Origin of the sequence: Candidatus Nitrotoga fabula, from assembly GCF_905221025.1 — a bacterium.
GTDB classification, from domain to species: Bacteria; Pseudomonadota; Gammaproteobacteria; order Burkholderiales; family Gallionellaceae; genus Nitrotoga; species Nitrotoga fabula.
On sequence record NZ_CAJNBL010000024.1, the window covers coordinates 1 to 56,980 of the forward strand.

Here is a 56,980-nt window from a genome sequence, read left to right on the forward strand (position 1 = left end):
GAACATCCGGATTCCCCCTCTACCAGGGCATTCATGGCCGTCGCCGAAAAATGTGCAAAATTCCTCGGGGCAGACCAGAACAGCAATAGCACAATCGCTTCTGAATGAAACAGGCCGAGTGTATCAGTAAAATTTTACAAGTGGTTGGATGATGAATATTCATGATGTTCGCCGGTGGCATGGGCTCGCAGGTGCGTCTTTTGTTTTTTTCTGGTTGTATTTGCTGTTTTCAGGTTTGCTTGTAAATCACAGCGACATGTTTGGTTTGTACAAACATGAAATCAGATGTTCCTGGCTATCGAATTGGTATGAAATTCCTGCCGCTGAGCCCAAGGAAGGGTATGACCTTGGTAAGGGGTATTTATCCTGGGACGGGGATAGATGGGTGCTGGATGATGTTTTTTTGTCAGGCAGTACAGGGCGTCCTGTAGGAGCGGTTGAAGCAGGCGGGATCAATTATGTAGCGACTGCGACCGATCTTTTTCTATATCATTCGGATGGTGAGTTGTTTGAGAAACGTGAAAAGCAATTTTTACCGGGGTACCCGATTCTGGCCATAGGGAAAACCGGTGCCAATGTAGTGCTGAAGACCCCCTTTGGTGTGTATGTATCCGAAGATAAGAAAAACTGGAAGAAAACAAGTGTGACAGGTATCACATGGTCATATTTGCAGGATCTTCCTGCCGAAGCCAGGGCGCGCTCGGCGGAGGTTCTTGCGCCGGGTGTACCATTGCAGCGGGTTATCCAGGATATTCATAGCGGGCGAATATTCGGGCGCTATGCTGTCTGGTTTCTGGATGTTATTTCACTTGCGTTGCTTGGCTTGAGTATAAGCGGTTTTTGGCTTTATTGGAGATTGAGATAAGTGAATCACGCTGTTTAGTGTTGGATGTGTCCGGATAGTCTGCTTATTTATAAAGCACTCACCCTGCCTGTAATGATCCATCATTTTTTGCGTCCCTCTCCGCACAACGTATACTGACGTCAAGACACATCTCCCTTTTTCTCCAGTGCTTTTGCCACTAGTTCCCGCAACGGCGCCTCCGTCGCCTCGCCGAAGCGTCGCACCACTGCGTCGTAGATGGCAATTTCCCCTTCGCTTTGCCCCATCTGACCGAGCGTAACGCCCTTGTTCACCAGTGCACTTGCCCGCTGGACCGGTTCGGAGGCGGCTTTTTCAGCCTTAATGAAATACTCTACCGCAATCTCATATTTCGTAGACTCAATAGTGTCAATCAGCGTCCAATTTTTTCCACTTTTTCGGTTTGCTGAGATCTATTTTTCCGTTGTTTGAAACGGTAAGAATCGTTCCCGGTTTCCAGGATATCGCAGTGATGCGTTACACGATCCAATAATACCGTAGTCATTTTCGCATCACCAAACACCTGAACCCATTCTCCGAACGACAGATTGGTCGTAATGATCAGGGACGTTTTCTCATAGAGCTGGCTGATGAGATGGAACAGTAGCGCACCGCTGGACGCTGGGAACGGCAAATAGCCCAGTTCATCCAGAATGACCGCGTCCACCAGACAAAGCTGCTTGGCCAGATTGCCGACCTTGCCCAGGCTTTTCTCCCGTTCAAGTTGACTGACCAAATCCACTACATTAAAAAAGCGGACGCGTCTGGATTGATGAATGGCTGCCACGCCAATTGCAGTGGCCAGATGAGATTTCCCTGTCCCTGTTCCTCCAACCAGAATCAGGTTATGGGCCGTATCCATAAAGGCAGCCGTTGCCAGCTGTTCCACAATGGATTGCAATAATGGTGTTTCAGTCCAGTCGATACCCAGCAGATCGCGATGAATCGGGAAACGGGCGGCCTTGAGTTGGTACCGCAAGCTTTTGAGTTTACGGTCGGTTTGTTCGGCGGTGATCAGACGCTCCATCCATGTTTCCGGCCGATGCGCCTGTCTTGGCTTCTCCGCCTGTAATTCACTCCATGCCGTTGCCATGCCATAAAGATGCAGCGTTTTCAAACTGGTCACGTAATCAATGGACATTGGCAGACCCCAGCAAATAGTCATAACGATTACAGTTGGCGAGCGGCTCCATGGTCAATGTAATTCCATCTGGAACAGGAATCTCTACGGCAGGCAGATGGGGGGCAATGAGCCTGCGTAATTCATTCATTACAACCGGTGCATTGACAATGCCACACTCCAGCGTGAGCTCGCATGCTACGGTAAGCGCATCCAGCCCTGTTTCTCCCGCCAGTATCAACAGTTCAACAAAGGCACGATCCCCTTTGGGCTGTTGCAGAATCCGGTCTCGCACGGCCTGAATCGCTTTGGGCAAGTTCCAGGCAGTGAATGGTGCACCATTGCGCAGTGCACCTGGCTTTTTCTCCAGTATCGGCAGGTAGTGCCAGGGATCGCAGATTAATTGGTCGCGACTGAACCCCCTGTCATGTGATGCAATGACTTCGCCATGCGCGACGATGCGAATCTGGTCCGCGGTGCTGCGGACCGAAACGGCCTGCCCGGCTGCACTGGCAGGAACACTGTAGCGATTCCGGTCGATGCGTACCAGACAAGTCGAAGAAACACGCATCATTTGTTCAACATACCCATCAAAGCTGGCTGTAACGGGACGTAGAAGTGGTTGCTCGTCGGCAAAGCACGATGCAATGGTGCGCTGGCTCTGGGTTGGGTGAGTACGCTGTGCCAATTCTTTGCAGCGGGTCACAAGCCATCTATTCAATTCAGCAAACGTGGCAAATCGGGCCAAGGGCGTGAATAACCATTCACGAATATTGCCAACCTGATTTTCCACCTGGCCTTTCTCCCAGCCAGAAGCGGGGGTACAGGCAACCGGCTCAAAAAGATAGTGGTTGGCCATGCACAGGAAGCGCCGGTTGAATTTACGTTCCTTGCCGGTAAATACAGATTCCACGACCGTCTTGAGATTGTCATAAATCAATCGAGCAGGAACGCCTCCAAAGAACGCAAAGGCTCGGTTGTGTGCATCCATAATCATTTCCTGGGTTTCCCTTGGATAGGCGACTACAAACATCTGGCGGCTGTAGGCCATCCGGAAGTGCGCTACCTTGACGGTTTCCAGGACGCCTCCCAGTTCCACCTGTTCATGGCTCCAGTCAAATTGGCAGGCATCGCCAGCCACAAACAGCAGCGGCACGAAAGCTTCCGTCAACCTGGGACCATGATTCATGGCCTTCCAGTGCTTCACGAACCGCTGTACGCTGTCATAGGCGCCGTCATAGCCCATTTCCTGTAAACCTTCATATAGCCGGTAGGCAGTGCGGAGTCGGAATCGCGGTAACTTCGCTTCCTCTTCCAGCCAATGCGTCAGGTAGATTTCAAACGCGCCAAGTTTCGGGGAGATGGGCTGAACCCGCTCATATTTCGGTTCTTTTAATGCTTTGAGAAACTTACGCACGGTAGGCCGGGATATTCCCATCTCTCTGGCAATAGCAGAAATGGATTGTTTCTGTACCAGATGCCGCCGACGTATTTCGTAAATAATGTCCATGTAAAACACTCCTGATACCCCCGGCAAAAAACCGGATGGTTACATATCAGGGTGGAAACTATTGGACGCTGTTTCCACCCCTAATCTGAAAGTTTTGCACGCTGATTTACATGCCTGATTATTTGGGACAGTGCACGGGGCAATTTTGGGACACATCATAGCAACAAAATGCAAAAAAACGCCACCTATTGCTAGATGGCGTTTTCACTAAGTACATTGATTTGTTGATATTAGTAGCTGTTGCAACCTGCTACTAATTGTAAGGTGGTGCCGGCAAGAGGAGTCGAACCCCCGACCTTCGCATTACGAATGCGCTGCTCTACCAACTGAGCTATGCCGGCAAATTTTTCAGAAGTGATTTGCAGGGTATTTTACATGATCTGATATAAGGGTTCCTGCTGGGCTGTTTAAATATATAAACTTAAGTAAGTTGAAACCAGGCACGTTTTCATGTGCCATTTCAGTTGCTTTTTTACTGACATTCACAGGGAAAGGTTTTTCATGTAAAAGTAGTTTTAATCCGTTTTTTCCGTATCGTTTTGGGATTCGCTGTTGTTTTCTGGCTGGACTGGCACTACGATCTGGCTGGCGAGTACTTTGTCTATTCGTTTGCCATCGAGATCGACTACTTCTAGCTTCCATTTTTCCCAGTTTACGATGTCAGCGACGTTGGCAGGCCGTCCGAGCAACCACATGACCATTCCGCTAAGAGTATGGTAGCGGCCTTTGTCTTCTTCCGGGACAGATTTTAATTTTAAATGATCTTTCAACTCAGGTATCGGTATCATTCCATCCAGTAACCAAGACCCATCATCGCGCTGGATTGCCCAGCGATCAGAGATATCAGGAGGCATGAATTCTCCGGTAACCGCCTCCAGGACATCCTGAAGCGTAACCAGTCCCTGAATTTCCCCATACTCATCGATAACAAAAACCATGGGTGTATCGGATTCCTGGAACTGTGTCAGAAGCTCCAGGCCGGTTAAGGATTCGGTAACAAAAACACATGGATGTAGTTGGGTGGTCAGATCAGGCAGGCTTCCATTTACAGTTTGGTTAAACAATTGTTTTATGGAGGCTATGCCTAACAAGTCGCCTAGTCCTCCCCGACATACGGGAAAACGTGAATGATCCGATTGTGCAATGCGTGATAAATTTTCTTCAAGCGGTTGATTGACATCAAGGTAAACTATGTCCGCCCGGGGAATCATCAGGGATGCAACTTGTCTTTCATCCAGACGAAAGACGTTCCGAACCATGTTGTGTTCATGCTGTTCAATAATTCCCGCCTCTGAGCCTTCTTCCAGCATGGCATGAATTTCTTCTTCCGTTACGCTAGGTTCTGATTGCTGGCTCTTTCCCATCATTTTTAGTACAGCGTCTGTGGATACGGAGAGCAAACGTACGAATGGATGGGTGACTAATGCAAGAATGTGCATTGGCTTGGCTACCAGACATGCAATTCCTTCCGGGTTAAATTGCGCGATACGCTTGGGGACAAGCTCGCCAACGACAATGGAAAGATAGGTAATGGTTACAACGATCAGGGCCGTGGCGCCAAATTCGCTGAGCTGCTGCTCAACGCCGAGTTGCTGAAGCCAGGTAGCAAAGGGGGCAGCCAATACCGCTTCTCCGACGATACCGTTCAGAATGCTGATTGAGGTGATTCCTGTCTGGATAGTGGAAAGAAAGTGTGTTGGGTTCTCTCCCAGACGGATAGCCATCTCTGCAGAAGAGTTTCCATCGGATGCAAGGCGGGAAAGACGAGCCTGACGGGCGGTCAGGAGTGCAATTTCCGACATGGCAAAGATGCCGTTCAGTAAAATCAGGCCTATTAAAATCAGTATATCCATCAGACTATTCCCAAGTATGGCCGTGAGAAGAGACGCATACCAATGATGGAACTGCTGTTTGCACGGTCGGACTGCGGTATCGAGGAAGAGAATTTACGAGCGAATGTATTTGTGATTGACGCAGGATTTGCTCTAGGCAGTAGTATGATATTCCAAAGGTGGAATATTCTGCCTGCCCTATGACTAATGATTAGAATAAAAACAAGGCCGCAGGAAAAAAAATTCCGTTCACAGGTAACCCTATCGGCAATTAATTTTTTGCCGACTTCAGTGGAAGACCGATATGGAAATGAACAATCGTAATTGCTACTCATTAGGGCGAGGCGAAACCCCGCTCCTCCTTTCTATTGTTACTATAAAGGATATGATATCAGAGAGTAAAATAATTTGTTATGAAATTGATTTATAAGCCATTTGCTGTGTTAATAAAAATTCTATCAATAAAAATGCAGATAATTTTTGGCCGGAAAAAGGATTAATGAACCGTTTTGATACATGAAATTAGCTTGAAGTTGTAAGTGGTGGGGTCGTTCAGGTCAGGTCGTTTAAAGAAATAAATAACTAATCCTGGGTATTTGAAGGTCGTCTTTCTTGCTGTGGTGGGGAAATTAGCTTGGATGAACAAGGTATTTGAAATAGTTGTCTGTCATCAAGACGGATGGCAGTTAGAAATCCCCCCCACAGACATCCTGTGTCCAGTGCAATGAAATTGGAAGTGACTCTTAATCCCAGTGCTGACCAGTGTCCGCATACCACTGTAGCGCTGGCGCTGGAACGTTCTGGCACATCAAACCAGGGCAGATACCCATCAGGTATGTCGCGCATTTCTCCTTTGAATTTAAATTCCATTCTGCCATTGGGGGTGCAGATACGCATGCGTGTGAACGCATTGGTTATAACACGCAGGCGGTCATATCCGTTAAGTTTTTCGTTCCAATGGTCGGGGTGATTGCCGTACATGTGTGCAAGAAAATCTTGATAGTGAGCTCCCTTTAATTCTGCTTCTACTTCATAAGCTAATCTTTGAGCCTGGGAAATCGACCAGCTTGGCAGTAATCCGGCATGTACCAGAACAAAATTGTCTTGCGTGTAAAGAATGCGCTGTTTTCTTAGCCAAGCCAGGAGTTCTGTTCGGTCGGGGGCCACCAGGATATCATGCAGGGAGTCATAGCGATGTAATTTGGCACAACCTTCAGCTACTGCAAGCAAGTGGAGGTCATGGTTTCCTAATACAGTTACTGCGGCCTGGTCTAATGATTTTATTAATCGAAGCACGCTTAATGAGTCTGGCCCGCGGTTTACCAGATCGCCTACCAGCCATAGTTTGTCTATAGCGGGGTCAAAGGAGATCCGCTCGAGTAGCTGCACTAGTTCAGTGTAACATCCCTGAATATCACCGATTGCATAAATTGCCATTTGTGCGTAATCAAGTCGATTTAAACATTTACACTGCGACAGAATATCCTAATGGTAGAAATGTATGTCTACGAATGTATGCTTGTATTGGTTTGGATATCAAAAGCCTGCTTCTTAAGTTTATTGGAATCGGGGCAGTATTCCGGCACCCATTCTGATAGGGCACGTTTAACCTCTTCATCTTCTTGTGTGGTGTTTGAACTGAGCCAGTCAAATAAATTTTCCAGCCATGTGGGGTCAACCTTCCGCGCTTGCGCGATGCGCAGTTTTTTATGGGGGGTTGGTAAGGTGAGTTCATTGTCTGCCAAAGGTTCTTCATATAGTTTTTCTCCCATGCGTAGTCCGGTGAACTCAATCTGAATGTCTTCTTCGCTGAGTCCAGAAAGGCGGATGAGATCATTGGCCAGATCAACAATTTTTACTGGGCTGCCCATGTCCAATACAAATATTTCTCCGCCTTTCCCCATTAGGCCGGCCTGTAATACTAATTGTGCGGCTTCTGGAATGGACATGAAATAGCGGGTAATTTCTGGATGCGTGACTGTTATTGGTCCGCCCTTTGCAATTTGCTCGCGAAATTTTGGGATGACGCTTCCCGTGCTTCCCAAAACATTTCCAAAACGAACTATGATAAAGCGGGTTTTGTCAGGTCGCTGCAGCCCTTGGCATATCATTTCAGCCAGCCTTTTGCTTGCTCCCATTACATTAGTTGGATTGACCGCCTTATCGGTAGAAATTAGTATAAACTTTTCTACGTGGTGGTGTAGTGAAACAGTGGCGACCATCCATGTGCCTAGTACGTTATTGCGTATTGCCTGCCAGGAGTTATGCTGTTCCATTAGTGGAACGTGCTTGTATGCGGCTGCATGAAAAACCAGCTCGGGCTTATATTCCGAAAATACCTGATGAAGGCGGGCTGCATCTCGCACGTCACCAATTAGGCAAACAATGTTTGGACCTGTCAGGTTCTTTGTTAAATCTTGTTCTATGGTATAAAGTGCAAATTCATTCAGTTCAAATAGAATCAAGGATCGCGGTTTAAAATGAATAATCTGCCGGCATAATTCAGAGCCGATGGATCCGCCGGCACCGGTTACCAGAATAGTTTTGTTGTGTAATAATTCTTGCAATCCGGCGGTATCTAACTGGATTGAATTGCGTCCCAGTAATTCGTCTAGCCCTACCTCACGTAATTGAGAGATGGTAACCCGCCCACTTAATAGGTCGTCAAATGATGGAGCGGTCAGCGCTTTGACATGTGCCTGGGTGCATATTTCAATTGCACGTTTGCGTGCCTGTTGATTGTCTGATGGCATGGCAATAATTGCTTGCTTTACGCCGATGCGCTTTGCCCATTGTGGCAGGCTGCCCAGTGAGCCCAGTACTCGAATGCCATTGAAGATGCGCCCATGGTTGTTCACATTGTCATCCAGAAAACCCATCAGCCTCCAGTTAGGACTACGCGCGAGATCTTTGGATAAGTTTATGGCCGCATCGCTTGCCCCGAGAATCAGAACTGGCTCTCCTTTGACTTTAAATCTTCCGTATAAGCCATGTTCTTTCCATTGGCGGTAGAGGAAGCGGCTTCCTCCCATGATAAGCAATAATAGTAAAGGGTCAATGATTAGTACTGAGCGCGGTATTACCGCGCTGATACGGAACATCCACAGCACCAGTGGAATCAGTGCGGCGGCCGTAAATATGGCAAGAATAATCCTTTGCAGGTCAGCGATGCTGGCATAGCGCCAACGGCCGCGATATAAATCAAAGCGCCAGAAAGTAATGCCTTGTAATGGTACTACCCAGATTAGGGTATACAGCATCTCGTCAATGAAATGCGGGGCGGGGTCGAAATTGAAGCGTAGCAGGTAAGCAAGGATCCACGAAAGTGTTGCTGCTGCAAGGTCATGCAGGATGGCCAGCAGGGTGTGGGGATCTAATTTAGCCACGTTGTGTTTGCTGAATAACTTTCCAGCGATAATCCAGAATGAGCATTAAACTTAAATATATGCTTCCCCATATCAGGAATAATATCCATGGCCATTCAGTAGAATGATTTAACCATCCAATTGCCGATGCACCTGCTGCAAGCATCAAGGAATATTCAAATAAAGCGACGTTACGGTGGCCCCATCCAATAAGTACCAAACGCTGGTAGTAATGTTCGCGGTGTGCTTCAGAAATTTTTTTGCGGTTCAATGTGCGCTTCAGTAAAGTTACGCTTGCATCCATTATGAATGGTGAAAATACAAGCAGAGGAAACCAGGCGGGCCATAATGCTAGTTGCCAGCCCCATAATCCCATTGCGGCAGTCAAGAAACCAAGAGGGATAGAACCTGCATCACCCATGAAAACCTGTGCCGGATGAAAATTGTAATACAGCAATCCCAGGCCAGCAGCGCCAATTGAAAAATTTAACATGGCCTGGTTATCCGCTCCATGCATCAGGGCTGCCACCCCATACATGGTAAACCCAAAAAAGGCCATGCCTGCAGCCAGGCCATCTGATCCATCCATGAAATTGAACAGGTTGGTCATCCAGATTATGCAAAATATCATGAATAGCGATACTAAAATATTTTGCGTAAGCAAGCCGGAGCCGAATACCAGAATGGCAGCCGCAGTGATTTGTGCCAGCAAGCGTGATCGTACCCGTAGGCCACGCATATCGTCCAACAGGGAAACAATGAATAGTATGACCAAGGGTAATACTACCCACCAGGCTAAAGATTTGATCATTAATCCCCATGCGGACAGAAGGCCGGCCATCAGTCCAATTCCGCCAATACGAGGAATGGGTTGTGCATGTAATGATCGCTCATTGGGGATATCCTGAATTTCTTTACCTACCTTACTAAATAAAATAATGGTAGTTACCAGCATGGTAATCAGCGCTGCAATCAGGGGGGAATAATGCGACATAAGGACTTTTACTTTATAACAACATTGATCATTTCCGCCTATTCTGTTCGATGCGGAATGCCTGCTAGGATTATTTAATGGATTTATTGCTGCATTGGGATGCGCAGGTTTTTTTACCTAAGTGTTGGTATGATGCCGCAGTTGTGCGTAACCCCTGATACAAAGTATAAGGAGGCGTCCAGTCTAAATCACGCTGGATTTTACCACTATCGATTCGCAAAGATCCGCATAACCGACCAATAATATCTGATTTTCCAGATAACTTCCCCAGTGCGCGCAACCAGCTGGTTGGGAACGGAAATAAATTTGCCGGACATCCCATTCCATTGCCTAGTTGGCGTAACAGATTTGTAGTGGAGATGTCTGCATCATCGCATACCAGGTATGTTTTGCCTGCAGCGGCGCTATGGGTTGAGCAGGTGATTAGGGCGTCTACCAGGTTTTCAACATAAATCAGGCTACGAAGATTATTTATGGAAGCGAATGGTAAAGGAATGCGTTTGGTGATTACGGTCAGAATCCGTGCAAGATTACCTTTCATATCTGGACCATAAATTAAAGGGGGACGTACAATAACGATTTCCATGCCGGTTTTTTGAGCAATGCGATGCAATTCCTGTTCAGCTTGCCACTTTGAGAGACTGTAAGGATCTTGTGGGTTGGGTTTATCCGATTCTGTAAAGGTTTGCGTTGGTTCAGTTTGTTCACCATTTACTTTGATGGAGCTGACGTAAACAAACCGTCTGGCTCCAGATTGGGCAGCCTGTTCGGCTAAATTTGATGTGCCATGCAGGTTAATCTTGAGGAATTTTTCCAAAGAATCGCCGGTATCGCCATGCATTATATGTACTCTAGCTGCTAGATGGACTACTACATCTACATTGCGCAGTGCATCGACCCAGTTTGTATTATTGTCAATTTCACCGATGACTATTGTGTTCGTGTCTTTGATTAATGAATTCTGGGACCGTACCGCTGCAGTTATATGGTGTCCTCGGTGAGTCAACTCAGTACAGAGTGCCTTACCAACAAAACCGTTAGCCCCGGAGATAAGAAAATTCATTTGTTTAAATGCAGGGAGTTGATATTAAATTGCGTACAATTCGATTCAATGTTAATGAACCCATGTCTAATTACTTATCTTTTTTAAGGCTTAACCAGAAGATTTTTATAAATACGGGTGAAGAAAAAAATCGCATCATGCTTGTAAGGTGCCATTTCAAATACCTGAAGTTGTGACGGCTACTCCTGTGGGCAAAATGTATCACTCTTGCTTTTGGGCACAGGGCGATTTTATAACCTTTCAATTTTAGTCTGGCACATAAATCTACGTCTTCATAATATAGAAAATACTGCTCGTTGAATCCTCCGGATAGTTTGTATATGCTGCGTGGGAATAGCATAAACATTCCACCTACCCAATCGGGGAAAACTTGGTCAATATTGATCGGGTAATCATTGCCTTTGCAACCACCGACTGCCTTGCATAATATTTTTAATGGGGTAGGAAACCGGCGTGCACTATCCTCTATTTCACCGTTCGGGCCTAATACAAGCGGAGCGGCAAGAGCAATTGAAGAATTTTTCAGGCATTCTAGTAAAGTGCTAAAAGGATTGCCGTTCAATCGGATGTCGGGATTCATGACACAAAAAAAATGTCCGGATGAATTGGCAAACGCCTGGTTATGATTGGTTGCGAATCCAAGAGGATGTGGGTTCCGGATTATTTTTACAGGGAACGAAAAACTTTCGGTTATGAATGGCACATGTTCATTCAAGTTTAGAGTTAAAATAATTTCGATAAAAGATTTGCCACAATATTGATGAATATCTTGTAATAAATGCTTAATTAAATGAATTTGTGCATGGCTGACAACAGAAATAGAAATCTCCGGCGCTGTTTCTTCGGTTGTATGTTTCATTAAAGATAAAGAATTCTGGATGCCTGATCACTTGGATATGGTTTAAGATTTTTCACTATAAATCTGATGGCTATTTTTAATCAGTAAGATCAGAATATTTTTCTTGATGCAGGGGAAGGTAAGTCTGCAAAGGAAAAATATCAGTATGTGCAAGAGTCAAATTCGATTAATCAGGATCATTAATCGCAATAACAGATTGTCCAGCCATTTTTGTCGCCAGATATCTTTGGATAAGATCAGCTGTAAGCGGTTCCATGTTGATGATTTTGCTGCAATGAATTTGTTGAGGATATGCAACTGGGATACCGGGATACGTTTATTAAAAACCCTGGAAAAAACACAGGCATGAAACCATAATAATCCTGTCCCGTTGTGCATGAATCTATGAATTTTTCTTTTTAATTCGTCAAACATATCCATGGCAACGCCAATGGTGTTGTTTTCATGCTGCCGATATTTGATACCGGCATGATCATCAAAAATAATCTCTCCGAAACAAGAAAGAACTAAATAACACCACCAGTCATGCATCAATACCCTGTTTGGTAGATCTTGGCTAAGTAGTTCCACGGCTTTACGGTTAAGCACAATCGTACAGCCTGTGGCGATGTTTTCTACGAGTGCATTTCCAAACCCTATTTTTCTAGGAGTGTGGGTAAATCCAATATGGTTTAATTGTTCATCTACAATTTCCAGCCTGGAGCAAAACAATGCAGGACGGTTATCAGGGATGGTCAATAATGCTGTAACTGCGTGCTCAATTTTATTTGGGTGCCAGACATCATCTTGGTCGCAAAAAGCGATGTACTCTGTATCAGTTGATGCGGCATGATTAAGCAATTCAAAAAAACTCAGCGCAGGTCCTAAATTTTCATGTCCTTTTAATATTTCAATATGTCCGTTCAGATGCTCTTTTTCCAATATTCCTCTTGTGTCATCCAGTGATCCGTCATCCCTAGCCAGGATTTTAATATTTGGATAGGTTTGTACATATAATGAGTCCAGTTGTTGCTGTAGGAATTTACTTCCATTATATGTAGAAAGCAGAACGGTAACTTGCTTTGATTTAGACAGATCTAGCGTCATTGCTTTGAATTATCTCCATCATGCCCATGCGTTACTTCCATAGATTTTTTCACGTATAGATGTATAAATAGCGTCTGGTTGATGCTTGTTTTCATGTAATACAACATAGAGATGTGACAGTGAAATTTCGGGTCAGGATACTGATTTTATTAGCTTCTGAAAACACTGCAATATATCAGGGATATTTAGAGTTTAGCAATCTTGATAAAGGGCCAAACGAATATTGCAGCCATGCCTCTTTTCATTTCTCTTATTGATCAAACTTCTTTTTTACCAGGAAAAAAATTGTGTTGGATGGTAAGCCTCAGGTGAGGGGAGAACAAAATAATTATTAGAAATGCTGATAAAACCAGTCCGCCCCCTATGAATAATTGCAAGTGAGGAGCATATCCCCACTCATGAATTTTGCTTCCTGTAATGCCAACCATTGTTATTGAGATAAGAAGCGGCATTCCAACATCCCATAATAACCATTTTAAACCCAGGCCTTTTAATAAAATTTTATGAGTAAGCCATGTGCCAATTAATAAGTACAGACTGCCTGAGATCGCCCAGGATGCGGCTCCTCCAATTACACCGAACTGTATTGCCAAGAATACGGTCATAGGTATCATGATGGATACCAGTATGATATTGATCATCAGTGGCAAACGCGATATTCCATAAGCCAACTGCAACGCATAGGGAAACTGCATCGCTCCATTCAGAGCGGTGCCTATCAGGTAAAGTGGCACCAGTATGGTCATGCTGGACGCAATGGCCGCATTTCCTGTCCATAATGCAATTATTTCTTCAGCAAATATAGCTGCAGCCGTTGCGATCGGGAAAAGTGCTGCTAGAAATAAACGGGTTCCCAACCGATATAATTCAATCAGTTTCGGGGTATTTTCTGTAACCACAAGAGTGGATAGACGGGGGTAAATTACATTGAAAGTAGGTGTCAGTAGCACGTATAGGCCATTGGCAACCACTCCGGCGAGAGCATAACGGCCAAAATCTTCCAGGTCCAGTATTCTGCTTAGGAGAAGCTTGTCCAGTTGCATCAGAATGATTCCGGAAACGGCAACCCCACTCATGCCAGCAGAAAATCTCCATATTTGTTTCAATTGGTTCATGTCGAACCGCAATTTCTGCGACCGCCCTATGACTCGCCATGCTGCCCATTGCAAAAGGATTGCATGCACCAGTCCTACTGCTGCCTGCCAGATAAAGAAAGCCTGGATAGTTGGCGTTATAAAGGCAAGTACCATCACAGAGCCTAGGCCTGCGAGAGTTACCATTGCGATGTTGATTAGGCTTGATATGGCTAAACGTTGTGCCCCCATAATGGCACCTTGGTACAAGGCGGTTGGCCATCTGCATGCAATGACCAGGCCCATCAGTATTACGGCATGTTTAATGTCTGTTTGTGACAGGTGTTTAGACTGCAGCCAGTGTTCTGTTATAAGTGAAGCTAAAGACAGAATAAGCAAGAAAATGATTCCGGCCATAGTCCAGTAAACAGCTGCAAGAGTATGCAGCAATTTTCCTGCTTCGGGTAAATTCCCAATTGCAGAATGCCGTGCAACTTCACGATTGATCGTGGGAGCCAGCCCCAAATCAAGAAGGGAAAGCAATGCCTGTGTTGAGGCGAAGAGGCCAATTAGGCCATAGGCCTCTATCCCGAGGTATTTCAGGTAAAAAGGGATGGCTGCCAGGCTAATAATTCCAGACCAGACGGAATTGGTTAACCCGGCTAGTAAATTTCCACTCAGTTTCATGCTGGCAGCCCTAAATGATCACCGAGATGGTTATTTTTGATGTGCGGTGTAGTGCTGATCGGGAAGCTGTGTTGCGCCGCAATATTTGTATTCGGTTCAATGGGTAAACACCGGATGGGTCATGGGGTTAAATTTGAGAATACTGAGCAGACAGTGAGAGTTACTGATATGAATAAATGGTAGTTTTTGTTTAAATAATAGCCGTTATTTATTTCGCGGTTTCAAATTTGAAGTGCAACGACTGACTTGAAGAATACCTGACTGGGAGTTAAAAATCCAAGTCGTTTTCTGGGTCGGTTGTTCAATCGCTCCATGGCGATGTCGATCTCCTGTTGTGTGATGGTGGAGAAGTCCCGGTATTTGGGGAAGTAATGCCGGATCAGTCCATTGGTGTTCTCATTGGCGCCACGCTCCCATGACGCATAGGGATGGGCGAAGTAAAATCTGCCTTGAGTTTTATTGACGACCTGGTTGGTGTCCGGCGAATTCCCGCCCATTGTTAGAAGTGATTGTGTGGAGGCGTGCGCGGTGTGGTTTGAGTAGTTTTGTCATGGCGTCAGTCACAGCCTGTGCGGTTTTACGTTCGACTTTGTGTATCAGGGCGGAGCCGGTTTTGCGCTCAACCAGACTGACAATGACTTGCCGATGGTTTTTACCGATGATGATATTGGCTTCCCAGTCACCAATCCGGCTGCATGTTTCGACAAAGGCCGGATGCTGCTTAATGAACTGTCGATTGGGAATAATGCCGCTCCGGTCATTCTTTCCGTAGCGCTTTTTAAGCTGTTTCTGGCAGCGCAATTGTTTCCATAGCAGCCTTCCAGCGCTTGTTAGCGTAGATACGCTGATATATGGTTCCCGGACTGATGTCAGCATAATTGCTGATCTGCTCCGGGCTTCATTGTTGCAACAGCTTGTTTTGAGCGAATTGCCAAGTGGCATCGTCTATCATCCAGGCATGCATGGCGCGACGTTCCTCTGCCATAAGCTGTGTCTGCCTGGGTCGATAGCCACGCTGCCCCCGGTTACGGGCTAACTCACTACTGATGGTGGATCTGACTCGATCCAGCACGTCAGCAATCCCGCGAGGCTTATGTCCTGCTTTCTTCAAGGCATAAATCTGATATCGTTTTTCTTGGGTAAGGTGTGCGTAGTTCATCTTTGCAATTTCGACTGGCTGGTCAAAAAGGCATGGATGCTATCGCATCCCACTCACCTGACCAGCATTACTCAAAATTGCACTTCATCCCGGAATTCGTCTTTGTTTTATGATTAGACAGGACTTCAATTGAATGGTATTGGATGCAATGGAGCGCTACGCTTTTCTTTACGAACCTGGCATTGTCCTGAAGTATACAAATCTTCAAGTGCAGCTTGCAAACTTGGATTACAAGTTTGCAATTGTATTGCAGAATTAAGTGCCGTCAATTGCCTGTAATTACTGGTTTGTTTTTATATGTAATCACAAAAAATCAATATGTTATATGAATTCTTAAGAGGCGATCTGCCTTGTAGATTTACTTTTAATCAGGCATGGGTCATTATGTAAAAAGTGTAGATTCCCATTCATGGCCAAGAGCCACATGGATGATGTTTTTACAATGGCAGAAATTGTTAAAAGCAACGACCTGGTATATAAATGGCGCAGGACATAAGACCACCAGTTCTCGGTAGGTCAGTAGCGCTTGTGTTGCAGATTATAATTCAGCAATGTGTTCGAGAAAAATATGTCGTTTTATTGTTGGATATCACTATGCTTTATCCAGTCATATTATCAGGAGGGTCAGGCACTCGATTGTGGCCTTTATCCCGTGCGGCCTTGCCCAAGCAGTTTCTGCCCCTGATTTCAGAATATACCTTATTTCAGGAAACATTATTACGTCTCAAAGGTTGTGCTGACGTAGCTGCACCTTTTGTAATCTGCAATAACGAGCACCGATTTCTGGTCGCGGAACAATTGCGTGCTGTTAACGTTAATCCGCTATTACAGGTGCTTGAGCCATCAGGTCGCAATACAGCGCCTGCTGCTGCTATTGCAGCATTTGCTGCACAGGAGCAGGATGACCAAGCGACTTTACTGGTGTTGCCCGCAGATCATTTAATTCAAAATGTTTCAGCGTTTCACGCTGCAATTCAATCGGCTTCTGTTTTGGCGCAGCAAAAATGGCTGGTGACTTTTGGCATTGCTCCAAGAGACCCGGCTACAGGATTTGGGTATATCAAGCTTGGAGATAGGTTGGGATTGGACGGGAACAGATTTGAAGTGGCAAGTTTTGTAGAAAAGCCGGATATGGAGATGGCCAAGAGGTTTGTAGAATCAGGAAATTACTTCTGGAACAGTGGCATGTTTGTATTCAGAGCATCTAATTACCTGAAAGAGTTGCATTGTTATCGCCCTGATATATATAGCGCAGTAAAGCATGCCTGGAAAAACAGCAAGCATGATATGGATTTTTGCCGCCTGAGCGAACAGGATTTCGTCGCTTGTCCATCTGAATCTATTGATTATGCTGTTATGGAGCATACCAGGGCCGCAGCAGTGGTTACGGTGGATATTGGCTGGAATGATATTGGTTCATGGTCATCGCTGCATCAAATATTGGACCAGGATAGAAAAGGTAATGTTCTGCGGGGTGATGTTTATGCAGCAGAAACTGCAAATTCCTATGTTCGTGCCGAAAGTCGGATGGTGGCAACGATTGGTGTGCATGATCTGATTATTGTGGAAACTGCGGATGCCGTATTGGTGATGAATAAGGGTTTTGCGCAGGATGTAAAACATACCGTGGAATACCTTAAACAAGCAGAGCGTACCGAACATTTGGAGCATCGTAGAGTTTATCGTCCCTGGGGTTATTATGAAGGCATTGATATGGGGGAACGATTCCAGGCTAAGCGTATTATGGTGAAACCTGGGGCAAAATTGTCTTTGCAAAAGCATCAGTACCGCGCCGAACATTGGGTAGTGGTATCAGGCTATGCTAAAGTCACGCGTGGGGATGAAATTTTGTTGCTGCAGGAGGACCAATCAACTTATATTCCCCTGGGCATGAAGCATCGTTTGGAAAATATCGGCGCAGGATCACTTTATCTGATTGAAATTCAGTCAGGTTCATATCTGGGGGAAGATGATATCGTGCGATTTGACGATGATTACAAACGCGATTGATTTCGTGAGATGTCCTCTGCCTTTTCATTATTAAATAGTTTGTCAAATCTCTTATTGTTGGCTTCCTTGATTTCAGTCGCATGACGTTCGGCAAAATTATGCTTAGTCCTCGTCGAATTTATGCTTTTTTGCTGTGGTTCTTGTTGCCGTATGTATTTTTCCATCTACTGTGGCGCGGGCGCAAGCAGCCGGAATATCTGCAGCATATCGGTGAGCGTTTTGGGTGTTATTCTGCTTGCAATGAAAAACCATTAATCTGGCTACATGCAGTATCTGTTGGAGAAACCCGTGCAGTGGCCAGTTTGGTTCAGTGTTTGCGGGAAAAATACCCGAAGTATCAGCTGTTGTTCACTCATACTACCCCAACTGGACGCTTTGCCAGCGAACAGCTGTATGGCAGTGACGTACTGCGGGTATATTTACCATATGATTATTCATTTGCGGTCAAGCGTTTCTTGAAACATTTTCGCCCGGATATCGGGATATTGATGGAAACCGAAGTCTGGTTTAACTTGATTCATTTTTGTCACACAATGCATATTCCCCTGCTGCTGCTTAATGCAAGGTTGTCTGAAAAATCTGCAGCGAGATATGCTCGCTACCCAAATTTAACACGATCAGGTTTAAGTGAGCTAAGCTGCATTTCTGCTCAAAGCGAAGCGGATGCGTCACGTTTTTCTGCTCTGGGTGCAAACAATGTATCGGTCATGGGCAATCTTAAGTTTGATGTGCACCCGTCTTCTGCAATGCAGCAATGCGGTGCTGATTTGCGTACCCTGTTCGGGGAAAAAAGGAAAATTTTTCTTGCAGCAAGTACGCGCGAGGGAGAAGAAGCGCTCTTGCTTTCGATGCTTCAGCAAGTCCGGATACCTGACTTGCTGGTAGTCATCGTCCCGCGACATCCGCAACGTTTTGATACTGTAGCCGATATGTGCGCTCAGCAAGGGGTGCGTTTTCAGCGCAAAAGTCAGGGCGGTCCGATTTTGCCTGATACCCATGTGGTACTGGGTGACAGCATGGGGGAGCTCACTGCCTATTATACGGCTTGTGACCTTGCTTTCATTGGAGGAAGTTTATTACCATTTGGAGGCCAAAATCTGATTGAAGCTTGCGTTTTGGGTAAGCCGGTAATAATTGGTCCTTACACATACAATTTCGAGCAAGCTAGCCAGTTGGCAGTAGAAAGTGGCGCAGCTGTACGCATACAGAATGTAGCAGAGCTGGCTCAAAATTTACAAAATTTGCTTGCAAATTCAGAACTCCTGATATCAATGGGTCAGGCTGGAAAAAACTTTGTCCACATGCATCGTGGTGCAACAAAGAAGGCAATTCAAAATGTAGCCTGTTTTCTGGATAAACATTCCATTTAAATCAAGCAAAGTTGTACAACATAAATTAATTCTGAATCTCCATGAAAAAAATACTTATTACCGGCGGTGCTGGATTTATTGGGTCTGCGGTTATCCGTCAATTGATCATGGAAACCAATGATGTCGTTATCAATGTTGACAAGCTGACCTATGCTGGTAATTTGCAATCCTTAAAATCAGTTGCCGATAGTTCCCGCTATTACTTCGAATGCGTGGATATTTGCAACGCTGAGGCAATGGCGCGCATATTTCATGAACACCAGCCGGATGCTGTGATGCACTTGGCAGCGGAAACTCATGTCGATCGGTCTATTGCTGGCCCGGCAACATTTATGCAAACCAATATCATTGGAACGTACACTCTTCTGGAAGTGGTGCGGGAATATTGGGGCAAGCTTTCTCCTGGATGCAAAAGCAATTTCCGTTTTCACCATGTTTCCACCGATGAGGTATATGGCTCTCTGGGTGCAACCGGATTTTTTAGGGAAGATACCGCTTATCAGCCAAATTCTCCATATTCAGCAAGCAAGGCGTCTTCAGACCATCTGGTGCGCGCATGGCATCACACTTTCGGATTACCTGTAGTTACAACGAACTGCTCCAACAACTATGGCCCCTACCATTTTCCGGAAAAGTTGATTCCACTGATGATTTTGAATGCCCGCAACGGGAAGCCTCTGCCGGTTTATGGCAAGGGCGATAACATTCGTGACTGGTTATATGTGGATGATCATGCACGGGCGCTACGTCTTGTGCTAGACCGGGGGCGGATAGGGGAAGTTTATAATATCGGTGGAGGGAATGAAAAAACCAATCTGGAAGTGGTGTACCTGATCTGTACAATTATGGATGAGATCTGTCCACAGGGTGCGCCGCATGCATCGCTTATCACTTATGTTCAGGATAGGCCGGGTCATGACCATCGCTATGCAATTGATGCCAGCAAAATTGCTCACGAACTAGGCTGGAAGCCACAGGAAACCTTTGAATCGGGTTTGCGCAAAACCGTGGGATGGTATTGGGCAAATACGGACTGGGTTGATGCTGTAATCAGCGGGGAATACCAGACATGGATCCAGAAGAATTACGGTGACAGGAGATTATCATGAAGGGCATTATACTTGCAGGAGGCTCGGGTACCCGGCTTTATCCGGCGACTCAAACCATTTCCAAGCAATTGTTGCCTGTATATGACAAGCCGATGATTTATTATCCACTAACTACGCTGATGCTCGCCGGAATTCAGGATGTCTTGATAATTTCTACGCCACAGGATATATCACGTTTTGAACAGTTGCTTGGGGAAGGCTCGCAGTGGGGAATGAATTTTTCCTATGCAATTCAACCATCGCCTGAAGGGCTTGCACAGGCATTTATTATTGGTGCCAATTTTATTGGAAATGACTCTTGCTCATTGGTACTTGGGGATAATATTTTTTATGGGCATGACCTTGAGAAAAGTCTTTCGGCGGCTAGATCCAAACTGGAAGGAGGCACCATATTTGCCTATCATGTCAATGATCCAGAGCGCTACGGAGTAGTAGAATTTGATCCTTCTGGCCGTGCAATCAGTCTGGAAGAAAAACCGGTAAAGCCCAAATCCAACTATGCGGTAACAGGTCTTTATTTTTATGATAACCATGTTGTTGAAATTGCCAAATCGGTTAAGCCATCCATGCGGGGGGAATTGGAAATAACTACGGTTAACCAGATTTATCTTGAAAGTGGGAAGCTGGACGTGCAGGTGATGGGGCGTGGCAATGCATGGCTGGATACTGGTACACATGATTCCTTGCTGGAGGCCTCACTGTTTATTCAGACCCTGGAGAAGCGTCAAGGTTTGAAAATTGCCTGCCCGGAAGAAGTTGCATATCGCCGAGGTTATATTACAACAGAACAATTGGAGCAATTGGCAAGGCCATTGACCAAAAATGGTTATGGTCAGTATCTTCTGGATATTCGCAAAGAGAAAGTATATTAGAGATGCACGCAACCCAAACGGCAATACCCGATGTCTTGATTGTTGAACCCAGGATATTTGGTGATGAACGTGGTTTTTTTTTCGAAAGTTTCAATCAAAAGGTTTTTGAAAACCTGGTTGGGACAAAGGTTAAGTTTGTTCAGGACAATCATTCGAAGTCGGCTCAGTACGTGCTAAGAGGGTTGCATTATCAAATCAAGCAACCCCAGGGAAAACTAGTTCGAGTTGTGGCAGGAAAAGTGTTGGATGTGGCTGTGGATATTCGTAAATCCTCCCCTACCTTTGGCTCGTGGGTGGGAGAAATACTTTCTGCAGAAAACAAGAAAATGCTTTGGGTGCCGGAAGGCTTTGCCCATGGATTTGTTGTTCTGAGTGAGTATGCGGAATTTTTATATAAGACAACCAATTATTGGGCTCCGGAATTTGAGCGTACGATTCTGTGGAATGATCCGGAATTGGCGATAGATTGGCGCCTTAGTCAGCAAGAGCCTATCTTGTCTAAAAAAGATCAGGGAGGCGCCTTGTTTTCTAACGCTGAATTATTTCCCTAGGCAATCCTGGCTAGAGAGTGATATGTCAGGCGGCATGCAAATTACTTCCATTTTTTGCGGCCAGTTTATTCTTATATTAAGAAAGGCTTACAGCTAGGCAGACGTGTGGGATTGGTTTTTCAAAATTTGCACTGTTATGGGGGATTGTTCGATATTGTGTGAGTGTAAAATGATGCAATTCAAAAACTGAACGGATTGGCATAGGCAACAGGTCTGTATCTGGATTTTATATTCTCATGTTTTTTAAATAAACCAAGTATAATACCCAGCTATTTTAGTAAATTAAATCCATTAAAGAGGAAAGCAAATAATGTCAATAAACCGTGTTACTTTCTTCCCGGTCGGAAATGGAGATACCATTCTAATCGAAGCGAATGATAAGACGATACTTACTGACGTAAACTATCGATGTGAACGGCATACTGACCGTTTCAGAAGTTCTGTTGATGTTAACGGCATGATTGGAAATGCTGCCACACTTGGTGCCGAGGAGGCTGAACAGCCGTTTGAGTGGGTTTACTACGATTTTGCTCTTGATCTTCAGTATGCCTGTTATCAGTCCAGCTATCGGAGTAATCGGGAGTATCGGTTATCCCTGTTGGTTTTGACCCATCCGGACAAGGCGAATCTTACGGGTTTCGAAAAGCTTTTTTATCAGGGGGATCCTGCCGATTTTGAAGATCGGCCGAGGGAAGATGACAAGTTAATCCTTATCGAAGAGATGTGGATCAACCCTCTGTTTGCGGATCCAAAATATGCAACTGATCAATCGAAACCCGTTTTTCAGGAAATCAAGCGCAGGCTGGATCTTCAGGGTACCGAAGCAGGGGGGATGAATGGTAACAGGATTACCATACTTGCTGCGCCATCATCTGGATCTGGATTAATCAAGAATTTTTCCCGGAACATTGAAGCACATGTAATTTCTCCAGTCCAACAAGAGCGGGAAAATGTAATATCCGCTACGGATATTACTGAAATAAACAATAGTAGTCTGATTATACGCTGGACTATTAAGGTGTTCGGTGGCGCGAACCGTATTTTGCTGGGAGGGGATGCGAACGTAGATGTTTGGGACCGTGTCTGGGAAAATTATAAAGACAATGCGGATAAGCTCGGCTGGCATATTTTGCTTGCGCCTCACCACTGCTCTATCGATGCCCTGGCGCGATTGAATCAGGAAGGCAGATATGAGTATTGTGAAAATGCCCTCAAGGCACTTGGCCAAGTGGAAGGGGATGGCTTTATTATTTCCAGCAGCACAGAGGTCAAGCAGAATGAGGATACGCAGCCAAGCTGGGAAGCTAGAAATCAATACCTTAAGATGCTGAAGGACGGGGATGAAGCCCGATTCCTGAATCCTGATAATTATGCATATGGTCCGCTGCTATATTCACCCCACCAGGACGATAAACCTGAGCCAGTAATATTTACCCTGACCAAACAGGGCCCTGTTCTTGATGAGCGTGCACCTGCAACCCCTCATATGCCAGGCAAGATTGAACGGGTTGAAACGGGTAATGATGAATTTGGTCATAAATGGAATTTAAAAGTATAAGGAGTTTCATTCTCCGCTTGAAATCAAGATGGTTAAATTGAATCAAGCGGAGATGCAGCTATAAAATAGTCAAATATCATAAGACTGTTTTCTTTTGGGAAATTCAATCTGATTGAAGATCCTTTTAAAATATTGGTGAGAAGGCATTGCCTATTGTATGTCTTCCCGCCATCAATTATCGCTACAGATCTTTGTACGCATTGATTTTCTTACGACTTTACTCCTGGGCATGCAATGTACTGTTCTTTGATATCGTAGTGTTCAGATATGTTCCTTCTTCATTCCAGGTAATGGATGGAGTGAAAATCTTCGCTGAAATGAGCAACTTTCCTATGTTCTACAATATCAGTTAATGGGAATATTATTGGAATTTGCAGGTAAAGGGATGATGTTCAGCTGACCATTCGCTGCCTGTATGTCGAGGCGTACCTGGGAAAGCTGCGTATTGGCGATTCCAAGTGAACCGATTCGTACTTTGCCGTCAAGTTTAAGATTTTTCATGGCCGATAAGTCAAAGGTTTTCTCAGTCGTGGTAGTGGATTTCCCGGCTGTATCTCGGGGTAAATATAAGTTTGCATCTAGTTGGTCAATCTCCATGGCGAAACGGATGGCGGGATTTTGGAAGCCATTTATTGCGAATGCAGTTTTAAACTGGCTGTGCTGTATATCTCCCTTGAAATTAGCCTGGAGAACCTGGTGTAGACCGTCTGCCTGCATTTTCCCGTTTAATCTAGCATTGATTGATTTTTCTGGGATCAGGTTCCCAGCTACATTTGCTGCGATTTTAAGTTTGGGAAGGCTGAATAGCTGCTGGACGGGGCTGCAGATTACAGGTGAGTCAAGCGTCAACTTCATGACTTGTCCGGGACTTTCCCAATCTAGTTTCATTTGAAGTGTGCTGCCCTTAAAAAATTGAAAATTGCCGAACAGATCCAGCATGGTCAGATGGGTGTCAATTTTTCCGGGCGGACCATTTATCCGTGTTGTCAATGTTGTCCTGTCAGCCATAAAGGTATTCTGGGTCAGGTTTAATTCAGGCATGTCCAGTTTTGCATTGAAGCCGTTTTTGTTATATTCACCAGAAACTGTAACTGTCAGGTCGTTTGTAGAAAATTTTTGTTTTTCAAAATTTGCATGGGCTTTACCTTTGGCAAAAATTTCCAGATTTCCGGCTTCGAATGCAGTGCCTGTGGCATGCAATGTTGTTTCGGCTATCTGGATACTGTTTTTCAGTAGGTCGAAAGTCAATGTGGAAGTTATTTGTGCGACAAATTTTAGTTTAGGTTTTGTAGAATCAATTACTGAAGAGTAATTGATTTTTATTGGACTATTATTAGTGATACGGCTGGTACTACAATTGAGTTTGCTTAGTAGGTAATGTCCGTCCGTCTTTTCATTGAAGAAACTTAATTGAGATTCTTGTATGTTCAATGAACCAATTTCGAAATCCGGTGAAGATTGCTTGTCATCGCTCCTGATTAGATTTAATAAGTCATCAATATTGGTTTTGCCATTCTTAAATTGTATTAAATTGATTTTTAAACCCTTAAGATATATTTCATCGATGATTATTTTTTTTGATAAAAGAGGTAGGAGTGCCAGTGAGATGCGCGCGTTCTCAATGTACATAAATTGTCTGTCCTGCTGAAATTCCGATAATGATGCCTTGTTAATTTCGATGCCTGCCTGAGGAAAGAGAACTAGCCGAATATCGTCATCCAGTTTCAGGGTACGCTGCTGCTTTTCTTTTACCAGTTGGATGATATGAGTCTTAAAATTGTTAGGATCAAAAGTGGTTGTGATATAAATTATGGCAGCCACTACCAAGGCAATGGCTACACCTGCTGACCATAAACTATATTTTAGGAGTGGTTTCATTTTGCCCCGGCTGGAACCTGTGAACCAATTATAGACGAAGTGAAAAAACTCGTTTGGTGTTACCTGGTTCAGACCGGAATATGCGAGGGTACAAGCAAAACTGACAGCAAGAAATATTTAGAATGTGTTAATGATTTAAAACATGGTCGCTGGTCCTGGCTTTTTATGGCACTGACTACATGCCTGCTATAAAGCTATTTACTTGGATAATAATGGAAATCGGTGGAAGCCCTGAGTGTGTCTTGATCATGGACAGTTAGCGGAGTGATTGATCAATGAGCCAGGCGCTATTCGTATAAGGATGTCAGGTTGGCTCAATCACAGGGATAAAAAAGGACTCTCAGGGAACTCAGGTTTGCCAATTACTATATTATGGTCAAACAAGACGAATATGCCAGTAAAAATCGTACTGGATTTATGATCTAGCAATGGGACTAGATTTTCCTACTCCCGGAAATTCTGGAATTGCAGAGGGAAGTCCGTAATGTGTTGACGGATTAACTGGATGGCCGTTTGCAGGTCATCACGTTTATTACCAGATACCCGTACTGTATCTCCCTGTATGCTGCCCTGCACTTTCATCTTGCTATCTTTAATGAATTTGACAATTTTTTTTGCCAGTTCAACTTCTACTCCTGTTTTGACCGTGCAGGAGCGTTTAATCTTGTTGCCGCTAACTTTTTCAATTCTGTCACTTATGTCCAGGCATTTAATATCCACTCCACGTTTGGTCAGTTTTGCATTGAGGATATCCTGCACCTGATTTAATTGAAATTCATTGTCAGCATGCACCGTAAGAGCCAGGTCTGCTTGCTCCACTCTTGCGTCTGACCCTTTGAAATCAAAACGTGTGCTTACTTCCTTGTTGGTCTGTTCGACGGCATTTTTAACTTCCGTCTTATCAACCTCGGATACGATGTCGAATGATGGCATGGGAGGTCTCCTTAATGATGCATTTTGGGGTAATTCTTTCCAGAGGGAAAGGCGGTTTAATTCAAGGGACCGTTTTAGAACGAAGGTGCCTGATTATTCAAAACTGCAAACGTAATGGACGGTATCCTGTGTATGTATTTCAAAGCTGCTATTGGCAGGCACGCTAAACTGCATACCGGCAGTATAGGCTTTCGCGTTTGTTTCGCCCGTTAGTCTGACATGGCAAGTGCCGCTGGTTATTTCCATAAGCTCTGGAGAGCCAACATTAAAAGTGAGCTGGCTGCCTGGCATGATGACGCCTACGGTTTTTCGCTTTCCATCCGGGAAAAGCACGGTATGGGATACACATTTCCCGTCAAAAAACACGTTGGCCTGTTTTATGACGCTTACGTTATCAAATTTGGACATGGATGCTCCTGATAGGTGATGATAGTGTCGTTTCCCGGCTTGCATACTGGAAAATTATGAGCAAGCCAATATTGACCTGGATTTAATGAAAATTAATATTGAATGATGTTATATGGCAAGTGTTCAACGATTTTGTGTGGTCTGTAGCACGTTGTTGCCGTTCAATTATTGTCCTTTTTTTGCTGCAATGCGCATTCTGAGGGCATTCAGCTTAATAAACCCTGCGGCATCCTTCTGGTCATAGGCTCCTTTGTCATCTTCAAAGGTGGCAATGCCCGGGTCGAATAGCGAATCTGTCCTGGAGTCTCGACCAACTACGATGACGTTTCCTTTGTACAGCTTAACCCGTACCCAGCCGTTTACTTTTTGCTGCGTCTGATCAATCAGGGTTTGCAGGGAGATGCGCTCCGGACTCCACCAATAACCGTTGTAGATCATGCTGGCATAGCGTGGCATCAAGTCGTCCTTAAGATGGGCAACTTCGCGATCCAGCGTGATGGATTCTATTGCACGATGTGCTTTGAGCATGATTGTGCCGCCCGGGGTTTCATAACAGCCACGAGATTTCATGCCCACGTAGCGGTTCTCTACGAGATCAAGACGGCCAATACCGTGCTTACCTCCTAGTTGGTTGAGCCTGGTCAGTATTTGGGCAGGGGTAAGGCGAGACCCATTGAGGCTGACTATATCGCCGCGCTCAAATTCAATATCCAGATATTCAACTTCATCTGGGGCTTGTTCTGGTGAAACTGTCCAGCGCCACATGCTTTCTTCTGCCTCGGCAGAGGGATTTTCGAGATGTCTTCCTTCATAGCTGATATGCAGCAGATTAGCATCCATTGAGTAAGGTGACCCACCCTGTTTATGCTTCATATCTACGGGGATGTTATGCTTGTCTGCATAGGTCATCAGCTTTTCACGGGAAAGCAAATCCCACTCGCGCCATGGGGCGATTACCCGAATGTTAGGGTTAAGCGCATAATACCCCAATTCGAACCGGACCTGATCGTTGCCTTTACCGGTTGCCCCGTGCGACACTGCCCCAGCGTTAGTTTGTCTGGCGATTTCAATCTGGCGCTTGGCGATCAACGGTCGTGCGATCGAGGTACCGAGCAGATATTCTCCTTCATATACAGTATTGGCGCGGAACATTGGGAATACAAAATCGCGCACGAATTCTTCACGCAGATCGTCAATAAAAATATTCTCTGGCTTGATCCCGAACTGTAAGGCTTTGTTCCGCGCGGATTCAAGTTCTTCTCCCTGACCGATGTCGGCAGTGAAGGTTACTACTTCGTACTGATAGGTGTCCTGCAACCATTTCAGGATTACAGAAGTATCCAGTCCGCCAGAATATGCGAGGACAACTTTTTTATTTTCGATCATTTCTATTTTCTCGGTATGAATTATCAAAGAAGATTTGTTCATTCCCAATTGGAACTGTGACTGGTCATATCGGGTACTTAATCGTCATTTATGATGCCTATGGGAATTATTATTATGGGATGTAGAGAATTTCTGATGCAAAGAAATGTATGGTTGGGTTTTAAAAATTTTTAACGGACTTGAAGCAAGATGCTGCTCAGGTGTCAATAGTGCCTAGCAACAGATATTCCATCAGTGCCTTCTGTACATGCAAACGGTTCTCCGCCTCATCCCATACTGCACTCTGCGGGCCGTCGATTACGGCGGCGTCTACCTCCTCGCCGCGATGTGCCGGGAGGCAATGCATGAACAGCGCATCCTTACTGGCGACGGACATCATTTCCTTATCCACGATCCAGTCAGCAAACGCTTTGCGCCGTGCGTCATTTTCGCGTTCGAAACCCATGCTGGTCCAGACATCGGTGGTAACCAGGTCGGCGTTACGTGCAGCGTCCATCGGGTCAGGGAATTCTTCATAATGATCTTCGCCGAATAATCCGGCACGCTCCGGTTCAACTTCGTAGCCAGGCGGGGTCGAGACATGGACGTTAAAATCAAATACTTCTGCTGCCTGCAACCAAGTGTTGCATACATTGTTGGAATCCCCGATCCAGGCAACAGTTTTTCCCTGAATAGAGCCGCGCTGCTCTATATAGGTGTAAATGTCAGCCAGAATCTGGCAAGGATGGTATTCGTTGGTCAAACCGTTAATAACGGGTACCCTTGAATTTGCGGCAAAACGTTCGATAATCTCCTGTTCGAAGGTTCGGATCATGACCAGGTCACTCATGCGAGAGATCACTTGTGCTGCATCTTCTACGGGTTCTCCTCGTCCTAGCTGTGAATCGCGAGTATTGAGGTAAATTGCGTTTCCGCCGAGTTGCTGCATGCCCGCTTCAAACGAAAGGCGCGTTCGCGTGGAACTTTTCTCGAAAATCATCACCAGGGTCCGGTCGATCAAGGGGTGATAGGGCAGATAGGTTTTGTAGCGCTTTTTGATAATCCCCGCGCGATTGAATATATGTTCGAGTTCTTCGCGGGAAAGGTCTTTAAATTGAAGAAAATGTTGAATACTCACGTTATGAGCCTTGCGCCAGAAAATTAATGATCAGTGGACATAGTTTGTCCAGAAGTTGCTGCGCCTCATCGGGAGTAAATATGATTGCAGGCAAAAGCCGGATGACTTTTTCGTCGGTGACATTGATCAGGAGACCTTCATCCAGGGCATGTCTGACAAGTTCCAGGCAGTTCCGGTTCAGCTCAATGCCGATCATCAGTCCTTGTCCCCGGATTTCAACCACGCCCGCGACGGAAGCCAGGCGTGAGCGTAAATTCCTCAGTAAAAACTCTCCGACCGTGGCAGCATTTTGGATCAATTGATCCTGCTCCATGACTGTCAGTGTCGTTTGTACGGCTACGCATGCCAGCGGGTTGCCGCCGAAAGTGGAGCCATGGTTACCCGGCTTAAAGATGTTTGCTGCCTTGCCGGCGGCAAGGCAAACGCCTACCGGTATGCCTGAGCCGATCCCCTTAGCCAGTGTCATCACATCAGGAAGGATGCCTGTATGCTGGTGGGCGAACCATTTTCCGGTGCGGCCAATACCGCATTGCACTTCATCCAGCATTAACAGCCAGTTGTATTGGTCACAGATTTTCCGCAGATTTTCAAGATAATGGATATCCAGGGTGCGAATTCCGCCTTCTCCCTGGATGGGTTCAACCAGCACTGCAATGACATCGTGATTGTGCTCTGCGACCTGTTGCACGGCATCCAGGTCATTATAGGGAACGCGAACAAATCCCTTTACCAGCGGCTCAAACCCTGCCTGTACCTTGCGGTTGCCGGTAGCGGACAGTGTCGCCAGGGTACGGCCATGGAATGCCTTCTCCATTACAATAATCGCTGGATTATCAATGTCTTGCTGATGACCATACAGACGGGCCAGTTTGATCGCGGCTTCATTGGCCTCGCAGCCGGAATTGCAAAAAAAAGCCTGCTGCATGCGGGTAAGCGTGCATAATTTTTCCGCTGCAATTTCCTGCTCACTTACCTGGTACAGGTTAGAAACGTGTATCAGCTTGTTTGCCTGCTTTGCAAGATTTTCGGTCAAACGTGGGTGTGCATGTCCAAGCGTGTTGACTGCAATGCCGGAAAGTGCGTCAAGGTAGCGCTTGCCATTGCTGTCCCAGAGCCAAACGCCTTTCCCATGTGTGAAGGAAACAGGCAGGCGTGCATAGGTATTCATTAAATGCGACATAGATTGCATGACGTACGGCGGCATGGCCGCTGTATCTGTTCTGGGAAAATGCGTATATTGATCCAAATTGGCTTTATTGCGCAAGGGGTAAATGAAATTTGCTTGGTGCTAATCGTGCATATTAATTACATTGATCAGAATGCCGAATTTGTATATCTACTGGTTTCGTATATTGAATCTGGTTGCTGCGGTTGGGAGTGACAGTCAGGTTTTTCCAGACCGGGCGGTATGTACGGGGTTAATCTGTGGGTTGGGAATGCGGATATAACGGGCATCGTTCCAGTATGCCGGTTTATGCCATAAATTCTGTTGTATGCATGCCCGAAGGACTTTGGTTCAAAAGGCCCGAAAGAAAAATATCTGCTTATTGAAAAAAGTAAGGCCAACAGCGTAAGCTGTTGGCCTTACGGAAGTACTGGTTTTTAGATCAGGCCATTGCCTTGATTGCTGCGGACAGGCGACTCTTGTGTCGGGCTGCTTTGTTTTTGTGAATGATTTTTTTGTCGGCAATGGAATCAACTGTGCTGGTGGATTCGATGAAAACGGCTCGTGCCACGGCTTTGTCTCCAGACTCAATGGCTTTTGCCACTTTTTTGATTGCAGTGCGCAGTTCGGAGCGCAGACTTGCATTATGTTCGCGCTGTTTATCCGCCTGCCGTGCGCGTTTTCTAGCTTGTGCAGTATTTGCCATGGCAATTCTTTCTCTTGCAAAAATAAAAATATATTATACGAAAGCCCTCAGGCTTTGGCAATTGTTTGTTGTTTGCGGTGTATTTTGAGGTATTTGTCAAAATACCATCAATCGTGCAGCCTAAATTATTGTTGTCATTCAATGTTGTCTGGATTGATTCGTTATCTGCAGTCGGGGTCAGCTCTATGGTTTCTTGGCCGGAGCAATCTTTAACATGGAAAGAAGACTGGCAGGTCAAGCCCTTTTCTGCATCAAACCATTGGTTACCTTGTGTGTTGTTATTTGTATCTCAGAGTTGTTAAAGCAGCTGGACAGACCGCTCGCAATCATCCGGGAAGGATAGAATTCTGGCGGGGTGCATGAATTCTTGCAGGATTTGCAATCACGTTGTGCAAAATCTACCAGAATAGGATTTGAATGGGATAAAATGATCCAGTCTTAACGTATTGAGATTTCATGTCTGCTACCAGTTCCACTGTAACTCCTGATCAATTGTTTCGTCGAGAAGTCCTTGATCTGATGGCGTATTCTGTTCCGGACAGCTTCGGCATGGCCAAGCTCGACGCAATGGAAAACCCGTATTTATTACCACAGTCCTTGCGGGAGGAAATTGCTCATATAGTGGCAGAAGCTTCAATCAATCGGTATCCAGATGCGGACGCCGGCAGATTGAAGGAAAGTATTCGCGCCGTGACTGACCTGGATCAGGATATGGGTATATTGCTTGGAAATGGATCGGATGAGATCATTCAATTGCTGGCACTGGCGGTTGCGAAGCCAGGAGCCACTTTGCTGAGCGTTGAACCGTCATTTGTGATGTACCGGATGATTGCAGCTTTCACGGGACTACGATATGTCGGAGTGCCATTGACGGATGATTTTACATTGGATCTGTCCGCGGTGCTGACCGCCATGCGACAACATCAGCCGGCGCTCATATTCCTGTCTTACCCTAATAATCCAAGTGGAAACCTCTTTGATGCGGAGGCAATATCCCGGATAATAGAATCTGCTCCCGGGCTGGTGGTGGTAGATGAAGCCTATCATGCATTTGCTGATGCCAGTTTCATGCCAATGTTGTCGCGTTATCCAAATCTGCTGGTGATGCGTACTTTCTCCAAGCTGGGAATGGCTGGCCTGCGCTTGGGGTTTATCGCGGGCAGTAAGGCATGGCTTGGGCAGCTGGAGAAGCTTCGATTGCCGTATAATGTGAACATGCTTACACAGTATGTGGCTCAAAAATTATTGCAGCATCATGATGTACTTTTGCGCCAGGCTGAACAGATCAAACATGATCGCGCCTGGTTATATGATCGCCTGGTCGGCTTGGCGGATGTGCGGCCCTATGCTAGTGATGCCAACTTTATATTGTTCCGTGTGATGCACGCAGATCAGGTTTTTAAGGGTTTGAAGGATCGTGGCGTGCTAATCAAGAATTTGAGTAATTCCCATCCGCTATTGCTGGACTGCCTGCGTGTAACAGTGGGCACCCAGCAAGAGAATGAGATGTTCATTCGGGCGCTGCAGGAAAGTATTCATCAATTTGTTTAGGTTATCCGTTAGGGAAAATCATGCGTAGTTCGCAGGTAACACGTAATACCCTCGAAACCCAGATTACGATACAACTGGATTTGGATGGAAGCGGAAAGGCCAGATTTGATACCGGATTGCCGTTCCTGGAGCATATGCTTGACCAGGTCGCGCGTCATGGCATGGTTGATCTGGACATTGTCGCCAGGGGGGATCTGCACATTGATGCACATCACACAGTCGAAGATATCGGCATCGCTCTTGGCCAGGCGTTCAATCAGGCGGTGGAGGATAAAAATGGATTGCGACGTTATGGTCATGCCTATGTGCCATTGGATGAAGCGTTGTCGCGCGTGGTCCTGGATATCTCAGGACGCCCAGGTCTTGAATTTAATGTAAATTTTACGCGCGCCAGTATCGGTGATTTTGATGTTGACCTGATTCATGAGTTTTTTCAAGGTTTTGTCAATCATGCGCTGGTGACATTACACATTGATAATCTGGTGGGGAAAAATGCTCATCATCAGGCGGAGACAGTATTCAAGGCTTTTGGCCGTGCCCTGCGCATGGCTCTTGAGATCGACCCGCGCATGGAAGGAATGATGCCTTCTACCAAGGGTGTTTTATAAGTTTTTCCATGGCTTTGAAAAACAATATTGAAATGGGACAATGCATTCAATGCAGCTGGAGGATGCGTGCGACTGATCGCGAGAAATTAGCAGGGCAGCCAGCATTACGCAGTCATTCATTGCCTGGATACGTAATATTCCACGAATAGCGTCATGGCAGATATCGCAATCATAGATTACGGCATGGGTAACCTGCGTTCAGTGCATCAGGCCTTGCACACCGTTGCGCCCAACGCTTCAATTGTGGTTACCAGTGATCCGCAGGAGGTTCGCCAGGCTGGGCGCGTAGTTTTCCCTGGACAGGGAGCAATGCCAGATTGCATCCGCGAGCTGGAAGAGCGCGGACTGCGTGAAACGGTGCTGAATGCTGCCCGAACCAAACCTTTCCTGGGTATCTGTATCGGCCTGCAAATGTTGTTCGAGCATAGTGAAGAGGGCGATGTCCCTGGATTAGCCATTCTGCCAGGCAGGGTGGTGCGCTTTGGCGAAAACCTGGTCGATTCACAGAACAATAAACTTAAAGTGCCGCATATGGGATGGAATCAGGTGCTTTATGGAAACCATCCCTTATGGGATGGCATAGATCAGAATTCTCGTTTTTATTTCGTACATAGTTATTATGTATGTCCCATGGATGAGCAGCTTGTTCAGGCCACCAGCTGTTATCCTCGGCCTTTTGTTTGCGCGGTAGGGAGAGAAAATATATTTGCGGTTCAGTTCCATCCGGAAAAGAGTCAGCATGCCGGGTTGAAGCTACTGGAAAATTTTGTGAACTGGGCGCCAGTTTAATTTTTGTTTTTACATTGTTTATATGCTGCCATGTTGATTATTCCCGCGATTGATTTAAAAGATGGACATTGCGTACGCCTTCGCCAGGGGTTGATGGAAGATGCTACTGTGTTTTCCGAAGATCCAGCGGCAATGGCGCTGCATTGGGTCGAACAGGGCGCTCGCCGCTTGCATCTGGTCGATTTGAATGGTGCGTTTGCCGGAAAGCCCAAGAACGAGCCGGCGATCCGCAATATAGTGGAAGCGGTTGGGCTGGACGTGCCTATCCAGTTAGGGGGTGGAATTCGTGATCTGGAAACCATCGAGCGTTATCTTGATATCGGGGTAACTTATATAATCATCGGCACCGCAGCTGTGAAGACTCCTGGATTCCTGCATGAGGCATGCGATACCTTCCCGGGGCATATCATGGTAGGACTGGATGCGAACAGCGGCAAAGTGGCGGTCGACGGCTGGTCAAAGGTAACCGGACATGATGTGCTTGATCTGGCAAAGCGCTTTGAAGGGTATGGCATTGAAGCCATTATCTATACGGACATTGGACGGGATGGCATGCTTTCAGGCGTAAATATTCCTGCCACTGTGGAACTGGCCCGCGAGTTGACTGTTCCGGTCATTGCCAGCGGCGGCATTACCAATCTTGATGACGTGCATGCCCTGTGCGCAGTGCAGGACAGCGGCATTACCGGTGCGATAACCGGCCGCGCGATATATGAGGATACTTTGGACTTTGCCGAGGCGCAAAAGCTGGCGGATAAATTAACTTCAGACAGAACCCTTGCGAGTCATGGATAGTGATGGGCATTTTTTTCACTGGATACCGGTAAATAACATGCTGGCAAAACGTATCATTCCCTGTCTGGACGTAACGGCTGGGCGCGTGGTCAAGGGGATTCATTTTGTCGAACTGCGCGATGCAGGGGACCCGGTGGAAATCGCACGCCGTTATGACGAACAGGGGGCGGATGAGCTGACTTTTCTTGATATTACTGCCAGTTCAGATGACCGCGGGATTCTCTTTCGTATTATTGAGCAGGTGGCAGAACAGGTATTCATACCGCTCACCGTAGGTGGCGGCGTACGTCAGGTGGAGGATGTGCGCAACCTTCTCAATGCCGGTGCGGACAAAGTAAGCATGAATACGTCAGCTGTGCTTGATCCGCAACTGGTGGCGAAGGCTTCCGGGCGTTTCGGTTCGCAATGCATTGTGGTAGCAATCGATGCCAAACAGGTTCGGCCTGGTCATTGGGAGGTCTTTACCCATGGGGGGCGTAAATCTACTGGGCTGGATGTAATAGAATGGGCTGAAAAGGTGCAGGCGTTGGGTGCGGGAGAAATTCTGTTAACCAGCATGGATCGTGATGGCAGTAAAATCGGATACGATCTGCAACTGCTCCGCATGGTGTCGGATGCACTGGAAATTCCGCTGATTGCCAGCGGAGGTGCAGGTACTCTGCAGCATCTGGTGGATGGAGTGCGCCTTGGGGGTGCGGATGCAGTGCTGGCGGCCAGCATCTTTCATTATGGTGAATTTACCATTCAGCAAGCCAAGCAATATATGGCAGAGCAGGGAATCGAGGTGCGGTTGTGAGTGATCTCTGGCTGAATAAGATCAGCTGGTCGGAAGAAGGGCTGGTACCGGTTATCGCACAGGATGCTGACAGTGGATGCGTTTTGATGATGGCATGGATGAATCGTGAGGCGGTCAAGCGGACTGTTCAGTCGGGTGAGGCGGTATACTGGTCCCGCTCGCGTAAAAAGCTCTGGCACAAGGGCGAAGAATCCGGCAATATTCAGCATGTGCAGGAAATTCGACTGGATTGCGATGGGGATGTCATTTTGATGAAAGTGGTGCAGGCAGGGGGAATTGCCTGTCATACCGGGAGAGCGCACTGCTTCTACAACCGCCTGGAGCAGGAGAAATGGGTGGAAATCGAACCTGTCCTGAAGTCGCCGGAGGATTTGTACCGGAAGAAACATAGTCAATGAACAACGATATTTTGCAGAACCTGACAGAAATTATCATCGCCCGCAAGGGAGCGCCGGTTGAAAGTTCGTATGTTGCCCGGTTGTTCAGCAAAGGTGAGGATGCCATCCTGAAAAAAATCGGGGAAGAAGCCACGGAGGTGCTATTGGCTGCCAAAAGCTCCGACAGGCAGCATCTGATCTATGAAATGGCGGATTTATGGTTCCACTGCATGGTATTGCTTGCCCAGCATGGCTCGAATGCAGACGATGTGCTGAAAGAGCTGGCCCGTCGGGAAGGCGTGTCCGGTCTGATCGAGAAAGCGGGTCGCAAGGGATAATGTTCACAAGGGTGAGTTCACAAGGGTGAATTGACGCTGAATATCTGTGCCAGGCAGTGGCCAGGCAAATTGAATGGCTGCCGTGAGATGCATACGTATTGCAATCGAAAATTATAGTGAGTGCGCTGAGTGACCTGTCTGGATGTGCGCTAGCCCGGACAATTTTCGGGAATGAATTTTTGAGCAGGACATATGTCTATCGGATTCCTGTAATAGAATGATGGAAGTTGGGCCGAGTTCGAGGGGCCAAAAATGGATGACTGTATTTTTTGCAAGATAGTTCGCGGTGATATCCCATGCCGAAAGGTGTATGATGACGGCGAATTATTGGCTTTCCATGATATTCACCCGGCTGCGAAAGTGCATTTCATGCTGATTCCAAAGACTCATATGGATTCACTGCTTGAAGCGGAAGATTCTCATGCCCCGTTGCTTGGAAGGATGCTGGTGCTGGCGCCCAGGCTGGCAAGGGAACAGGGATTGAACAATGGCTTTCGCACAGTGATCAATACGGGAAAAGGCGGCGGGCAGGAAGTGTTTCACTTGCATATTCATATCATTGGTGACGATGTTTCCCCCGTGGTCGGATAGGATCAAAGCAATTTAATTTTTTAGGAGAAAGTAAAATGGGTTCATTCAGTATTTGGCATTGGTTGGTTGTACTGCTGGTCGTCATTCTGATTTTCGGTACCAAAAAACTGCGCAACATGGGTGCGGATCTGGGCGGTGCGATGAAAGGTTTCAGGGAGGGCATGCGTGCCGATCCGGAACCACAAGAGCCAGTGGTCAAGAAAGTGGAACAGGGTGGTCAGACCATAGAGGGCGAGATAAAAGAAAAAAGCCAGACAAATGCATAAACCGACCTGAACGCCATGTTTGACGTCAATTTCTCTGAAATGATGGTGATTGCGATTGTCGCTTTCATTGTCATTGGTCCTGAGCGCCTGCCAAAGGTGGCGCGTACCCTTGGGCATCTTGTGGGGCGCGGACAACGCTATATCAGTAGCGTCAAGGCAGATATCGAACGGGATTTCGCCATCGAGGAATTGCGCAAGCTGCAGGAGAAGGTACAAAGTGATTACAAGGCTGCCGAAGGAGCTGTCAGCCAGGCGACCCAAACCCTGAACATGCATGCACAGGATTTTACCCAGTCTGTTACTCAGCAGGTGGAGCAGGTCAGGGAAGGCATTATCCAGCAGTCGCAAATCAACTTGGACAAGCAGTCTGAGCAGGAGAATCTTTTCCCCAAGGCAGATCCGAAAGACTATGTTCTGCAACCGCTGAACCGTGAGCCTACGAAAGAAGAGCTTGAGCACAAAGCGGTAGCCATGTCGTACCAGGAGGCGACCCGTAATTTGCATGCACAGCAGGAAGAGGCACGCAAAAAGCGAATCGAGCAGGAAAAGCAGCGCATTGAAGAAGAGAAGCTGCGAAAATTGCAGGAAAACAAAGATCAGCAAGCTCAGGCGAATAACCCGTCAGTGCAGCCGGGTCATCCAGAAACCCATAATACCGGGAACTTATCCCCATCATCCAGTATGCAGCCGGAGCAGCCCGGTTTGCAGGTTACTGCCGAGCATAAGAAATTTCCCATTGATTAATGAGCACTAGCGACGATAACACCAACGAAACGTTCGTTTCCCACCTGCTCGAACTGCGTACGCGATTGTTATATGCTTTCGGGGGGCTATTACTGGTATTCATTTGTCTGATTCCATGGGCCAGCGATCTTTATGCGCTCCTGGCGGAACCGTTGATTGCCAAGTTGCCCAAGGGCGGACAAATGATTGCGATAGATGTCATTACGCCATTTTTTGTACCGATCAAGGTGGCGATGATGGTTGCATTTCTGATTTCGCTACCCTATTTACTCTATCAGGCCTGGCTTTTTGTCGCGCCCGGGATGCACGAGCATGAAAAACGCCTGATGTTGCCGCTTATTACGGCCAGCGTGATCTTGTTCTTTTTGGGTATGACGTTTGCTTATTTTCTTGTGTTTCCTGTTGTGTTCGGGTTTTTCAGCGGAGTGGCGCCACAGGGCGTTGCAATGATGACCGACATCGACAAGTACCTGAGTTTTGTAATGGGGATGTTCCTTGCTTTCGGTGTGACTTTTGAAGTGCCGGTAGCTGTGGTGGTGATGGTTAAAATGGAAATGGTAACCATAGCCAAGCTCAAGGAAATCCGGCCTTACATTGTGGTCGGCGCGTTTATTCTGGGCGCCCTTCTGACCCCGCCGGACGTCGTATCGCAGTTCATGCTCGCCATACCGCTGTGGTTATTGTATGAAGCGGGGATAGTGGTGGCGGGGATAATGAGCAAAGGGTCGGCTCAGGTTGAAGCGAACAATGGATAATCCGTCAAGCGTATGCACTCCCCGTGGAATCTACCGGGGTTCCCGCAGAATTGACCCCGGTCATTCCAGATTTTTCGGTATGGGTCTTTTTCCAACCTTGACCTGTACCACGACTTTTCGCTGATTACGCAGCAGCTTCAGCATCACTACCTTGCCGGGAGGCAAGCTGGCAATGGTTTCCAGCATGGAGCTGGAATCGGATTGCAGCTGTATGTTATCCACCATGGTCAGGATGTCACCAGAACGAACCCCACCTTTTTCAGCCGGTCCGCCGCGAACCACTTCTGAAATCAATATCCCCTGAATATTGTCCGGTTTCGCCAGCTCAGGCGTGAGTTCCTGTACTGCAACACCGATCCACCCACGTGTCACGGAACCATTCTGGATAATTTGTTCCATAATTTTTTTTGCAGTGCTGACCGGAATGGCAAAACCGATACCCAGGGAGCCTCCATTGGGTGAGTAGATTGCGCTGTTAATACCGATCAGGTTGCCGTTGATATCTACCAGCGCGCCTCCCGAATTCCCCGGGTTGATTGCTGCATCGGTCTGGATAAAGTTCTCGAAAGTATTCAGCCCCAGGTGGTTGCGTTTAACAGCACTGACTATGCCCATCGTAACCGTTTGACCTACCCCGAACGGGTTGCCGATAGCCAGCACGATATCGCCTACCTGCGCCTGATCAGGATGACCAAAAGTGATGGCAGGGATGATGCCGGGTAAATCAATTTTGATGACAGCAAGATCCGATTCCGGGTCGGAACCGATAATGCGGGCCCGGGTTTTGCGTCCGTCGGCCAAAGCCACTTCAATCTGGTCCGCCGCTTCCACGACATGGCTGTTTGTGAGAATGTAACCGTTCTGGCTGATGATGACGCCGGAACCCAGGTTAGAGCCATGTTGCTGTGAATTATCCAGCTCGTCGCCAAAAAAGAAACGGAACCGCGGGTCATCCATTAACGGGTGCGTGGATTTCTTGATTTCAGTGCTGGTGAATACATTTACCACCGTGGGCATGACTTTCTGTGCCGCCGCGCGGAAACCGGCAGCAGGCGGCTCTCCGGAGCGGGTGGGATGCGGCTGGACGCTTTCATGCAGGGTAATGACGCCGTTTGGTGCCTTTGCAGGCAGAAGCCCGGGTTTCAGGGTGCTGAGAACAAAAAATACCGCCAGGCCAATCGTAGTGGCTTGAGCGAACAAGATCCAGAGCTTACGCATCATGTAATGGCGGCATCCTTTCAGAATCTAGCCGACTGAGCGCATATCCTGAAATTGCATGGGGCATATGCCGGGGACAATTGCTCCTGCGAATATCCGCATGTGGAAGGGGATATGGCTGGGTCAGGCAATGAAAACATTTCAGCAGGTTAGACATCTGAAATGGCTAAATATTGCATGACAGAATTAAGCGATGGCTTAACGGCATGAAATGTAAATGAAAATATAAAGTCAGGGTGATTGTAGCACTGGTCCCGGTTGCAATAACAGAGGGATTTCAAGTTTTGGCGTGAGGATTTCAAGTAAAATCGGGTATCGAATGATCCAGAGATAACACCATGTTGCTAAATGATTTGCGCGATTATATCGCAAGACTTCTGGAACCAGACCGCTTTCGAGACTATTGCCCGAATGGTTTGCAAGTGGAGGGTAAAACAGAAGTCCGGCGCATTGCCAGCGGGGTGACGGCTTCGCAAAAACTGCTGGAAGCCGCGACTGCCTGGAAGGCGGACGCGATTCTCGTGCATCACGGTTTTTTCTGGCGCAATGAGAATGCCGCCATTACGGGAACAAAAAAACGGCGCATTGCCCACCTGCTGCAGCATGATGTCAGCCTGCTGGCGTACCATCTGCCCCTGGATGCCCATGCTGAACTGGGCAACAATGCGCAACTCGGGCAGTTGCTGGGTTTTATGGAACATGGACGCTTTGGCGAACAGGAGATTGCCTGGCACGGAGAGCTGGCGCAGCAGCAAACCCTGTCGCAACTGACTGGGAAAATCCATCGAACCCTGGAGCGTGTCCCGCTGGTGATTGCTGATGGCGATCCGCAGATACGCCGGATTGCATGGTGCACCGGCGCGGCGCAGGGCTATTTTGAAGAGGCGGTTGCGTTGGGAGTGGATGCTTTTCTGACGGGTGAAATATCCGAGCAAAATGTGCATCTGGCGCAGGAAACCGGGGTCGCATTTATCGCAGCGGGTCATCATGCCACGGAGCGTTATGGCGTGCATGCCCTGGGTAACCATCTTGCCGAGCATTGCGGAGTCGAGCACTGCTTTTTCGACCTGGCCAATCCGGTTTGAAGAACGGGCCAGGGTAGCAGATCAGTGTTCCAGGTTGGCCCGCAGCTTGTCGAGGGACACCACGGAAACCGCAGGGCCGCGCGTCGTTTCGTGCAGCGCACGGTTTGCGAGCTGCAAAGCGTCCCGCTGTTTTTCCAGCAGGTCCAGCATCATGCTGGCTGCTTCATCCAGCAGTGCATCCGCATGGGTAGAAAAACGCAGCAGAAAATCCATGTCGCGCGGGTAATAGGCAGACCATTGCCAGGCCAGAAAACTCTCATTGCTCTTGAAGCCGGATTCCTGAAAAGCCTGGCTCAGTATCTGAATGGCGGATAGCTGTTTCTGCTCTGCCGAAGGTGCCGTGCTCCACATCAGTCCATAGTAGATGCGCAGGGTATTGCCCAGGTATTGTTGCTCCATCATGGGGCGCAGATAGATTTTCTGGTCCTGTTCCGGTTGCAGGTGCAACCCAACCAGGCATTCCGGGGCATTCCGGTCCTCGGTGATCGCCACGCGCCAGCCTGGAACGGCTGCAGAGATACGCTCGCATAGTGAGCGCCAGAAATCGTTGTTCATCTCCTGGCGTATCCCATCCACCTGGTTGGCAACGCTCAGCGCCAGCGGCAAATTCTGTTTCTGCGCAAAAAAATCCAGTACCGCCTGTTCTTCATTCATGGAAACATTTTACTACATAGTATTATCATAACACCCGGAATGGAGTGTCTCCTGGATAATACTGCCATTATAATAATTAACTTCGACCGGCTTTGTTTTAAGTTTCATATGCTTGACGCCGTTCGTGGCGAGCAGATATTTCATAGGAGAACCCTCGTTTTCCTTGTATCCCGAGACGGCTGAAACAATACCTTGTTTTTTGCCTGTCTTTTCAGAACAAAAAAAGTATTTTTAATGATGACATGGGTTATACAGGATACAAGTCCGGGACAGGACACGTTCAGGATTCAAATGGCTGGTTAGAATTTTAAAAAATACTGGAAGGCTTGGGGAAAATATAACGCCCAAGACAAGATTGACGTCCAACGGGACGGACTGATAGGCAAGATAGAAAAATAGTTTAAACAGAAGCAGATTTACGGCCCATTGTTCACTATCCGCTGGACACTAGTGTAACCAAGCAAGGAAGAAGAAATGGCCGATAAAACCGGAGTGCCTCGTATCTCATTCGATGTTACCGCCGAAGTGCTGACAGGACTTCGGGAAGTCGTTTCACAGGTTTATATCGAGAGAGACTTTGATATCGAAAAGCTAGGAACAATGCTTGGAGAAGCTATTAACCCAAGGATGGCAGCCTTGCTTTTGGCAGCAATAACCAATTAAAAACCAGCAGCGTGCTTTAAGTCAAATCACAGGACTTTGCTTCTAGGATGATATAAAAATGGCTAAACAAGATCTTCCAGTCGGGCAACTCTTTACACATGTTTACTTGCAAGGAGTCCCTTTGTTGCAGGATAGCGAGAATTTTCGCAGAAGGTTAGGTGTGTATCTAGATCAGAACCATTCACAGCAGAAAAGTCAGCTGGTTTCCTACTTGCGTCAAGAAACTGGTTTGCAGGTTTCAAGGAGCGGGTTGGCGTATTATTTGGAGGATTTTTTGGTTGAAGTTGAGCTGAAATATCTGCTTGATCTAATTACCCTTACATGGCGTTGTTTTCAACAAGAGAAGAATATGAAAAGCTATGTTCAGAGAGGATCAGCGTTCAGGTGGCATCAGTTTGTTTCAAGATGCTTCAGAGAAGAAAAACTTGGCTATCAGTTGGATGCTGAATGCGGTGTCCATTACTTTGTTGATGAGGAATTTGAGCGTAACAGAGTTGCTACATTATCATTGCTCGGAACCGAAAGGTATTCAGGAGTGCGGCATTCTTTTGAGGCCGCATATACATATCTCGACAGTTCTCCGCCAGATACCAAGGCGTCTGTTCGCTCTTTGTTCGAAAGTGTCGAGATACTTACCAAGCTAATGGTTAATACAAGCAACCTTAATCAATATGCAGTTAAAAATATGCTTAAAGAAAAAGCTCTCGCACTTTTTACAATGGATGAGGTGGCTGCCAAAGTTGTCTCTGGGATGTTCGATTCGTTAGCTACTTGGGTTCACTCCATTCACTACTATCGCCATGGGCAAGGACAGGAAGAGCCAGTAGCACCACCTATTCAACTTGCTGTTTATATCATTAGCTCTGGTGCTGCATTTCTTCGGTGGCTTGTGGAGATTGATTTAAGCACGCAAGCACAACAAGACGTAGAGTAACCAGTCATCCAAATTATGCTCGATCCCGACTAACAATATTCATGGAATATTTGAATATATACAGTAAAGCATATAACCTGCATCAATAAAGACCTTTATGGGTGAAACCGAGAATTTTCAAAAGCATACTCCCATGATGCAGCAATACCTGCGCATCAAGGCGGAATACCCTGACATGCTGCTTTTTTACCGCATGGGCGATTTCTACGAGCTGTTTCATGATGATGCCGTGCGGGTTGCCGGATTGTTGGATATTACCCTGACGCAGCGCGGCTCCTCGAATGGCCAGCCGATCAAAATGGCCGGGGTGCCGCACCATGCCGCCGAGCAATATCTGGCGCGGCTGGTAAAGCTGGGGGAATTTGTTGCCATCTGCGAGCAGGTTGGCGATCCTGCCAGCAGCAAGGGGCCGGTGGAGCGCAAGGTGGTGCGGATTGTCACGCCCGGTACGCTTACCGATTCTGCATTGCTGGACGAAAAAAAAGACAGCCTGCTGCTGGCATTGCATGAGCGTGCCGGCAGGGTAGGCATGGCCTGGATGAATCTGGCTTCAGGCAAATTTTATGTCAGCGAGACCGATGCGCAAGCGCTTGCGGCGGAACTGGAGCGCTTGCCGGTTTCCGAAATCCTTGTGGAGGAAAATGCCACCCCCCCGGCATCGTGCAGGGCCGCGATCAAGACTCTGCCCGCCTGGAATTTTGATCTGGAAGCAGCGCGGCGTTTGCTGTGTCAGCAGTTTGCCACCCATGACCTGAGCGGGTTTGGCTGCGAGGGATATACGCTAGGCCTGGAAGCGGCTGGCGCGCTGCTCGGGTATGCAAGGCTTACCCAGGGTCAGGGAATCCGTCATGTGCATTCCATCCAGGTGTATGCTGTAGAGGATTGCGTGCGCATGGATGCCGCCACGCGGCGCAATCTGGAGATCACCCAGACCTTGCGCGGGGAGCACGCGCCCACGCTGCTTTCCCTGCTGGACACCTGTGCCACGAATATGGGCAGCCGTTTGTTGCACCACTGGCTGCATCATCCGTTGCGTGACCGCGGGGTTTTGCGTGCGCGGCTGGATGCCGTTGCCCGGTTGCTGGAAGCGGCCTGCCCGGAGGAGGGGAACGCTCTGGCGGGGCAGAGCTCCAGCGGCGGGGCGCTGCATCAGATGATACAGGGCAAGCTGAAATCCTGCGTGGATGTTGAGCGCATCACCGCGCGCATTGCTTTGCGCAGTGCCCGTCCACGCGACTTGTCCGGGCTGCGTGATACCTTGGTGCAGTTGCCGCAATTATATGAAGTCCTGATGCTTTCCCGTATTCCGCAGCGGATCGGCGATCTGGCCGCAGTCTTGTTGCCGGATGCAGAGCTGGCCGGGTTGCTGCAGCGCACGCTGCGCGCGGAACCATCCAGCATGCTGCGCGAAGGCGGTGTGATTGCAGAAGGCCTGGACGCGGAACTGGATGAGCTGCGCGGCATTCAGAACAACTGCGGCGAGTTCCTGCTGCAGCTGGAAGCGCGTGAGCGTGCGCGCAGTGGCATATCGACGCTGAAAGTCGAGTTCAACCGTGTGCACGGGTTTTATATCGAGGTTTCGCTCGCGCAATCCGGCAAGGTGCCGGAAGATTACCGCCGCCGCCAGACCCTGAAAAACGCCGAGCGCTATATTACGCCCGAGCTCAAGGCTTTCGAGGACAAGGCGCTGTCTGCCAATGATCGTGCGCTGGCGCGCGAGAAATTTCTCTATGAACAATTGCTGGATCAGCTTGCGCCGTATATTGCGCAGTTGCAGCGCATGGCCGCGGCGATCGCCGAGCTGGATGTGCTCGCCACTTTTGCCGGGCGGGCGGCAGCATTGAATTTCAGCGCTCCGTCGTTCAGCGAAGAGCCTGTGCTGTATATTCGTGGGGGACGTCACCCGGTGGTGGAGGCACAGGTCGGGGGCGGGAATTTCATCGCCAACAATACCCAGCTGAGTGCAACGCGCCGGATGCTGCTGATAACCGGCCCAAACATGGGAGGCAAGTCCACCTATATGCGTCAGGTTGCGCTGATTGCCCTGCTGGCGCATTGCGGCAGTTTCGTGCCGGCGGATGAGGCGGTGCTGGGAGAAATCGACCAGATATTCACCCGCATCGGCTCATCGGATGATCTGGCCAGCGGACGTTCCACCTTCATGGTCGAGATGACGGAAGCGGCGAACATTCTGCACAACGCTACAGAAAACAGCCTGGTTCTGGTGGATGAAATCGGGCGCGGTACGTCCACGTTTGATGGCCTTGCGCTGGCGCATGCCATTGCCCGCCACCTGCTGGAACAGAATTGTAGCTACACCCTGTTTGCCACCCACTACTTTGAGTTGACCCGGTTAGCCGACGAGTATGCGCAGCTTGCCAATGTGCATCTTGCAGCCATTGAGCACAAGCACAGCATTGTATTTTTGCACAGTGTCGGCGAAGGCGCGGCAAGCCAGAGTTATGGGCTGCAGGTGGCCGCCCTTGCGGGAATACCCGCGCGCGTGATTCAATGCGCGCGCAGGCAACTGCTGGCGTTGGAGCAGGACAGTGCGGCCCGGAACCCGCAGGGGGATTTGTTCAGCGCCGTGCCGGATTTTCCAGAACCCCCTGAACACCCTGTGCTGGCTTCGTTGCGCGATATTACCCCGGATGAGTTAAGCCCGAAACAGGCGCTGGAAAAACTTTACCAGTTAAAGCAGTTGGTCTAGGTTCTGGTTGTGCCGGAGTGGTGGAAAGGATGGGCCGGACACCCTTTTTTTCCATGCATTCCCTTTGTGCTTGCCGGGCAGGGTGCGTCCGGCTTCATTCTTTTGTGGCAATTGAGTTCTATGGAGGAAAGGCATGAATCATGTGGAACAACAGCTGGTTTCAATTCCCGCGGGCCTGGTCTGGTTGGAGGGCAATCTGAGTGTGCCTTCGGGTGCCCGCGGAGTCGTGCTGTTTGCGCATGGCAGCGGCAGCAGCAGGCACAGTCCGCGTAATCGCTACGTGGCTGAGCAGCTGCAGCGCGCAGGGTTGGCAACCCTGCTGATGGATCTGCTGTCCGTAGAGGAGGAGGCGGAGGATCGCACCAGCGGGCATTTGCGTTTTGATATTCCAATGCTGGCGCAGCGGCTGGGGCTGGTTACGGACTGGCTCAGGCAGAATCCATCTACCAGTGAAATGAAAATCGGATATTTCGGAGCAAGCACTGGCGCTGGTGCAGCGCTGCTGTCGGCTGCCGATCGCCCCGGGGAAATAGGTGCCATTGTTTCCCGTGGAGGCAGGCCAGATCTGGCGGGGAATGCGCTTCAGAGGGTCACGGTGCCAACATTGCTGATTGTTGGTGGGAGTGATGAACCGGTTATCCGGCTTAATCAGGTTGCAATGGAAAAAATGCATGCCGAAAAAAAACTGGAGGTGATTCCGGACGCAACCCATCTCTTTGAGGAGCCGGGTGCGCTGGAACAGGTTGCCAGGCTGGCGCAGGGATGGTTCAGGCGCTACCTGGTTCCTGTTGCAGAATAGTAGCGGCATCCTGAGCCGTGCATTTTGCCAGGCCCGGGTGGCCCTTTTGGCTATCCGGGCAGATTGTTCGGTCGGGCAGGGCGTATGCATGTGCATTCGGCTGGCTACCTGTATTTTAATGAGGTAACCCGGCGAACAAATGATCCCAGATCTTTTCGCGTGCCGAACCCGATGTCAGGTATGGCCTTGCATGGGCCATCTGTCCGTTGGAAAAGGAGGCATAAGCAGTCCATGGGCAGGGCGGGCTCCGGGAAAATTACGCGTCCCGTGGCCCTTGGCTGGGGCGGTTGCAGTTTGCGCGGAAGGTGTCATGTGCGGGTCATGCGGAGCCGGATTTCAATCCTTCAGTCAGGTGTGGTGCGATGACCTGCAGCATTTGCGCGAATATTTTTGGGTTCCCGGCGCAGATATGCCCACTTTGAAGATAGGTGTCGTTGCCCTGCAAATCGCCTACCAAACCGCCCGCTTCCGTAATCAGCAGACATCCCGCAGCGATGTCCCAGGGTTTAAGCCCGGTTTCGAAAAACCCGTCATAACGCCCGGCAGCCGTATAGGCGAGATCCAGGGCGGCTGCCCCCGGCCTGCGCAGACCGGCCGTTTTCTGCATCATATCGCGCAGAATGTTCATATAGGGTTCGAGATATTCGAATCTGGTATAAGGGAATCCGGTTCCGATCAGGCAGTCGGAAAGCTCGTGGCGCTTGCTTACCCGCAGGCGCCGGTCATTGATAAATGCCCCCCTGCCACGCGTGGCGGTGAACAGGTCGTTCTTGGTGGGATCGTATATCACTGCATGGGTCAACACGCCATTGTGCTGCAATGCAATGGATACGGCATATTGCTGAAAACCATGCAAGAAATTGGTGGTGCCATCCAGCGGGTCTATGATCCAGACAAATTCCGACTCGCCTCGGGTACCGCTCTCTTCTGCTAGAATTGCATGATTTGGGTAGGCATCCAGCAAGGTGGAGATAATCGTCTGTTCGGCTGCCCGATCCACTTCGCTGACGTAGTCGGAGTGGGATTTTTTTGTGACGGTGAGGTGGTCGAGGTTGTCGGCGGCACGGTGAATCAGGTTGCCGGCGCGACGTGCGGCTTTCACCGCAATGGTAAGCATGGGATGCATAACGAACCTTTTTATAGAGCAATCGGTTTTTCCGGTCGCGTATTTTAGTGTGAATTGAACTTTGGATAAACCAGAGATTTTAAATCATGTGCGGGTGGTGCTAAGTCATACCACGCACCCGGGCAATATTGGCGCGGCGGCGCGCGCGATGAAAACCATGGGGTTGCGGGATCTGTACCTGATTAATCCCAGGCATTTCCCGGACAGGCAGGCAGATGCAATGGCGGCTGGGGCGGTTGATGTGTTGCGTGATGCGGTAGTGTGCAGTTCTCTGGATGAGGCGTTGCAGGGCGTGACCCTGGTGGCGGGAATGTCGGCACGCGTTCGCGATATTTCGCAGGAAGTGTTTGCTCCGCGAGAAGCCATGCCTCTGCTGGTGCAACAGGCAATGCGGCAGCCTGTTGCACTTCTGTTTGGTACGGAAATGTCCGGTTTGACCAATCAGGAGTTGGCGCGGTGTCAGTTCATGGTGCGTATTCCTGCCAACCCGTCGTATACGTCGCTTAATCTGGCTGCAGCGGTACAGCTGATAGGCTATGAGCTGCGTCTGGCATCCGGGCAGGAAGAATGTGCGCTGCCTGAGGTTTGTCCCGCCTCTGCGGAGCAGGTGGAAAGATTCTTCCGGCACATGGAAGACACCCTTACCGAAATCGGGTTTCTGCGGGCGCAGCAGTCGACCAAACTGATGCAGAAGTTACGCAGGCTATATGCGCGTGCAAGGCTGGAACAGGAAGAAATCAACATTCTGCGTGGTATTTTGACCGTGACTACCGATTTCAATGCGCGGCATGGGGTGATTGAATCAAACGAAATGATATTGAAAAAGTAAAATCGGGCATTTAAATGTTTCAGACGATCAAGGAAGACATAGATAGTGTTTTTGCGCGTGATCCAGCGGCGCGCAGCGTATTTGAGGTAATAACCTGCTATCCGGGATTTCATGCGCGCCTGATGCACCGGGCGGCGCATTGGCTCTGGTTCGCCGGGCTGAAATGGCTGGCGCGTTTTGTTTCGCATCTTTGCCGTTTTCTGACAGGGATAGAGATTCATCCCGGGGCAACCATCGGACGGCGTTTTTTTATCGATCACGGCATGGGTGTGGTGATTGGTGAAACTGCTGAGATCGGGGATGATTGCACGTTGTACCACGGAGTGACTCTGGGGGGAACCTCGTGGAAGGAAGGGAAACGTCATCCCACACTCGGCAATGGTGTCGTGGTAGGAGCGGGCGCCAAGATTCTGGGCCCGATCACGATTGGGGATGGTGCCAAAATTGGCTCGAATGCAGTCGTGGTGAAGAATGTTCCGGCAGGAGCAACGGCTGCCGGAATTCCTGCGCGTATCCTGGATGGGGCTTCAAAAAGGCCGGGCTTTAATCCCTATGGCATTGGCAATGACCAGAATGACCCGCTGGCACAGGCAATCCACGGCCTTTTGGGGCATGGCATGGTGGTGGATAAGCGTATCGATCTGATTTTGGACAAGTTGGAACAGATGGGCGTGAATGTGGATGAAGAACGCGCCACGGCAGACAAGTTCGATCCTAATTACCTGAATAGAATTGTTGACTAAATCGGTTGGGTATTTTATTATTATAGTCAGGAATTTTCATAAATTTGTACGATGTAAATTCAGGGAGAAAGCATGCGACTTACCACTAAAGGACGTTTCGCGGTAATGGCGATGGCTGACCTGGCCTTGCATAGCGGCCTCGGCCCCGTGACATTGTCCAGTATTAGTGAGCGCCAGAAGATTTCGCAATCATATCTTGACCAGCTGTTCGGGAAATTGCGCAAGCGCAACATTGTGGTTGCCGTGCGTGGCCCTGGGGGCGGTTATTGTCTGGCGAGGCCAAGTGCGCAAATTTCGGTTGCCGATATCGTCGTGGCGGTGGATGAATCCGTGGATGCTACCCGGTGTGGCGGGAAAGCGAATTGCCATGATGAGAAGCAGTGTATTACACATGATTTATGGATGGGCCTGAATGAGGCTTTGTATGGCTATATGTCGGGTGTGAGCCTCCAGCAATTGGTTGATGGTGTTTCCAGGTCTAAATCCGAAGTCAAGAAGGTGATTGTCAGCCAGAATGTTACGAAGCCTGCTCTTGCTTCAGTGTAACCCGGCGGTACCTTATGCGCCGGGCGGGTGCTTGCGGTTTTCCGCTGTATGGGGTGAAGAACCGGCAGGACGGGGTCAGAATGATACGTGTGAAATAATCAATAATCGGTACATGGAAAACAGAAGGAAGCCTGGCCTGGGAGTTCTCCTGAGCGGGTTCCGGGCTTTCCTTGGCTACTATCAGGAGGTTGAATAATGGCGATTATGTTGACTGAAAATGCGGCAAAGCAGATTACAACCCAGCTTGCAAAGCGGGGGAAAGGGATGGCTCTTCGTATAGGAGTAAAGAAAGTGGGTTGTTCCGGTTATGCCTATACCTATGATATTGCGGATGAGGTACTTGCCGGGGATCATGTTTTTGAGGCTCATGGAGCAAAGGTTGTGCTGAATGATGCCACCCTGCCCTATATTGACGGTTCACGTCTGGATTTTGTGACCGAAGGCCTCAAGCAGGCGTTTAAAGTGGATAACCCGAATGCGGCAAACTTGTGCGGTTGCGGCGAGAGTTTCAACCTGGCAACCGATGTGGCAAAGCCACTGGCCCAAAATGCATAGGCACAGGCGCAGCCATCTGTTTGCCTGAACATATCTCCATGGATAAGCTTTTATTCGACTTTGATGATTTCCCGGAGGGAACACAATGAGTGCAACGCTGCAAAATCTCGTCAATCAACCATATAAGCATGGTTTCGTCACCAGCATCGAATCAGATGTTGCGCCGAAAGGATTGAATGCAGATACCATCCGGATGATTTCCGCGAAGAAAAAAGAGCCAGAATGGCTTCTCGAGTTCCGGCTGAAGTCTTATGAAGCCTGGCTGAAGATGGAAGAGCCTACATGGCCTAATGTTCATTATCCGAAGATTGATTTCCAGGAGATCAGTTACTATTCTGCCCCCAAGCAGAAGCCAAAACTGAAAAGTATGGATGAAGTCGATCCGGAATTGCTGCGTACTTTCGAAAAACTGGGTGTACCCTTGCATGAGCGTATGGCACTTGCCGGTGTAGCGGTTGATGTCATTTTCGACAGTGTGTCCGTTGCGACTACCTATAAGGATAAGCTGGCCGAGGTGGGAATCATTTTCTGTTCCATGTCTGAAGCGGTTCAGGATCATCCTGAATTGGTGCAGAAATACCTTGGTACCGTAATTCCTTCCACGGATAATTTTTATGCTGCGCTGAATTCTGCAGTTTTTACCGATGGTTCATTCTGCTATATCCCCAAAGGGGTGAAATGCCCGATGGATCTGTCGACTTATTTCCGTATAAATACTGAGGAATCAGGCCAGTTCGAGCGGACTTTGATCGTTGCTGAAGAAGGCGCTTCCGTTTCCTATCTGGAGGGGTGTACTGCCCCGGCTTTCAGCAGCAATCAGCTGCATGCCGCAGTAGTCGAGCTGGTTGCGCTCGATAATGCCGACATTAAATATTCGACGGTACAAAACTGGTATGCCGGAGATGAGAAAGGTGTAGGCGGCATTTACAATTTTGTGACCAAGCGTGGTCTGGCCAAGGGGGTCAATTCACGTATTTCATGGACACAGGTTGAAACTGGTTCGGCAATCACCTGGAAGTATCCTTCATGCGTGTTGCTTGGCGATAATTCAGTTGGAGAGTTCTATTCTGTGGCGGTTACCAATCATTATCAACAGGCTGATACCGGCACCAAAATGATACATATCGGAAAGAACACTCGCAGCACGATTGTGAGCAAAGGTATTTCAGCAGGCCATTCCAATAATAGTTACCGTGGCTTGGTCAAAGTGGCTCCAAGCGCTACCGGGGCACGCAATTATTCGCAGTGTGATTCGATGCTGGTCGGGCATCATTCCGGCGCTCATACCTTTCCCTATATTCAGGTGGCGAACAATTGTTCTCAGGTGGAACATGAAGCATCGACATCGAAAATCGGCGAGGATCAGCTCTTTTATTTTGCGCAGCGCGGCATTGATGCAGAGGCCGCGGTATCCATGATTATCAACGGGTTCTGTAAAGACGTATTTCAGCAATTACCAATGGAGTTTGCGGTCGAAGCAACCGCGCTGCTCAGTTTCAAACTAGAAGGGAGTGTTGGATGATTTATCCAGACAGCAAGATTGTGCTCGAAGTACGTGGGTTGTGCGCAAGCGTAAATGGTACCGAAATTCTGAAGGGGCTGGATTTGACGGTAAGGCGTGGCGAAGTACACGCCATTATGGGGCCAAATGGCTCCGGGAAGAGCACTTTTTCAAAAATTCTTGCGGGTCATTCAGCCTATGAAGTTACGGGCGGAACCGTGATGTTCGAAGGCCAGAACCTGTTTGATATGGAGCCGGAAGAGCGTGCGCGTGCGGGAGTATTTCTGGCTTTCCAGTACCCGATCGAGATTCCCGGTGTGATCAATAGTCAGTTTCTGCGCCTTACCTACAATACCGTACAGACTCACCGCGACAAGGAAGAACTTGATCCGCTTGAGTTCGATGACTATGTGCGCGAGAAGATGAAGTTGCTTGAGATGAGCCCTGATTTCCTGGAGCGTAGCGTGAATGAAGGTTTTTCTGGCGGCGAAAAAAAGCGCAACGAGATACTGCAAATGGCCATGCTGGATCCCCGGCTGGCTATACTTGACGAGACCGATTCGGGCCTTGATATCGATGCGCTCAGGATTGTCGCAAATGGCGTCAATCAGCTTGCCGGCAAGGATAATGCGATTGTAATGGTTACCCACTATCAGCGCCTGTTAAATTACATCGTACCTGATTATGTGCATGTGATGGAAGCAGGGCGCATCATCAAGACCGGCGACAAGGAACTGGCGCTGGAGCTCGAAGCGCGCGGATATGACTGGGTCGGGGCCGAGTGCAAGGCTGCATCGGAGGCGGCGGCATGAGTACCTCTGATACCGTGAATGCGGGATACCTTGAAAGCCTGCTGGCGGGCAGGCCTCATGTCCCTGCAAGCCCGCTGGCGTGGCTTAACACGCTGCGCTCGGAGGCGGTTGACCGTGTCGGCGTTTTGACGGTGCCCACCCAGCGTGATGAAGAATGGCGGTTTACGGATATTTCTCAGCTCAACAGGATGTCATTTCATCCGGTACGCACAACGGTTGACCTTCAGGCCGAGGAAGCCGGTCGCTTCCGGATTGAAGAAGCCGCTTCCCGTCTGGTGTTCGTTGATGGCGTGTATGCCCCGCATCTTTCCATAATAGATACAGACAATGGCGTGTCGGTAGTGAATCTGGAAGCGGGCCTTGCTGCGAATGCAGTGGCGCTGGAGTCCTGTCTCGGCCGTTATGCGGAATTTCGCAATGAGGTGTTTTCCGCACTCAATACCGCATTTCTGCAAGACGCTGCGCTGGTCGTCGTGCCACAGGATGTTTCAGTTTCCGCACCGGTACATCTTTTGTTCATTGCGACACAAAAGGATGTGGCAAGCTATCCGCGCTGCTTGTTGTTGGCAGGATCCGGCAGTGTGGTGACGGTAATCGAGGATTACGTTTCATTGCAGGAGGATGCCTATTTTACCAATGCTGTAACAGAAATCGTGCTGGCAGAGAATGCCCGCGTAAACCATATACGGGTACAGCGCGAAGGGATGAAGGCAGTTCACATTGCGAACGGTGCGGTATCGCTAGCACGTGCCAGCAACTACCAGTCGGTAAGTGTTGCATTTGGTGCCCGCATTTCGCGGTATAACCTGAATGTGCGGTTAGCAGAGGAGGCAGAGTGTGCAGTGGATGGACTGGCTCTGATTGCGGGGCGTCAACTGGCGGATACCCATACCTGCATTGACCATGCAAAGCCGCATGCCATGAGTCACCAGTTGCATAAGTGTATCGTTGGCGGTGGTGCGCATGCCGTATTCAACGGTAAGATCATGGTGCGCCAGGGCGCGCAGCGGACCGATTCCAGGCAGTCCAGCCGAAATCTTTTGCTGACCAATAAAGCTCATGTCGACACCAAGCCGCAACTTGAAATATTCGCTGATGATGTGAAATGCACGCATGGCGCGACCATTGGTCAGCTCGACAGCGAGGAGGTTTTCTATCTGCAAAGCCGCGGTTTATCCGAGACGGTAGCGCGTAATATGCTTACCTATGCGTTCGGGGCGGAAATTATCGAACGTATTCCCGTTCCATCACTGAAATCGCTACTGGAACAAACTGTACTTGACCAGACGACCGTCCAGCCATGAATGCAATTCAGACCGCACTAGAAACTCGTTCGTCTTCCTTGCTGGATGTCGAGAATATCCGCGCTGATTTTCCGATTCTCGGGATAACGGTAAACGACAAGCCGCTGGTTTATCTGGATAACGCCGCATCGAGCCAGATGCCTCGGCAGGTGATTGATCGACTGGTACATTACCAGACGAAGCAGCACGCCAATATTCATCGTGGAGTGCATTATCTGTCGGAGGTTGCCACTTCCGAGTTTGAAGTGGCGCGTCGCAAATTGCAGCATTTTATCAACGCCAGGGAAGAGCGAGAGGTGATTTTCACCAGTGGCACCACCGAGGCAATCAACCTGGTGATGCATGGCTATGGTCGTAAATATATTTGTGCTGGGGATGAGATTATTCTCACCACGCTTGAACACCATGCAAACATTGTGCCGTGGCAGATGCTGGCCGAAGAAAAAGGTGCAAGGATACGCGTCGTTCCGGTAAATGACGCCGGTGAATTGCTGGTGGACGAGTATGAAAAACTGTTTAACGAGCGTACCAAGTTTGTGGGTGTAACTCATGTGTCCAATGCGCTGGGTTCCATCAATCCGGTAAAGGAAATGATTGCGTTTGCCCATGCCCGTGGAGTGCCCGTACTGGTGGATGGCGCGCAGGCGGCTCCGCATACCGCAGTGGATGTGCAGGACCTGGACTGTGATTTTTACGCCTTTTCAGGGCACAAGCTGTGCGGTCCTACGGGTATTGGCATTCTGTATGGCCGTGCTTCGATACTGGAGGACATGCAGCCGTTCAAAGGCGGAGGCGACATGATCCTGTCGGTAACGTTCGAAAAAACTACCTACAACACCATTCCGCATAAATTCGAGGCAGGTACTCCTCCTATCGCGGCGGCAATCGGGCTTGGTGCGGCAGTGGATTATCTGTCAGGGATCGGAATGGACGCTATAGCTGCACACGAACATGCCTTGCTGAAGTATGCAACCGATCAGGTGCAATCCATGCCAGGGGTGCGAATCATTGGTACTGCCGGGCAGAAGGCTGCAGTATTGTCCTTTGCGGTGAACGGCGTGCACCCGCATGACATCGGAACGCTGCTCAATCAGGAAGGGATCGCCGTGCGTACCGGGCATCATTGCGCGCAACCGGTCATGCAGCGTTTTAAAGTGCCAGCCACCTCGCGTGCATCCTTTGCGTTCTATAACACTCTGGATGAGGTAGATGCGCTGGTTGCCGGCATTCGTAACGTACAGAAAATATTTACATAATGGCTGATTATAAATCTCTGTATCAAGAGGTGATCCTAGATCACAACAAGAAGCCGCGAAATTACGGCACGATTGAATGCCCCAGCCATCATGCGGTTGGACATAATCCCCTGTGTGGTGACCATATTACCGTGGATGTCGTTGTCGACGAGGGTCGTATCAGTAATATCGCGTTTCAGGGAGAATCCTGTGCGATATGCAAGGCATCCGCATCCATGATGACCACTTCCGTAAAAGGTAAGACGCGTGAGGAGGCGGAAACGCTGATTCAGGAATTTCTTGCTATGACGACCGGCAGGGTGCCCCATGAGGCCTGTCCACATATTGGCAGACTGGCAGTGTTTTCTGGGGTGAAAGATTTGCCAACCCGTGTCAAATGCGCAATTTTGCCGTGGCATACGCTTAATGGCGCGTTTAACGCAGTGGGAACGACTTCAACCGAGGCGGATGCCGATCCTATGCAGACCCCGATCGGGGATGCCTGAAATGCGTGCAATGTTTTGCTGCTGATGTGTCAGGGATTACATGAAGGGTTTTTAAACATATCGCCCCTATTTTGTTGAAAACAACCTGATTGCACAGAGCAATTATTTCTTATTATTGTCTGAATGGCTTGATGGAAAAACAGACGCGGCTCAAAATCCTAGAATCCTGTGCTGGCTTGCTTTTATGTTGAGGGAAGTTTCTTCATGGATATTGAGCAGGTATTTGGGTAGATGAAATATGGTTGAAATTTTCAAGCGGGGTGACATGAAGAAATTGTCGGCAATATTGTAATAAGAATGAAAGTATCGGGGATGCGGTCGGGAAAATCAGCCAATTACTTTTGGGATGATGCAGGAATGAAACATGCGGCTTGAATTTTTAGGGAATGAAAATGCCAAAAATTGCTGAAATAGAAGACACGCCTAATCCGAACGCGGTGAAATTTCTGCTCAGGGAGCCCATTACTTGGGGGATATCCCGTTCTTATGATAATGCAGAGGAAGCCAAGGAGGATCCCCTTGCAGCGGCGTTGTTTGCAATTGAACATGTAACCAATGTGTTTTATGTGGATAAGTGCGTAACAATAACGCAGGATGGCAAGGCGCACTGGCCACAACTGGCACGCCTGATTGCAGTGCCATTGCGTGAGGCACCGGCAGCGGAGGCGTCTTCGGAAGCACTGGTTGCGGCCGCGGCCGTGGTAATTGCCGGCCTGAGCCCGGAGGATCAGGAGCGCTTTGATAAGATCAATGCAATGCTGGATGAGAAGATTCGTCCCTACCTGCGAAGTGATGGTGGGGATCTCCATGTAGTCGGTTTCTCGGGTAATTTTTTAAGTGTGCATCTTCAGGGTGCATGCGGATCATGTCCGAGTTCTATATCCACCACGCTCATTAGTATCACGAATCTGTTACGAACCATTGAGCCGGAAATTGAAGTTCTGTCTGTTTAGGTTTCCATTGTTTTTTTCTGGTTTATCCTGGTACTGGCCCGAGGCCGGTAACCGGGTTAAATCTTTTACAGGATGAAGTTTGAATCTAAAGCAGAGGGTTGAATTTTGCTTATGAAAGAATGGCTTTTAATATTATGAATACCTTAACTGCAACGGAATTGGCCGCATGGCTTGAGGACCAGACACGGGAGAAACCGGTATTGCTGGATGTACGTGAACCATGGGAATTCCAGACTTGTCATATTGATGGTTCCTGCTCTATGCCAATGAATGTCGTTCCGGAAAAGCTTTCGGAGCTCAAACCTGAACAGCCTGTGGTTTGCATATGTCACCATGGCATGCGTAGCATGCAGGTTGCTGTTTTTTTAGAACAGAACGGATTCAGCCGGGTAAATAATCTGACCGGTGGTATACATGCCTGGGCCCAGCAGGTTGATGGAGCAATGCCAACCTATTGAATATGGACGAGCTGTTTTGGGGGAAAATTTTTAAATTGCTAACTAATGCAGGAATTGTGTCCAGAA

The 56,980-nt window shown here is 48.2% G+C and carries 58 protein-coding genes and 1 tRNA gene; 34 read left to right on the plus strand and 25 right to left on the minus strand.

The features are described 5' to 3' along the window. Positions 1–148 precede the first annotated feature (148 nt). A complete protein-coding gene (locus KJA68_RS06095) occupies positions 149–865 on the plus strand; it encodes a PepSY domain-containing protein (protein ID WP_213036055.1) in 717 nt (238 codons plus the stop codon). A gap of 119 nt (positions 866–984) precedes the next feature. Here KJA68_RS06095 and KJA68_RS10970 read toward each other — a convergent pair whose 3' ends face one another. The 15 genes from KJA68_RS10970 to KJA68_RS06165 all read right to left on the minus strand — a co-directional run bounded on the left by KJA68_RS10970 (position 985) and on the right by KJA68_RS06165 (position 15,610). Next, positions 985–1,110, minus strand: coding sequence for a hypothetical protein (locus KJA68_RS10970; RefSeq protein ID WP_281412144.1), 126 nt, complete (start codon positions 1,108–1,110; stop codon positions 985–987). 125 nt (positions 1,111–1,235) lie between these two features. Continuing rightward, positions 1,236–2,003: an IS21-like element helper ATPase IstB gene (gene istB, locus KJA68_RS06100; protein ID WP_213036056.1), complete on the minus strand. Its 768-nt coding sequence runs from the start codon at positions 2,001–2,003 to the stop codon at positions 1,236–1,238. Beyond that, a complete protein-coding gene (istA, locus tag KJA68_RS06105) occupies positions 1,993–3,492 on the minus strand; it encodes an IS21 family transposase (protein ID WP_213036057.1) in 1,500 nt (499 codons plus the stop codon). Before istA ends, istB begins: the two co-directional genes overlap by 11 nt. A gap of 265 nt (positions 3,493–3,757) precedes the next feature. After that, positions 3,758–3,833, minus strand: a tRNA-Thr gene (locus KJA68_RS06110). Positions 3,834–4,007: 174 nt separating this feature from the next. Next, positions 4,008–5,345 (minus strand): hemolysin family protein, encoded by a 1,338-nt coding sequence (locus KJA68_RS06115; RefSeq protein WP_213036058.1) that lies wholly within the window; start codon positions 5,343–5,345, stop codon positions 4,008–4,010. Between the two features lie 561 nt (positions 5,346–5,906). Continuing rightward, positions 5,907–6,761 (minus strand): symmetrical bis(5'-nucleosyl)-tetraphosphatase, encoded by an 855-nt coding sequence (locus KJA68_RS06120; protein WP_213036059.1) that lies wholly within the window; start codon positions 6,759–6,761, stop codon positions 5,907–5,909. Positions 6,762–6,829: 68 nt separating this feature from the next. Further along, a complete protein-coding gene (locus KJA68_RS06125) occupies positions 6,830–8,710 on the minus strand; it encodes a polysaccharide biosynthesis protein (RefSeq protein ID WP_213036060.1) in 1,881 nt (626 codons plus the stop codon). Further along, positions 8,703–9,683, minus strand: coding sequence for an MraY family glycosyltransferase (locus KJA68_RS06130; RefSeq protein ID WP_213036061.1), 981 nt, complete (start codon positions 9,681–9,683; stop codon positions 8,703–8,705). The genes KJA68_RS06125 and KJA68_RS06130 overlap by 8 nt, the downstream gene beginning before the upstream one ends. A 70-nt stretch (positions 9,684–9,753) precedes the next feature. Then, positions 9,754–10,746, minus strand: a complete 993-nt coding sequence (locus KJA68_RS06135; protein ID WP_213036062.1) for a UDP-glucose 4-epimerase family protein — start codon at positions 10,744–10,746, stop codon at positions 9,754–9,756. A 70-nt stretch (positions 10,747–10,816) separates the two neighbouring features. Then, complete coding sequence (locus KJA68_RS06140; protein ID WP_213036063.1) at positions 10,817–11,605, minus strand: glycosyltransferase; 789 nt, start codon at positions 11,603–11,605, stop codon at positions 10,817–10,819. Positions 11,606–11,761: 156 nt separating this feature from the next. Then, complete coding sequence (locus tag KJA68_RS06145) at positions 11,762–12,691, minus strand: glycosyltransferase family 2 protein (protein WP_213036064.1); 930 nt, start codon at positions 12,689–12,691, stop codon at positions 11,762–11,764. Between the two features lie 257 nt (positions 12,692–12,948). Then, positions 12,949–14,451: a lipopolysaccharide biosynthesis protein gene (locus KJA68_RS06150; protein WP_213036065.1), complete on the minus strand. Its 1,503-nt coding sequence runs from the start codon at positions 14,449–14,451 to the stop codon at positions 12,949–12,951. A 221-nt stretch (positions 14,452–14,672) separates the two neighbouring features. Beyond that, positions 14,673–14,948, minus strand: a complete 276-nt coding sequence (locus tag KJA68_RS06155) for an IS30 family transposase (protein WP_213036066.1) — start codon at positions 14,946–14,948, stop codon at positions 14,673–14,675. Next, positions 14,908–15,327 carry an IS30 family transposase gene (locus tag KJA68_RS06160; RefSeq protein ID WP_213036067.1) on the minus strand — a complete coding sequence of 140 codons (420 nt, stop codon included), beginning with the start codon at positions 15,325–15,327 and terminating at the stop codon, positions 14,908–14,910. The genes KJA68_RS06155 and KJA68_RS06160 overlap by 41 nt, the downstream gene beginning before the upstream one ends. Before the next feature lie 22 nt (positions 15,328–15,349). After that, positions 15,350–15,610 (minus strand): helix-turn-helix domain-containing protein, encoded by a 261-nt coding sequence (locus KJA68_RS06165; RefSeq protein WP_213036068.1) that lies wholly within the window; start codon positions 15,608–15,610, stop codon positions 15,350–15,352. Positions 15,611–16,204: 594 nt separating this feature from the next. Here KJA68_RS06165 and KJA68_RS06170 point away from each other — a divergent pair. From KJA68_RS06170 to KJA68_RS06195, 6 genes are all read left to right on the plus strand, one after another. Next, complete coding sequence (locus KJA68_RS06170) at positions 16,205–17,620, plus strand: mannose-1-phosphate guanylyltransferase/mannose-6-phosphate isomerase (protein ID WP_213036069.1); 1,416 nt, start codon at positions 16,205–16,207, stop codon at positions 17,618–17,620. Positions 17,621–17,718: 98 nt separating this feature from the next. Continuing rightward, the gene (waaA, locus tag KJA68_RS06175) at positions 17,719–18,990 is read left to right on the plus strand and encodes a lipid IV(A) 3-deoxy-D-manno-octulosonic acid transferase (protein ID WP_213036070.1); all 1,272 of its coding nucleotides are present in this window, start codon (positions 17,719–17,721) and stop codon (positions 18,988–18,990) included. A gap of 41 nt (positions 18,991–19,031) precedes the next feature. After that, positions 19,032–20,099 carry a dTDP-glucose 4,6-dehydratase gene (gene rfbB, locus KJA68_RS06180; RefSeq protein WP_213036071.1) on the plus strand — a complete coding sequence of 356 codons (1,068 nt, stop codon included), beginning with the start codon at positions 19,032–19,034 and terminating at the stop codon, positions 20,097–20,099. Next, positions 20,096–20,971, plus strand: coding sequence for a glucose-1-phosphate thymidylyltransferase RfbA (rfbA, locus tag KJA68_RS06185; protein WP_213036072.1), 876 nt, complete (start codon positions 20,096–20,098; stop codon positions 20,969–20,971). Before rfbB ends, rfbA begins: the two co-directional genes overlap by 4 nt. A gap of 2 nt (positions 20,972–20,973) precedes the next feature. Beyond that, the gene (gene rfbC, locus KJA68_RS06190) at positions 20,974–21,522 is read left to right on the plus strand and encodes a dTDP-4-dehydrorhamnose 3,5-epimerase (protein ID WP_213036073.1); all 549 of its coding nucleotides are present in this window, start codon (positions 20,974–20,976) and stop codon (positions 21,520–21,522) included. A gap of 310 nt (positions 21,523–21,832) precedes the next feature. Next, a complete protein-coding gene (locus KJA68_RS06195; RefSeq protein ID WP_213036074.1) occupies positions 21,833–23,080 on the plus strand; it encodes a ComEC/Rec2 family competence protein in 1,248 nt (415 codons plus the stop codon). Between the two features lie 345 nt (positions 23,081–23,425). Here KJA68_RS06195 and KJA68_RS06200 read toward each other — a convergent pair whose 3' ends face one another. The 7 genes from KJA68_RS06200 to rpsT form a co-directional block, all read right to left on the minus strand. Beyond that, positions 23,426–24,958, minus strand: a complete 1,533-nt coding sequence (locus tag KJA68_RS06200) for an AsmA family protein (RefSeq protein ID WP_213036075.1) — start codon at positions 24,956–24,958, stop codon at positions 23,426–23,428. 444 nt (positions 24,959–25,402) lie between these two features. Next, complete coding sequence (locus KJA68_RS06205; protein WP_213036076.1) at positions 25,403–25,891, minus strand: YajQ family cyclic di-GMP-binding protein; 489 nt, start codon at positions 25,889–25,891, stop codon at positions 25,403–25,405. A gap of 93 nt (positions 25,892–25,984) precedes the next feature. Continuing rightward, on the minus strand, positions 25,985–26,299 hold the full coding sequence (gene ppnP, locus KJA68_RS06210) for a pyrimidine/purine nucleoside phosphorylase (RefSeq protein WP_213036077.1): 315 nt from the start codon (positions 26,297–26,299) through the stop codon (positions 25,985–25,987). A gap of 165 nt (positions 26,300–26,464) precedes the next feature. Continuing rightward, on the minus strand, positions 26,465–27,685 hold the full coding sequence (locus KJA68_RS06215) for an argininosuccinate synthase (RefSeq protein ID WP_213036078.1): 1,221 nt from the start codon (positions 27,683–27,685) through the stop codon (positions 26,465–26,467). A gap of 196 nt (positions 27,686–27,881) precedes the next feature. Further along, positions 27,882–28,802 (minus strand): ornithine carbamoyltransferase, encoded by a 921-nt coding sequence (gene argF / locus KJA68_RS06220; protein ID WP_213036079.1) that lies wholly within the window; start codon positions 28,800–28,802, stop codon positions 27,882–27,884. Between the two features lies 1 nt (position 28,803). Continuing rightward, a complete protein-coding gene (locus KJA68_RS06225) occupies positions 28,804–29,982 on the minus strand; it encodes an aspartate aminotransferase family protein (protein WP_213036080.1) in 1,179 nt (392 codons plus the stop codon). Positions 29,983–30,409: 427 nt separating this feature from the next. Further along, positions 30,410–30,673, minus strand: coding sequence for a 30S ribosomal protein S20 (gene rpsT, locus KJA68_RS06230; protein WP_213036081.1), 264 nt, complete (start codon positions 30,671–30,673; stop codon positions 30,410–30,412). A 456-nt stretch (positions 30,674–31,129) separates the two neighbouring features. On the opposite strand from rpsT, the gene hisC reads away from it, so the two are divergent. The 11 genes from hisC to tatC all read left to right on the plus strand — a co-directional run bounded on the left by hisC (position 31,130) and on the right by tatC (position 38,283). After that, on the plus strand, positions 31,130–32,224 hold the full coding sequence (gene hisC, locus KJA68_RS06235) for a histidinol-phosphate transaminase (protein ID WP_213036082.1): 1,095 nt from the start codon (positions 31,130–31,132) through the stop codon (positions 32,222–32,224). Between the two features lie 20 nt (positions 32,225–32,244). Then, a complete protein-coding gene (gene hisB, locus KJA68_RS06240) occupies positions 32,245–32,832 on the plus strand; it encodes an imidazoleglycerol-phosphate dehydratase HisB (protein WP_213036083.1) in 588 nt (195 codons plus the stop codon). Between the two features lie 153 nt (positions 32,833–32,985). After that, entirely contained in the window at positions 32,986–33,621 is a 636-nt protein-coding gene (gene hisH, locus KJA68_RS06245) for an imidazole glycerol phosphate synthase subunit HisH (RefSeq protein WP_213036084.1), read from the plus strand. A 30-nt stretch (positions 33,622–33,651) separates the two neighbouring features. Next, positions 33,652–34,416 carry a 1-(5-phosphoribosyl)-5-[(5-phosphoribosylamino)methylideneamino]imidazole-4-carboxamide isomerase gene (gene hisA, locus KJA68_RS06250; RefSeq protein ID WP_213036085.1) on the plus strand — a complete coding sequence of 255 codons (765 nt, stop codon included), beginning with the start codon at positions 33,652–33,654 and terminating at the stop codon, positions 34,414–34,416. A gap of 37 nt (positions 34,417–34,453) precedes the next feature. Next, positions 34,454–35,212, plus strand: coding sequence for an imidazole glycerol phosphate synthase subunit HisF (gene hisF / locus KJA68_RS06255; protein ID WP_213036086.1), 759 nt, complete (start codon positions 34,454–34,456; stop codon positions 35,210–35,212). Further along, positions 35,209–35,610: a phosphoribosyl-AMP cyclohydrolase gene (gene hisI / locus KJA68_RS06260; protein WP_213036087.1), complete on the plus strand. Its 402-nt coding sequence runs from the start codon at positions 35,209–35,211 to the stop codon at positions 35,608–35,610. The genes hisF and hisI overlap by 4 nt, the downstream gene beginning before the upstream one ends. Next, complete coding sequence (locus tag KJA68_RS06265; RefSeq protein ID WP_213036088.1) at positions 35,607–35,927, plus strand: phosphoribosyl-ATP diphosphatase; 321 nt, start codon at positions 35,607–35,609, stop codon at positions 35,925–35,927. Before hisI ends, KJA68_RS06265 begins: the two co-directional genes overlap by 4 nt. Positions 35,928–36,179: 252 nt before the next feature. Beyond that, positions 36,180–36,518, plus strand: coding sequence for a histidine triad nucleotide-binding protein (locus KJA68_RS06270; protein ID WP_213036089.1), 339 nt, complete (start codon positions 36,180–36,182; stop codon positions 36,516–36,518). 35 nt (positions 36,519–36,553) lie between these two features. Then, a complete protein-coding gene (tatA, locus tag KJA68_RS06275) occupies positions 36,554–36,784 on the plus strand; it encodes a Sec-independent protein translocase subunit TatA (protein WP_213036090.1) in 231 nt (76 codons plus the stop codon). A 15-nt stretch (positions 36,785–36,799) separates the two neighbouring features. Continuing rightward, positions 36,800–37,528 carry a Sec-independent protein translocase protein TatB gene (gene tatB, locus KJA68_RS06280; RefSeq protein WP_213036091.1) on the plus strand — a complete coding sequence of 243 codons (729 nt, stop codon included), beginning with the start codon at positions 36,800–36,802 and terminating at the stop codon, positions 37,526–37,528. Then, a complete protein-coding gene (tatC, locus tag KJA68_RS06285) occupies positions 37,528–38,283 on the plus strand; it encodes a twin-arginine translocase subunit TatC (RefSeq protein WP_213036092.1) in 756 nt (251 codons plus the stop codon). Before tatB ends, tatC begins: the two co-directional genes overlap by 1 nt. Positions 38,284–38,343: 60 nt before the next feature. Here the strand turns inward: tatC and KJA68_RS06290 are convergent, their stop codons facing one another. Further along, complete coding sequence (locus KJA68_RS06290; protein ID WP_213036138.1) at positions 38,344–39,501, minus strand: trypsin-like peptidase domain-containing protein; 1,158 nt, start codon at positions 39,499–39,501, stop codon at positions 38,344–38,346. 338 nt (positions 39,502–39,839) lie between these two features. On the opposite strand from KJA68_RS06290, the gene KJA68_RS06295 reads away from it, so the two are divergent. Continuing rightward, positions 39,840–40,586: a Nif3-like dinuclear metal center hexameric protein gene (locus KJA68_RS06295; RefSeq protein ID WP_213036093.1), complete on the plus strand. Its 747-nt coding sequence runs from the start codon at positions 39,840–39,842 to the stop codon at positions 40,584–40,586. Between the two features lie 21 nt (positions 40,587–40,607). Here the strand turns inward: KJA68_RS06295 and KJA68_RS06300 are convergent, their stop codons facing one another. After that, positions 40,608–41,240 carry a hypothetical protein gene (locus tag KJA68_RS06300; protein ID WP_213036094.1) on the minus strand — a complete coding sequence of 211 codons (633 nt, stop codon included), beginning with the start codon at positions 41,238–41,240 and terminating at the stop codon, positions 40,608–40,610. 474 nt (positions 41,241–41,714) lie between these two features. On the opposite strand from KJA68_RS06300, the gene KJA68_RS06305 reads away from it, so the two are divergent. From KJA68_RS06305 to KJA68_RS06320, 4 genes are all read left to right on the plus strand, one after another. Continuing rightward, the gene (locus KJA68_RS06305; RefSeq protein WP_213036095.1) at positions 41,715–41,903 is read left to right on the plus strand and encodes a hypothetical protein; all 189 of its coding nucleotides are present in this window, start codon (positions 41,715–41,717) and stop codon (positions 41,901–41,903) included. A 58-nt stretch (positions 41,904–41,961) separates the two neighbouring features. Beyond that, positions 41,962–42,837, plus strand: a complete 876-nt coding sequence (locus tag KJA68_RS06310) for a hypothetical protein (RefSeq protein WP_213036096.1) — start codon at positions 41,962–41,964, stop codon at positions 42,835–42,837. A 97-nt stretch (positions 42,838–42,934) separates the two neighbouring features. Next, positions 42,935–45,547, plus strand: a complete 2,613-nt coding sequence (gene mutS, locus KJA68_RS06315) for a DNA mismatch repair protein MutS (protein WP_420887629.1) — start codon at positions 42,935–42,937, stop codon at positions 45,545–45,547. A 133-nt stretch (positions 45,548–45,680) separates the two neighbouring features. Beyond that, the gene (locus tag KJA68_RS06320) at positions 45,681–46,346 is read left to right on the plus strand and encodes a dienelactone hydrolase family protein (protein WP_213036098.1); all 666 of its coding nucleotides are present in this window, start codon (positions 45,681–45,683) and stop codon (positions 46,344–46,346) included. Between the two features lie 319 nt (positions 46,347–46,665). Here the strand turns inward: KJA68_RS06320 and KJA68_RS06325 are convergent, their stop codons facing one another. Continuing rightward, positions 46,666–47,472, minus strand: a complete 807-nt coding sequence (locus KJA68_RS06325; RefSeq protein WP_213036099.1) for an inositol monophosphatase family protein — start codon at positions 47,470–47,472, stop codon at positions 46,666–46,668. A gap of 88 nt (positions 47,473–47,560) precedes the next feature. Between KJA68_RS06325 and KJA68_RS06330 the strand changes: the two genes are divergently transcribed. From KJA68_RS06330 to KJA68_RS06380, 11 genes are all read left to right on the plus strand, one after another. Then, complete coding sequence (locus KJA68_RS06330) at positions 47,561–48,301, plus strand: RNA methyltransferase (RefSeq protein ID WP_320412112.1); 741 nt, start codon at positions 47,561–47,563, stop codon at positions 48,299–48,301. A 14-nt stretch (positions 48,302–48,315) separates the two neighbouring features. After that, the gene (gene cysE, locus KJA68_RS06335) at positions 48,316–49,044 is read left to right on the plus strand and encodes a serine O-acetyltransferase (RefSeq protein ID WP_213036101.1); all 729 of its coding nucleotides are present in this window, start codon (positions 48,316–48,318) and stop codon (positions 49,042–49,044) included. A 72-nt stretch (positions 49,045–49,116) separates the two neighbouring features. After that, positions 49,117–49,590 (plus strand): Rrf2 family transcriptional regulator, encoded by a 474-nt coding sequence (locus tag KJA68_RS06340; protein WP_213036102.1) that lies wholly within the window; start codon positions 49,117–49,119, stop codon positions 49,588–49,590. 195 nt (positions 49,591–49,785) lie between these two features. Continuing rightward, complete coding sequence (locus KJA68_RS06345; RefSeq protein ID WP_213036103.1) at positions 49,786–50,145, plus strand: HesB/IscA family protein; 360 nt, start codon at positions 49,786–49,788, stop codon at positions 50,143–50,145. A gap of 85 nt (positions 50,146–50,230) precedes the next feature. Then, a complete protein-coding gene (gene sufB / locus KJA68_RS06350; RefSeq protein WP_213036104.1) occupies positions 50,231–51,667 on the plus strand; it encodes a Fe-S cluster assembly protein SufB in 1,437 nt (478 codons plus the stop codon). After that, on the plus strand, positions 51,664–52,458 hold the full coding sequence (gene sufC / locus KJA68_RS06355) for a Fe-S cluster assembly ATPase SufC (protein WP_213036105.1): 795 nt from the start codon (positions 51,664–51,666) through the stop codon (positions 52,456–52,458). The genes sufB and sufC overlap by 4 nt, the downstream gene beginning before the upstream one ends. Continuing rightward, positions 52,455–53,762, plus strand: coding sequence for a Fe-S cluster assembly protein SufD (gene sufD, locus KJA68_RS06360; RefSeq protein ID WP_213036106.1), 1,308 nt, complete (start codon positions 52,455–52,457; stop codon positions 53,760–53,762). Before sufC ends, sufD begins: the two co-directional genes overlap by 4 nt. Further along, positions 53,759–55,018 (plus strand): cysteine desulfurase, encoded by a 1,260-nt coding sequence (locus KJA68_RS06365; RefSeq protein WP_213036107.1) that lies wholly within the window; start codon positions 53,759–53,761, stop codon positions 55,016–55,018. The genes sufD and KJA68_RS06365 overlap by 4 nt, the downstream gene beginning before the upstream one ends. Beyond that, positions 55,018–55,503, plus strand: coding sequence for a Fe-S cluster assembly sulfur transfer protein SufU (gene sufU, locus KJA68_RS06370; protein WP_213036108.1), 486 nt, complete (start codon positions 55,018–55,020; stop codon positions 55,501–55,503). Before KJA68_RS06365 ends, sufU begins: the two co-directional genes overlap by 1 nt. A 392-nt stretch (positions 55,504–55,895) precedes the next feature. After that, positions 55,896–56,456, plus strand: a complete 561-nt coding sequence (locus KJA68_RS06375) for a NifU family protein (RefSeq protein ID WP_213036109.1) — start codon at positions 55,896–55,898, stop codon at positions 56,454–56,456. Positions 56,457–56,575: 119 nt separating this feature from the next. Then, positions 56,576–56,914, plus strand: coding sequence for a rhodanese-like domain-containing protein (locus KJA68_RS06380; protein ID WP_246487089.1), 339 nt, complete (start codon positions 56,576–56,578; stop codon positions 56,912–56,914). The last annotated feature ends 66 nt before the right edge of the window (positions 56,915–56,980 follow it).

Coding starts and splice junctions, on each gene's coding strand:
- KJA68_RS06095 (WP_213036055.1), top strand. CDS start 149: ATGATGAATATTCATGATGTTCGCCGGTGGCATGGGCTCGCAGGTGCG.
- KJA68_RS10970 (WP_281412144.1), bottom strand. CDS start 1,110: ATGGGGCAAAGCGAAGGGGAAATTGCCATCTACGACGCAGTGGTGCGA.
- istB (WP_213036056.1), bottom strand. CDS start 2,003: ATGTCCATTGATTACGTGACCAGTTTGAAAACGCTGCATCTTTATGGC.
- istA (WP_213036057.1), bottom strand. CDS start 3,492: ATGGACATTATTTACGAAATACGTCGGCGGCATCTGGTACAGAAACAA.
- KJA68_RS06115 (WP_213036058.1), bottom strand. CDS start 5,345: ATGGATATACTGATTTTAATAGGCCTGATTTTACTGAACGGCATCTTT.
- KJA68_RS06120 (WP_213036059.1), bottom strand. CDS start 6,761: ATGGCAATTTATGCAATCGGTGATATTCAGGGATGTTACACTGAACTA.
- KJA68_RS06130 (WP_213036061.1), bottom strand. CDS start 9,683: ATGTCGCATTATTCCCCCCTGATTGCAGCGCTGATTACCATGCTGGTA.
- KJA68_RS06135 (WP_213036062.1), bottom strand. CDS start 10,746: ATGAATTTTCTTATCTCCGGGGCTAACGGTTTTGTTGGTAAGGCACTC.
- KJA68_RS06140 (WP_213036063.1), bottom strand. CDS start 11,605: ATGAAACATACAACCGAAGAAACAGCGCCGGAGATTTCTATTTCTGTT.
- KJA68_RS06145 (WP_213036064.1), bottom strand. CDS start 12,691: ATGACGCTAGATCTGTCTAAATCAAAGCAAGTTACCGTTCTGCTTTCT.
- KJA68_RS06150 (WP_213036065.1), bottom strand. CDS start 14,451: ATGAAACTGAGTGGAAATTTACTAGCCGGGTTAACCAATTCCGTCTGG.
- KJA68_RS06155 (WP_213036066.1), bottom strand. CDS start 14,948: ATGGGCGGGAATTCGCCGGACACCAACCAGGTCGTCAATAAAACTCAA.
- KJA68_RS06160 (WP_213036067.1), bottom strand. CDS start 15,327: ATGCTGACATCAGTCCGGGAACCATATATCAGCGTATCTACGCTAACA.
- KJA68_RS06165 (WP_213036068.1), bottom strand. CDS start 15,610: ATGAACTACGCACACCTTACCCAAGAAAAACGATATCAGATTTATGCC.
- KJA68_RS06170 (WP_213036069.1), top strand. CDS start 16,205: ATGCTTTATCCAGTCATATTATCAGGAGGGTCAGGCACTCGATTGTGG.
- waaA (WP_213036070.1), top strand. CDS start 17,719: ATGCTTAGTCCTCGTCGAATTTATGCTTTTTTGCTGTGGTTCTTGTTG.
- rfbB (WP_213036071.1), top strand. CDS start 19,032: ATGAAAAAAATACTTATTACCGGCGGTGCTGGATTTATTGGGTCTGCG.
- rfbA (WP_213036072.1), top strand. CDS start 20,096: ATGAAGGGCATTATACTTGCAGGAGGCTCGGGTACCCGGCTTTATCCG.
- rfbC (WP_213036073.1), top strand. CDS start 20,974: ATGCACGCAACCCAAACGGCAATACCCGATGTCTTGATTGTTGAACCC.
- KJA68_RS06195 (WP_213036074.1), top strand. CDS start 21,833: ATGTCAATAAACCGTGTTACTTTCTTCCCGGTCGGAAATGGAGATACC.
- KJA68_RS06200 (WP_213036075.1), bottom strand. CDS start 24,958: ATGAAACCACTCCTAAAATATAGTTTATGGTCAGCAGGTGTAGCCATT.
- KJA68_RS06205 (WP_213036076.1), bottom strand. CDS start 25,891: ATGCCATCATTCGACATCGTATCCGAGGTTGATAAGACGGAAGTTAAA.
- ppnP (WP_213036077.1), bottom strand. CDS start 26,299: ATGTCCAAATTTGATAACGTAAGCGTCATAAAACAGGCCAACGTGTTT.
- KJA68_RS06215 (WP_213036078.1), bottom strand. CDS start 27,685: ATGATCGAAAATAAAAAAGTTGTCCTCGCATATTCTGGCGGACTGGAT.
- KJA68_RS06225 (WP_213036080.1), bottom strand. CDS start 29,982: ATGTCGCATTTAATGAATACCTATGCACGCCTGCCTGTTTCCTTCACA.
- rpsT (WP_213036081.1), bottom strand. CDS start 30,673: ATGGCAAATACTGCACAAGCTAGAAAACGCGCACGGCAGGCGGATAAA.
- hisC (WP_213036082.1), top strand. CDS start 31,130: ATGTCTGCTACCAGTTCCACTGTAACTCCTGATCAATTGTTTCGTCGA.
- hisB (WP_213036083.1), top strand. CDS start 32,245: ATGCGTAGTTCGCAGGTAACACGTAATACCCTCGAAACCCAGATTACG.
- hisH (WP_213036084.1), top strand. CDS start 32,986: ATGGCAGATATCGCAATCATAGATTACGGCATGGGTAACCTGCGTTCA.
- hisA (WP_213036085.1), top strand. CDS start 33,652: ATGTTGATTATTCCCGCGATTGATTTAAAAGATGGACATTGCGTACGC.
- hisF (WP_213036086.1), top strand. CDS start 34,454: ATGCTGGCAAAACGTATCATTCCCTGTCTGGACGTAACGGCTGGGCGC.
- KJA68_RS06265 (WP_213036088.1), top strand. CDS start 35,607: ATGAACAACGATATTTTGCAGAACCTGACAGAAATTATCATCGCCCGC.
- KJA68_RS06270 (WP_213036089.1), top strand. CDS start 36,180: ATGGATGACTGTATTTTTTGCAAGATAGTTCGCGGTGATATCCCATGC.
- tatA (WP_213036090.1), top strand. CDS start 36,554: ATGGGTTCATTCAGTATTTGGCATTGGTTGGTTGTACTGCTGGTCGTC.
- tatB (WP_213036091.1), top strand. CDS start 36,800: ATGTTTGACGTCAATTTCTCTGAAATGATGGTGATTGCGATTGTCGCT.
- tatC (WP_213036092.1), top strand. CDS start 37,528: ATGAGCACTAGCGACGATAACACCAACGAAACGTTCGTTTCCCACCTG.
- KJA68_RS06290 (WP_213036138.1), bottom strand. CDS start 39,501: ATGCGTAAGCTCTGGATCTTGTTCGCTCAAGCCACTACGATTGGCCTG.
- KJA68_RS06295 (WP_213036093.1), top strand. CDS start 39,840: ATGTTGCTAAATGATTTGCGCGATTATATCGCAAGACTTCTGGAACCA.
- KJA68_RS06300 (WP_213036094.1), bottom strand. CDS start 41,240: ATGAATGAAGAACAGGCGGTACTGGATTTTTTTGCGCAGAAACAGAAT.
- KJA68_RS06305 (WP_213036095.1), top strand. CDS start 41,715: ATGGCCGATAAAACCGGAGTGCCTCGTATCTCATTCGATGTTACCGCC.
- KJA68_RS06310 (WP_213036096.1), top strand. CDS start 41,962: ATGGCTAAACAAGATCTTCCAGTCGGGCAACTCTTTACACATGTTTAC.
- mutS (WP_420887629.1), top strand. CDS start 42,935: ATGGGTGAAACCGAGAATTTTCAAAAGCATACTCCCATGATGCAGCAA.
- KJA68_RS06320 (WP_213036098.1), top strand. CDS start 45,681: ATGAATCATGTGGAACAACAGCTGGTTTCAATTCCCGCGGGCCTGGTC.
- KJA68_RS06325 (WP_213036099.1), bottom strand. CDS start 47,472: ATGCATCCCATGCTTACCATTGCGGTGAAAGCCGCACGTCGCGCCGGC.
- cysE (WP_213036101.1), top strand. CDS start 48,316: ATGTTTCAGACGATCAAGGAAGACATAGATAGTGTTTTTGCGCGTGAT.
- KJA68_RS06340 (WP_213036102.1), top strand. CDS start 49,117: ATGCGACTTACCACTAAAGGACGTTTCGCGGTAATGGCGATGGCTGAC.
- KJA68_RS06345 (WP_213036103.1), top strand. CDS start 49,786: ATGGCGATTATGTTGACTGAAAATGCGGCAAAGCAGATTACAACCCAG.
- sufB (WP_213036104.1), top strand. CDS start 50,231: ATGAGTGCAACGCTGCAAAATCTCGTCAATCAACCATATAAGCATGGT.
- sufC (WP_213036105.1), top strand. CDS start 51,664: ATGATTTATCCAGACAGCAAGATTGTGCTCGAAGTACGTGGGTTGTGC.
- sufD (WP_213036106.1), top strand. CDS start 52,455: ATGAGTACCTCTGATACCGTGAATGCGGGATACCTTGAAAGCCTGCTG.
- KJA68_RS06365 (WP_213036107.1), top strand. CDS start 53,759: ATGAATGCAATTCAGACCGCACTAGAAACTCGTTCGTCTTCCTTGCTG.
- sufU (WP_213036108.1), top strand. CDS start 55,018: ATGGCTGATTATAAATCTCTGTATCAAGAGGTGATCCTAGATCACAAC.
- KJA68_RS06375 (WP_213036109.1), top strand. CDS start 55,896: ATGCCAAAAATTGCTGAAATAGAAGACACGCCTAATCCGAACGCGGTG.
- KJA68_RS06380 (WP_246487089.1), top strand. CDS start 56,576: ATGGCTTTTAATATTATGAATACCTTAACTGCAACGGAATTGGCCGCA.